At 61.7% G+C, this 50,638-nt stretch carries 50 protein-coding genes and 2 pseudogenes; 24 read left to right on the top strand and 28 right to left on the bottom strand.

Features of this window, described 5'->3' with window-relative positions:
• Together ACS5Q1_RS24770 and ACS5Q1_RS24765 are read left to right on the top strand one after the other, a co-directional pair.
• Positions 1-293: pseudogene (locus ACS5Q1_RS24770) on the top strand (NADP-dependent glyceraldehyde-3-phosphate dehydrogenase); the annotation flags it as partial.
• Between the two features lie 204 nt (positions 294-497).
• Positions 498-1,463 (top strand): IS5 family transposase, encoded by a 966-nt coding sequence (locus ACS5Q1_RS24765; RefSeq protein ID WP_473100667.1) that lies wholly within the window; start codon positions 498-500, stop codon positions 1,461-1,463.
• Positions 1,464-1,802: 339 nt separating this feature from the next.
• Here ACS5Q1_RS24765 and ACS5Q1_RS24760 read toward each other — a convergent pair whose 3' ends face one another.
• Positions 1,803-2,279 (bottom strand): MaoC family dehydratase, encoded by a 477-nt coding sequence (locus ACS5Q1_RS24760; RefSeq protein ID WP_473100666.1) that lies wholly within the window; start codon positions 2,277-2,279, stop codon positions 1,803-1,805.
• A 621-nt stretch (positions 2,280-2,900) separates the two neighbouring features.
• Here ACS5Q1_RS24760 and ACS5Q1_RS24755 point away from each other — a divergent pair.
• On the top strand, positions 2,901-3,434 hold the full coding sequence (locus tag ACS5Q1_RS24755; RefSeq protein ID WP_473100665.1) for a M17 family peptidase N-terminal domain-containing protein: 534 nt from the start codon (positions 2,901-2,903) through the stop codon (positions 3,432-3,434).
• A 27-nt stretch (positions 3,435-3,461) separates the two neighbouring features.
• The gene (locus ACS5Q1_RS24750; RefSeq protein ID WP_473100664.1) at positions 3,462-3,887 is read left to right on the top strand and encodes a hypothetical protein; all 426 of its coding nucleotides are present in this window, start codon (positions 3,462-3,464) and stop codon (positions 3,885-3,887) included.
• Positions 3,888-4,164: 277 nt separating this feature from the next.
• Here the strand turns inward: ACS5Q1_RS24750 and ACS5Q1_RS24745 are convergent, their stop codons facing one another.
• Entirely contained in the window at positions 4,165-4,548 is a 384-nt protein-coding gene (locus ACS5Q1_RS24745; protein ID WP_473100662.1) for a hypothetical protein, read from the bottom strand.
• Between the two features lie 404 nt (positions 4,549-4,952).
• Entirely contained in the window at positions 4,953-6,020 is a 1,068-nt protein-coding gene (locus ACS5Q1_RS24740) for a LacI family DNA-binding transcriptional regulator (protein ID WP_473100661.1), read from the bottom strand.
• A 115-nt stretch (positions 6,021-6,135) separates the two neighbouring features.
• Here ACS5Q1_RS24740 and ACS5Q1_RS24735 point away from each other — a divergent pair, with 115 nt between their 5' ends.
• The 8 genes from ACS5Q1_RS24735 to ACS5Q1_RS24700 all read left to right on the top strand — a co-directional run bounded on the left by ACS5Q1_RS24735 (position 6,136) and on the right by ACS5Q1_RS24700 (position 13,494).
• On the top strand, positions 6,136-7,074 hold the full coding sequence (locus ACS5Q1_RS24735) for a dioxygenase family protein (RefSeq protein ID WP_473100660.1): 939 nt from the start codon (positions 6,136-6,138) through the stop codon (positions 7,072-7,074).
• Positions 7,075-7,109: 35 nt separating this feature from the next.
• Positions 7,110-7,925 carry an SDR family NAD(P)-dependent oxidoreductase gene (locus ACS5Q1_RS24730; protein ID WP_473100659.1) on the top strand — a complete coding sequence of 272 codons (816 nt, stop codon included), beginning with the start codon at positions 7,110-7,112 and terminating at the stop codon, positions 7,923-7,925.
• Positions 7,926-7,939: 14 nt separating this feature from the next.
• Positions 7,940-8,854: a beta-keto acid cleavage family enzyme gene (locus tag ACS5Q1_RS24725; protein ID WP_473100658.1), complete on the top strand. Its 915-nt coding sequence runs from the start codon at positions 7,940-7,942 to the stop codon at positions 8,852-8,854.
• A gap of 29 nt (positions 8,855-8,883) precedes the next feature.
• Positions 8,884-9,918: a quinone oxidoreductase family protein gene (locus ACS5Q1_RS24720; protein ID WP_473100657.1), complete on the top strand. Its 1,035-nt coding sequence runs from the start codon at positions 8,884-8,886 to the stop codon at positions 9,916-9,918.
• 9 nt (positions 9,919-9,927) lie between these two features.
• Positions 9,928-10,275, top strand: coding sequence for a cupin domain-containing protein (locus ACS5Q1_RS24715; protein WP_473100656.1), 348 nt, complete (start codon positions 9,928-9,930; stop codon positions 10,273-10,275).
• A 28-nt stretch (positions 10,276-10,303) separates the two neighbouring features.
• Positions 10,304-11,278, top strand: a complete 975-nt coding sequence (locus ACS5Q1_RS24710; protein ID WP_473100655.1) for a tripartite tricarboxylate transporter substrate binding protein — start codon at positions 10,304-10,306, stop codon at positions 11,276-11,278.
• A 223-nt stretch (positions 11,279-11,501) separates the two neighbouring features.
• Entirely contained in the window at positions 11,502-12,869 is a 1,368-nt protein-coding gene (locus ACS5Q1_RS24705) for a dicarboxylate/amino acid:cation symporter (RefSeq protein ID WP_473100654.1), read from the top strand.
• A gap of 76 nt (positions 12,870-12,945) precedes the next feature.
• Positions 12,946-13,494 carry a gamma carbonic anhydrase family protein gene (locus ACS5Q1_RS24700; RefSeq protein ID WP_473100653.1) on the top strand — a complete coding sequence of 183 codons (549 nt, stop codon included), beginning with the start codon at positions 12,946-12,948 and terminating at the stop codon, positions 13,492-13,494.
• Positions 13,495-13,968: 474 nt separating this feature from the next.
• Here the strand turns inward: ACS5Q1_RS24700 and ACS5Q1_RS24695 are convergent, their stop codons facing one another.
• The 15 genes from ACS5Q1_RS24695 to ACS5Q1_RS24625 form a co-directional block, all read right to left on the bottom strand.
• The gene (locus ACS5Q1_RS24695; RefSeq protein WP_473100652.1) at positions 13,969-14,430 is read right to left on the bottom strand and encodes a DoxX family protein; all 462 of its coding nucleotides are present in this window, start codon (positions 14,428-14,430) and stop codon (positions 13,969-13,971) included.
• 260 nt (positions 14,431-14,690) lie between these two features.
• Entirely contained in the window at positions 14,691-15,755 is a 1,065-nt protein-coding gene (locus ACS5Q1_RS24690) for a maleylacetate reductase (protein WP_473100651.1), read from the bottom strand.
• An 80-nt stretch (positions 15,756-15,835) separates the two neighbouring features.
• Entirely contained in the window at positions 15,836-17,044 is a 1,209-nt protein-coding gene (locus ACS5Q1_RS24685) for a patatin-like phospholipase family protein (protein WP_473100650.1), read from the bottom strand.
• A 57-nt stretch (positions 17,045-17,101) separates the two neighbouring features.
• Complete coding sequence (locus ACS5Q1_RS24680; protein ID WP_473100649.1) at positions 17,102-18,427, bottom strand: alginate export family protein; 1,326 nt, start codon at positions 18,425-18,427, stop codon at positions 17,102-17,104.
• Positions 18,428-18,713: 286 nt separating this feature from the next.
• Complete coding sequence (locus ACS5Q1_RS24675) at positions 18,714-19,352, bottom strand: hydrolase (protein ID WP_473100648.1); 639 nt, start codon at positions 19,350-19,352, stop codon at positions 18,714-18,716.
• Between the two features lie 86 nt (positions 19,353-19,438).
• Positions 19,439-20,425 (bottom strand): C-terminal binding protein, encoded by a 987-nt coding sequence (locus ACS5Q1_RS24670; protein WP_473100647.1) that lies wholly within the window; start codon positions 20,423-20,425, stop codon positions 19,439-19,441.
• 30 nt (positions 20,426-20,455) lie between these two features.
• Positions 20,456-21,304, bottom strand: coding sequence for a fumarylacetoacetate hydrolase family protein (locus ACS5Q1_RS24665; RefSeq protein ID WP_473100646.1), 849 nt, complete (start codon positions 21,302-21,304; stop codon positions 20,456-20,458).
• A gap of 80 nt (positions 21,305-21,384) precedes the next feature.
• On the bottom strand, positions 21,385-22,245 hold the full coding sequence (locus tag ACS5Q1_RS24660) for an alpha/beta fold hydrolase (RefSeq protein WP_473100645.1): 861 nt from the start codon (positions 22,243-22,245) through the stop codon (positions 21,385-21,387).
• Between the two features lie 13 nt (positions 22,246-22,258).
• Complete coding sequence (locus ACS5Q1_RS24655) at positions 22,259-23,461, bottom strand: MFS transporter (protein WP_473100644.1); 1,203 nt, start codon at positions 23,459-23,461, stop codon at positions 22,259-22,261.
• 137 nt (positions 23,462-23,598) lie between these two features.
• Positions 23,599-24,420 carry an alpha/beta fold hydrolase gene (locus ACS5Q1_RS24650; RefSeq protein ID WP_473100643.1) on the bottom strand — a complete coding sequence of 274 codons (822 nt, stop codon included), beginning with the start codon at positions 24,418-24,420 and terminating at the stop codon, positions 23,599-23,601.
• A gap of 43 nt (positions 24,421-24,463) precedes the next feature.
• Entirely contained in the window at positions 24,464-26,092 is a 1,629-nt protein-coding gene (locus tag ACS5Q1_RS24645) for an MFS transporter (protein ID WP_473100642.1), read from the bottom strand.
• Positions 26,089-26,514, bottom strand: coding sequence for a DoxX family protein (locus ACS5Q1_RS24640; protein WP_473100641.1), 426 nt, complete (start codon positions 26,512-26,514; stop codon positions 26,089-26,091). Before ACS5Q1_RS24640 ends, ACS5Q1_RS24645 begins: the two co-directional genes overlap by 4 nt.
• Before the next feature lie 11 nt (positions 26,515-26,525).
• Entirely contained in the window at positions 26,526-28,508 is a 1,983-nt protein-coding gene (locus ACS5Q1_RS24635; RefSeq protein ID WP_473100640.1) for an amidohydrolase, read from the bottom strand.
• Positions 28,505-28,783, bottom strand: coding sequence for a XapX domain-containing protein (locus ACS5Q1_RS24630; protein WP_473100669.1), 279 nt, complete (start codon positions 28,781-28,783; stop codon positions 28,505-28,507). Before ACS5Q1_RS24630 ends, ACS5Q1_RS24635 begins: the two co-directional genes overlap by 4 nt.
• Positions 28,784-28,878: 95 nt before the next feature.
• Positions 28,879-29,556 (bottom strand): hydrolase, encoded by a 678-nt coding sequence (locus ACS5Q1_RS24625; protein ID WP_473100668.1) that lies wholly within the window; start codon positions 29,554-29,556, stop codon positions 28,879-28,881.
• A 198-nt stretch (positions 29,557-29,754) separates the two neighbouring features.
• Between ACS5Q1_RS24625 and ACS5Q1_RS24620 the strand changes: the two genes are divergently transcribed.
• Positions 29,755-30,696 (top strand): VOC family protein, encoded by a 942-nt coding sequence (locus tag ACS5Q1_RS24620; protein ID WP_473100639.1) that lies wholly within the window; start codon positions 29,755-29,757, stop codon positions 30,694-30,696.
• A gap of 144 nt (positions 30,697-30,840) precedes the next feature.
• On the opposite strand, the gene ACS5Q1_RS24615 is transcribed toward ACS5Q1_RS24620, so the two are convergent.
• The 6 genes from ACS5Q1_RS24615 to ACS5Q1_RS24590 form a co-directional block, all read right to left on the bottom strand.
• Entirely contained in the window at positions 30,841-31,764 is a 924-nt protein-coding gene (locus ACS5Q1_RS24615; RefSeq protein WP_473100638.1) for a helix-turn-helix domain-containing protein, read from the bottom strand.
• A 246-nt stretch (positions 31,765-32,010) separates the two neighbouring features.
• Complete coding sequence (locus ACS5Q1_RS24610) at positions 32,011-32,415, bottom strand: response regulator transcription factor (protein ID WP_473100637.1); 405 nt, start codon at positions 32,413-32,415, stop codon at positions 32,011-32,013.
• A 129-nt stretch (positions 32,416-32,544) separates the two neighbouring features.
• Positions 32,545-33,171, bottom strand: coding sequence for a response regulator transcription factor (locus ACS5Q1_RS24605; protein ID WP_473100636.1), 627 nt, complete (start codon positions 33,169-33,171; stop codon positions 32,545-32,547).
• Complete coding sequence (locus tag ACS5Q1_RS24600) at positions 33,168-34,775, bottom strand: sensor histidine kinase (protein ID WP_473100635.1); 1,608 nt, start codon at positions 34,773-34,775, stop codon at positions 33,168-33,170. The genes ACS5Q1_RS24605 and ACS5Q1_RS24600 overlap by 4 nt, the downstream gene beginning before the upstream one ends.
• A 118-nt stretch (positions 34,776-34,893) precedes the next feature.
• Complete coding sequence (locus tag ACS5Q1_RS24595) at positions 34,894-35,847, bottom strand: LysR family transcriptional regulator (protein WP_473100634.1); 954 nt, start codon at positions 35,845-35,847, stop codon at positions 34,894-34,896.
• 70 nt (positions 35,848-35,917) lie between these two features.
• Positions 35,918-36,355: a DoxX family protein gene (locus tag ACS5Q1_RS24590; protein WP_473100633.1), complete on the bottom strand. Its 438-nt coding sequence runs from the start codon at positions 36,353-36,355 to the stop codon at positions 35,918-35,920.
• 190 nt (positions 36,356-36,545) lie between these two features.
• On the opposite strand from ACS5Q1_RS24590, the gene ACS5Q1_RS24585 reads away from it, so the two are divergent.
• The 9 genes and pseudogenes from ACS5Q1_RS24585 to ACS5Q1_RS24545 all read left to right on the top strand — a co-directional run bounded on the left by ACS5Q1_RS24585 (position 36,546) and on the right by ACS5Q1_RS24545 (position 43,569).
• Entirely contained in the window at positions 36,546-37,478 is a 933-nt protein-coding gene (locus ACS5Q1_RS24585; protein WP_473100632.1) for a ring-cleaving dioxygenase, read from the top strand.
• A gap of 99 nt (positions 37,479-37,577) precedes the next feature.
• Positions 37,578-38,199 (top strand): annotated as a pseudogene (locus ACS5Q1_RS24580) (alpha/beta hydrolase).
• A gap of 49 nt (positions 38,200-38,248) precedes the next feature.
• Positions 38,249-39,199, top strand: a complete 951-nt coding sequence (locus ACS5Q1_RS24575) for a ring-cleaving dioxygenase (RefSeq protein WP_473100631.1) — start codon at positions 38,249-38,251, stop codon at positions 39,197-39,199.
• Between the two features lie 135 nt (positions 39,200-39,334).
• Complete coding sequence (locus tag ACS5Q1_RS24570; RefSeq protein WP_473100630.1) at positions 39,335-39,580, top strand: hypothetical protein; 246 nt, start codon at positions 39,335-39,337, stop codon at positions 39,578-39,580.
• A gap of 490 nt (positions 39,581-40,070) precedes the next feature.
• The gene (locus tag ACS5Q1_RS24565) at positions 40,071-41,015 is read left to right on the top strand and encodes a pirin family protein (protein ID WP_473100629.1); all 945 of its coding nucleotides are present in this window, start codon (positions 40,071-40,073) and stop codon (positions 41,013-41,015) included.
• 393 nt (positions 41,016-41,408) lie between these two features.
• Positions 41,409-41,636, top strand: coding sequence for a hypothetical protein (locus tag ACS5Q1_RS24560; protein ID WP_473100628.1), 228 nt, complete (start codon positions 41,409-41,411; stop codon positions 41,634-41,636).
• Positions 41,637-42,054: 418 nt separating this feature from the next.
• A complete protein-coding gene (locus ACS5Q1_RS24555; RefSeq protein ID WP_473100627.1) occupies positions 42,055-42,186 on the top strand; it encodes a hypothetical protein in 132 nt (43 codons plus the stop codon).
• A 300-nt stretch (positions 42,187-42,486) separates the two neighbouring features.
• Entirely contained in the window at positions 42,487-43,185 is a 699-nt protein-coding gene (locus tag ACS5Q1_RS24550; protein ID WP_473100626.1) for a hypothetical protein, read from the top strand.
• 168 nt (positions 43,186-43,353) lie between these two features.
• The gene (locus tag ACS5Q1_RS24545) at positions 43,354-43,569 is read left to right on the top strand and encodes a hypothetical protein (protein ID WP_473100625.1); all 216 of its coding nucleotides are present in this window, start codon (positions 43,354-43,356) and stop codon (positions 43,567-43,569) included.
• Between the two features lie 65 nt (positions 43,570-43,634).
• Here the strand turns inward: ACS5Q1_RS24545 and ACS5Q1_RS24540 are convergent, their stop codons facing one another.
• Positions 43,635-43,895 (bottom strand): hypothetical protein, encoded by a 261-nt coding sequence (locus ACS5Q1_RS24540; protein WP_473100624.1) that lies wholly within the window; start codon positions 43,893-43,895, stop codon positions 43,635-43,637.
• A gap of 713 nt (positions 43,896-44,608) precedes the next feature.
• Between ACS5Q1_RS24540 and minD the strand changes: the two genes are divergently transcribed.
• On the top strand, positions 44,609-45,472 hold the full coding sequence (gene minD / locus ACS5Q1_RS24535; protein ID WP_473100623.1) for a septum site-determining protein MinD: 864 nt from the start codon (positions 44,609-44,611) through the stop codon (positions 45,470-45,472).
• Between the two features lie 1,129 nt (positions 45,473-46,601).
• Here minD and ACS5Q1_RS24530 read toward each other — a convergent pair.
• The 3 genes from ACS5Q1_RS24530 to ACS5Q1_RS24520 form a co-directional block, all read right to left on the bottom strand.
• Complete coding sequence (locus ACS5Q1_RS24530; RefSeq protein WP_202064316.1) at positions 46,602-46,805, bottom strand: hypothetical protein; 204 nt, start codon at positions 46,803-46,805, stop codon at positions 46,602-46,604.
• A 388-nt stretch (positions 46,806-47,193) separates the two neighbouring features.
• Positions 47,194-47,430: a hypothetical protein gene (locus ACS5Q1_RS24525; RefSeq protein WP_473100622.1), complete on the bottom strand. Its 237-nt coding sequence runs from the start codon at positions 47,428-47,430 to the stop codon at positions 47,194-47,196.
• Between the two features lie 330 nt (positions 47,431-47,760).
• Positions 47,761-47,970 carry a cold-shock protein gene (locus ACS5Q1_RS24520; protein WP_473100621.1) on the bottom strand — a complete coding sequence of 70 codons (210 nt, stop codon included), beginning with the start codon at positions 47,968-47,970 and terminating at the stop codon, positions 47,761-47,763.
• A 1,017-nt stretch (positions 47,971-48,987) separates the two neighbouring features.
• On the opposite strand from ACS5Q1_RS24520, the gene ACS5Q1_RS24515 reads away from it, so the two are divergent.
• Positions 48,988-50,520 carry a YecA family protein gene (locus ACS5Q1_RS24515; protein ID WP_473100620.1) on the top strand — a complete coding sequence of 511 codons (1,533 nt, stop codon included), beginning with the start codon at positions 48,988-48,990 and terminating at the stop codon, positions 50,518-50,520.
• Positions 50,521-50,638 lie beyond the last annotated feature (118 nt).

Below are 50,638 nucleotides of genomic sequence, written 5' to 3'. Positions count from 1 at the left end.
AGGTCAGCATCTTCAGCTCGAGCCCCGACCAGATCGGTCGCCTCGTCGATCCGCTCGTCAATCAGGTCTGCCGCGTCAACATTAACTGTCAGTGCCAGCGTGGGCCGGATGTGTTTCCGTTTACCGGACGAAAGGACTCAGCCGAAGGGACACTGTCCGTGACCGATGCTCTACGGTCCTTCTCAATCCGTTCGATGATTGCGACCAAGCAGACTGAGCCCAACAAGCAACTGCTCGATGCTATTGTGACGGAGCATAAGTCCAACTTCATCAACACGCGGTTTATTTTCTGAGTTCTGCCGCATTGAAGTGAAACTGAATGCAGCCAATCGTCCGTGCCTGTTCGGAGTGGATCCGACTTCTGGTGCAGCCCGGATGTAAAGACTTGCTCTGCTTGGAGGCAGGACCATGAAGATGCCTTGTTGCATGGATGAGCAGGTTGGTAACCAGGTCTAGATCGGGTAGAGGCGTGTTCGCCGTCTGAGCAAAGATCGCCCATGCCCTTCAAGGCCAATGCCGCTCGCCGTCACCGCATCCCGAAGCAGCGGCACCGGGTGACGAATTGGGCCGAGTACGATGGGGCTCTGCGCCAGCGCGGAAGCCTCACGGTGTGGTTCACCGAGGAAGCCGTCGCAGCTTGGCGGGCTGAGCCCCGCACGACACGCGGTGGTCAGCCGCATTACTCAGCGCTGGCGATCAGGACCGCGCTAACGTTACGAGCAGTGTTCCGCTTGGCCTTGCGCCAGACCGAAGGGCTGATCGGCTCCATTCTCCAGCTCCTGGGCCTTGATCTTGCCGTGCCGGATCACTCGACCCTGAGCCGCCGTGCTGAAACGCTGGAGGTGCCGAGATCAGCTCCGAGCACGGGACCAGTGCACCTGCTGGTCGACAGCACAGGCCTGCGACTGTGCGGACCCGGCGAGTGGCTGGCCGAGAAGCATGGAACCCGGAGACGGCGGTCCTGGCGCAAGCTGCACATCGGGGTGGATGCCGAGACCGGGCAGATCCTCGCCTCAGAGCTGACGACCAGCGATGTCGATGATGGCTCACAGGTCGGGCCCTTGCTTGAGCAAGTGAAAGGCTCTCTTGCCTCTCTGACAGGCGATGGAGCCTACGATCAGGCCGGCGTCTACGGCGCCGTCATCCAGCGCCATCCTGAGGCTGAGGTCATTGTTCCACCACGATCAACGGCGGTGCTGAGCGAGGATGTGGCAACCGCTCCGACCCAGCGCGATCGGCATCTCCAAAGCATCACGGAGCATGGACGCAGGGGTTGGCAGAAGCGGTCCGGGTACACGCGTCGTGCCCTGGTGGAGGCCGCCATCAGTCGGCTGAAACGAGTGGTTGGAGATGCACTGCGCTCACGGACGGAACACCGCCGCGCGACCGAGGTCGCCATCGCCGTTCATGCCCTGAATCGCATGCTCGAGCTTGGGCGCCCGAAGCTCGTCCGCATCGCTTGAATTCGGGCTACGGGTGCATTCAGTGCGTGCACAATCCGATCCGTGCAACACAGCCCTAAAAATTACCATAGACGATGAGACGGGCCGCCGAATGCGTGAAGGTGAGCATACACTCCGGGCGAGAAAGGTGAGTAAAGAGGCACTCACGCCCGCACCGGAGTCTAAGCATTAGTGCGACTGAGGTACCCATTGTCGAACACTGCTCACGGCAGATTGCATTCGGTAGGGTTCTGATTGCGGTCGCCGGAAATGGGCCTTCAACAAGGTTGCTGATCCCAGCTTAACGCCCGATAGAGTGCCAATAGACGCTGTAAAGCCCTATTCATCACGCAACGCGTTTCACCCGGACCTCCGCAGTAGGTACTTATGTTGTCCCGACAGGACAAGCTGTCCATTCTGATTGTGAATGGTGACTGAAGTCGTCACCCTTCCTTTATCGTCCATAGGCTCGAGTTTGATAATCTCGAGTGCGGGGTAGAGTGTGTCGCCAGCATGAACTTCGGCCAAGAATTTCACAGATACCTCAGCGAACGCAATAAAAATCGGGCCGAACGTGTGTGGGAGCAACGTTGCCCCAGGTGCTGAGAAAGCGAGGACTTGTAGACCGTGTACAACCGGTGCCGGATGTCCATGGCGCGCAGCATACAGGGCGTCGTAATGGATCGGGTGGTTGTCGCAGGAGACGGTCTGGAACGCCGCAGCATGGGCGGATGTCAGAGTCCGGCTCGGCGCACGAAAAACCTGTCCGACCTCTAACTGATCAAACGTCTTTGTTGGAACAATCTCCCACTCGGAAGGGTCGAAGATGAAGGACATGGATTACCTCATTCACAGAATTCATGGCTCCCGTAAACCACTTTCATGTCTGACACCGAATTCGTCCATACATACGAGAAAATAGTTGTGTCGGATCATTGTGCGCCTACGATCAAGCATCAAGCCAGATCTGGCCGATCAAGATGATACGCAGCATGGGCATCGATCACGGGTCCATCACAGTACGTGAGGAAAAGGCTGTCTAGGCCCGGCCGCGGAGTGGCATTCTATGAGCTATTCTCTCCTTGAACCGATCAGATTTGCACTCGCACTTTTTGCCACACAGCCTGATCACAGTTTTAAGGTTTGTCGGGCGTTGGGTGCCGATGTTAGGGCGTTTGATAACGCGGCGGCGGTCTTCCGCTTTCCGGCAGACGCATCAATATCGGCCACTAAGGTGAGTAACGGGCACATCATACCGGATGTGCAGAAGAAGGGTCCTGAATTGGCTTAGTCCCCGCCCAGCCATGTTCACGGTCTGAGCCCCAGCGCATTACCTATCAATTCAAGTCGGAGCAAATTGTGCTACATCACAAAGTAGTCGGAGCCTGGCGGGGCGTCGCAATCGAAGTCGCTGCTTGGGACGGTGTAGCTGCCGCCGTTGATCTGTCCTGCGCCTGTATGTTCACTCGTGAAGTGCGCGGTACTGCGCCGGCGGGTGGCTTAAAACATTTGGACAAACTGCTGGGAGGATGCTTGACTCGATTTCGTCGAGACGGCTACTTCGCCGGCCACGAAGGCGAGACGCTATTGATCAGCCGCCCACCTGCTGGAATTCAGTCCAAAGAGATTCTTGTGATCGGGCTAGGCGACCCAGGAGATTGGAGCCCTTCAACGATGAAACGGGCCGCGGCAACTGCTGCTCGATGCGCGATCCAACAGCGGGTCCGGAGCGTCGCTTTCGCGCCTAGCATGCTCGACAGCGGACTCACTCCCACCATGACGGCCGATGTTGCACTCAAGATGCTATCAGGTGTGATCGCTGCGATCGATGTACATGCCAAACTTGTCGAGCTAGACCTAGCGTTAGACACCCGTCCCGCTCGATGGGTGTTTGACGCAGGATCAGAGCGCTTTGAAAATGCGGCTGACCAATTTCAGTCAATCCTGATGTCATATCCACACGTCGCCGGTTCTTCCGTTCGCCAACCCTGATTCCTCCTAAGTCACTGGGCTTTACTCATGCAAGACATGCCGCCTCCTGCCGCCATCACTACCCAGGAATTGCGTATCGTTGATGCACAGGGCCATCCACGCCTGATCCTCTCCGCCGAAGGCGGCTTACCTTCGATCATTCTATTGCGCCAGAATGGGACACGAGGCGCCACGGTGACGCTGGATCAGGCCGACCGCCCATCGTTGTTGCTGGCAAATCCTGATCCGTCTGGTCCTACAGCAGTGCTTGAGATCGATGACAAGGGCACACATTTGAAATTGGATCGGCCAGGCGGCGCGTCCTCATACCTTTTCCTCAACAATATGGGTGGATCAGGTATCGTGTTGAGCGATGAAGATAGCAAGCGTCGCGCCAGCGCGGTTCTCGCACCCGACGGGAGCCTCGTGTTAGAAGGGATTGGCGATCCGGCAAACGAATCATCCAAGCCTTAACTGGGTTTGAGGTCCTCAGTCGTAGTGGATCTTCCTGACGCAAGCGCCTCACAACAGTTGTTGGTCGCGTGGGTATCAAGGGGCTTCATGTACCTGCGCTCACATGACTCCCATGATGATCTCGGCCGTCAGACCATGAGCTTTGGAAACTCGCGTGAGGATGGGTGAAGTGCCATCGGTGCCCCTTGAAAACGCACTGGTCGCAGAGGCGGCATAAAAGATTAAAAGGCGGTCATGGCAACGACCTGTTTGCTCTGCTTGATGGCATTCAGGATTATCACCAGCCGTCGTAATAGCGCGGCCCATAGTAGGGTCGATCATAGCCGTAATCATAGGTTCTGACGACCCGACGTGGGCGATAAACAGGGCGCGGCTCGTCATAATAGCGCACCACACGCCGCTCCCGATAAACCGGTCTGGCGTAGTATCTGTCGTCATAGCCATACCGGTACGCCGTGACTGGTGCGGCATAGCCATAAGGGCCTGGAGCCGCATAGGCTTGAGACGCAGCCCCTGCGATGATGGCTCCGGCGGCCAGACCTACGACGCCGGCCGCGACTGCAGCCCCGGCTCCGCGCCTGGAACGAGCCTCGGCATCGGATGCCGAGAAGCTGCCGAGGGCCAGGACGCCTGCTGCGGCAAGAATTGCGACCTTACGCATCTTTAGTCTCCAGAAGAGTTCCGGGTCTGAGAACGCAAAACACCGATTGGCACTGATTACATCACCGTCACGCTGAATATCGTCTGAACCAAAGTATCTTGTTCTGTTCAGTCACAGATCAGCGTAGTGCCAAGAGGAGGGAGTGGGAGCTCTGCGCCTGGTCCGCGCTTCGAGCAGTCTTGGACACAAGGTCCCACCTCCTGTGACTTGGTACCGAAGGTTGACGCTTTGCGGCGGAAGCGCAAAGCCTCGATTTAGCAACATAGACTTGAAATTTAATGGGGTTACGATCAGCGACGGTGTTAACCCCGCCGTACTTTGATCGCGCAAGCAAAGTCATCCGCGCATTGGCAGGCGGCTCGGGGTCGGCGATCGATACTGGTTCATCGCCCGATGACCGTCCGCTATGGCTGGCCGTGATGTTGTGTGGACCCGCGTATGATCAGTTCCGGTGCAGTGATCCGGGTTGTGATCGGCACACCAGCATTTGAGATCTGGTCGAGGAGCAGGCGAGCCGCTTCGGCGCCCATCTCCTGGTGCCGGATCCGCACGGAGGTCAGGGGAGGGTGGACCATGTCCATCAACGGCATGTCATTGTGACCCACCACGGAGACGTCCTCAGGACAAGTCAGCCCGCGGGCCCCTAACTCTTGGTACAGGCCAAGCGCCAAAAGATCATTGCCTGCCGCAACAGCCGTCACATCGGGGAAGCGATCCAGCAGCGTTGCCGCTGCCGCCTTGCCCGCCTCCCGGGTGTAGGTTGCCGCTGAGACGACAGCGCTGGCGTCGAGCCCTGCCGCCTGCATGGCCTGGCAAAACCCTTGCAGGCGCAGGAGACCGGTTGAGAGGTTTTGAGGCCCGGCCAGATGCCCGATGTGGCGGTGCCCGAGGCCGACCAGGTGCTCGACCGCCAAGCGCATGCCGTTCACATCATCCGAGATCACGGACGGTGCCCGGCTACGGGCCTCGGCACGATTGACCAGCACGGTGGGAACACCCGCCTCGAGGCAGCGGCTCAGGACCGGATCGTCGTCGTGCTGGACCGTCGCGAGCACGAGACCCTCGACCCGGCGCCCGATCAGCTGGTCGACGACCTCGAGCTGGCGGTTCACATCCGTGCCGACATTGGCAATCAGGGCCGAGTAGCCGTTGGCCGAGAGGGTTTCCTCGATCCCGCTCAGGATCGGGGCAAAGACAAGGTTAGCCATGTCGGGAACCGCAATGCCAATGAGGCGGGACCGCTTCGTGCGAAGCCCCGCCGCCAGAACGTCACGGCGGTAGCCGAGTCTCCGGGCCGCAGCCTGGACCCGCTCCACCACCTCCGGGGCGACAAGGTGGGCCGCAGCCGGATTCAGGGCACGAGAGGCCGTCGAGCGATGGACACCGGCGGCATCGGCCACAGACTGCAGGGTCGCGGGCAGGCGGGTCGTCTCGTTCACGGTGGCTCGAACCTCAACACTCGGCAACGTCATAGCTCCATTTCGTCGCATCGCAAACCAGGGAGCACAACCCACTTGACTGCCTGCAATCGATTGCACTACAAGTTTGCAATCGATTGTGCAATCGATTGCAAAAGGGAGGAGCGCTATGACCGCTCAACACGCCGCGCTAGCCTCACAAGCCTCGGGCCCATCCAGCATCATCACCGACGAGCGCTCGATCACCGATATCGTCATCGCCGCCATGGCGGGAGCCGATAACGAAAGGCTGCGCCAGATCGCCGAGGCCTTCGTCCGGCACATGCACGCCTTTGCCCGCGAGGTGCACCTCACGGAGGAGGAGTTCGACCTCGGCATCGAGTTCCTGAACCGCATCGGCCAGGCGAGCCACGACCTCCACAACGAGGCGATCCTGTTCTCGGATGCGATCGGCTTCTCGACCCTGGTCTGCCTGCTCAACAACGGCCAGAACGGCGCGACCGAGACAGCGTCCGCCCTGCTCGGGCCATTTTGGCGGATGAACTCGCCGCATACGGAGAACGGGGGCTCCATCGTCCGCTCCCCCACGCCCGGTCCGGCCCTCTTTGCCGATTGCCGCGTCACTGATCCCAAGGGGCAGCCGCTGGCGGGTGTTGAGATCGACGTCTGGCAGGCTTCGCCCGTCGGACTCTACGAGAACCAGGATGCCACCCAGTGCGAGATGAACCTGCGGGGTAAGTTCACGACCGACCAGGACGGCCGCATCTGGTTCCGGTCCGTGAAACCGGCAGGTTATCCGGTGCCGACCGACGGGCCCGTTGGCGACCTGCTCCGCGCCCAGAAGCGCCATCCCTATCGTCCGGCGCACCTGCACTTTCTCGGTTTCAAGCCCGGCTACAAGACCCTGATCACGCAGGTGTTCGTCGACGATGATGAACGCCTGGAAAGCGACGTCGTCTTCGGCGTCACCCGCCACCTGATCGGCAATTTCCAGCCAGGGGAGGGGGCTGCACCCGCGGCCGACGTGACCGGCCCCTGGTATCGGCTCGACTACACGTTCGTGATGGAGCCGGGCGAGGCCAAGCTGCCCAAGCCTCCGATCAAGTGAAGCCAACACCACGCCCAATCCAACGAGGTCCAGCCATGTCATCAGCAACTGCCATCACGGCGGAGTCCAGCTCTGCACCCGAGCCGCGCCGTCCAACCTATCCACGATCCCTGGAGGGCAAAGTTGCCCTGGTTGTCGGCGGAGCTGGCGCGATTGGCGCCGCCACCAGCCGCATGCTCGCCCAAGCGGGCGCCACTGTTGTCGTGACCCACATGACAACCGAGCGGGACACGCAATCGGCGACGGCGCTCGTCGCTGAGCTCGGGGACCGTCATACGGCCTACCCGGCGAATGTCGCCGACACATCCACCCTGCTTGCCTTGCAGGAGCAAATCGAGGCCCGCTACGGTCGGCTCGACATTCTGGTCAATGCGGCCGGGTTCACCAAGCCGGTGCCGCATGCCGATCTGGAGGCGCTCACCGACGAATTCATCGACCAGATGTTCCAGGTGAACTGGCGCGGCCAGTTCGCAGCCATCCGCACCTTCGCGCCCCTGCTCAAGGCCTCGGGTGACGGGCTGGTGGTGTCGATCTCCTCGATTGCCGCGTTCACGGCGGTCGGGTCGTCGATCGCCTACTGCGCCGCCAAAGCGGGCATCGACGTGATGACGAAGGCGCTCGCGCGGGTGCTGGCGCCGGAGGTCCGCGTGCTGGCGGTATCGCCGGGTGTGGTCGACACCAACTTCGTTCCGGGCCGCGGGGCGGATTTCAACGAGAAGGTGTCGAACTCGACTCCGCTCAAGCGCATCGCCGAAGCGGAGGACATCGCTGCCGCCATCACCGCCTGCGCCACGATGCTCGGCTACTCGACCGGACACACGATCCAGGTCGACGGCGGCCGGGCTCTCTGAGGCAGGAGGCCGTCATGCGCTCGCCCCGCGACAAGGTTTTCATCACCTGCGCCGTCACCGGCAATCTGACCACGCCCGATCAGACACCGCATCTGCCGATCACGCCGGAGGAGATCGCGGATGCGGCGCTGGAGGCCGCCGAGGCCGGCGCCGCCGTCGTCCACCTTCATGTTCGCGATCCCGAAACCGGCAAGCCCTCGATGGCGCTCGAATACTACCGAGACGTCGTCGAGCGCATTCGGGCGAGAAACACTCAGCTCGTCCTGAATCTCACGACTGGTCCCGGAGGACGCTTCGTGCCCTCCGAGGATGATCCGAAGGTCGCTGGGCCTGGCACTACGCTCCTGAACCCGGAGAAACGCGTCGAGCATATTGCGGCCCTCAGACCCGACATCTGCACGCTCGACCTCAACACAATGAACTCCGGCAAAGAGGTCGTGATCAACACGCCCGGGAACGTGCGGCGGATGGCTCAAGTGATCAACGGCGCCGGCGTCAAACCTGAGATCGAGCTGTTCGACTCGGGCGACATCGCCCTGATGCACGACCTGCTCAAGGACGGGACGCTCGCTGGCCCGGTGCTGTGCTCCTTCGTCATGGGCGTGCGCTACGGCTTCCAGCCGTCCCCGGAAACGGTGCTCTACGCCCGCAGCCTCCTGCCGGCCGATAGCCAGTTCACAGCGATCGGGATCGGACGGACGGCCTTCCAGAGCGTGGCGCTCTCATATCTCGCCGGCGGGCACGTGCGTGTCGGCCTCGAAGACTCCGTCTATCTGGATCGCGGCGTGCTGGCTCCGTCGAACGCCGCCATGGTCGAGAAGGCCCGCCGGATCGTCGAGGACCTCGGAGGGCAGATCGCCTCACCGCGGGACGCCCGGGACATCATCGGTCTGCCGACCCGTCTGGCCGACGCAAAGCACGTCGCCTGAACCAGCCAACACATCCAAAGGAGGTCCCTGTGACCGCTGCATCCCTCTCGTCAGCCCCAATCTCCCCGCCGACGCTCGAAGCAACGTGCCTGCGTCTCAATGCCAAGGCCCCTGACGCAGGCAATGTCGCCCCTTGCATCGAACGGGTTCGTCTCTCGTGGAGCCAGCCCGACGATGTCCTCGTCGAGATCAAGGCCGCGGCCGTCAACCCATCCGACGTCAAGGCCGCGATCGGCCTGATGCCCTATGCCGTCTTTCCGCGTACGCCCGGCCGTGACTTTGCCGGCGTGGTGGTGGAGGGCCCAGCTGACCTTGTTGGCAAGGAGGTGTTCGGCTCCTCCGGCGATCTTGGAATCCGCCGCGACGGAACGCATGCCACCCACCTCGTAGTGGAGGCCGACGCGGTCGTCGAGAAGCCTGCAACGATCAGCCTGCAGGAGGCAGCCGGGATTGGCGTGCCGTTCGTGACGGCTCTGGAAGGCTTCCGTCGCTCGGGTTTGCCCAAAGCTGGTGAAACGGTGCTGGTGCTGGGCTTGAACGGCAAAGTGGGGCAAGCGGCCACCCAGATCGCCACGTGGCGTGGCGCTCGCGTGATTGGCGTCGTGCGCAGGCCTGAAGACTACGAAGGCCACGCGAATGGGCCTGTCGAGGTCATTGACTCCTCATCGACCGATGTCGCGGCTCGTGTGAAGGAGCTGACCAACGGCAAGGGCGCTGACATCGTCTTCAACACCGTCGGCGATCCCTACTATCAGGCCGGCACGGCATCGCTCGCCAAGCTCGGGCGGCAGATCTTCATCGCGGCGGTGAACAGGATCGTCGAGTTCGACATCTTCGCCTTCTACCGCGGCCGGCACACCTACGTGGGCATCGATACCCTCGCCCTGTCCTCGGTTGAGACTGCGGACGTTCTGCGCGAACTCGCGCCAGGTTTCGCAAGCGGTCACCTGAAACCGTTCCCGGTCAAATCCAACGGAATCTACGCACTGGAGGATGCCGCCGAAGCCTACGTGAAGGTCACGGGGTCCTCCCGCGATCGGATCGTCCTGGTTCCGAGCCGGTGAGGTGGCCCGATGAACATCGTCCGCTTTGACGCCGCCCCCGAATACCAAGCGCCCGGCCACAACCTGATGCGGATGGTCCGCCTGCAGGGGCGGGAGGCCGGGCCTGCGGAAACTCTCTGGCTCGGGGTCTCCACCATCGAGCCCGGCGGCGGCACCACGCTCGACGCTTCGGGCCTGGAGAAGATGTACGTCGTCCTCGACGGCGAGGTCACGATTTCGAACGGCCACGAGCAGGCGGTGCTCCGCCCATGGGACTCGTGCCGCATCGCACCGAACGAGGGGCGGGCCCTCAAGAACAACACCAACCGGCCCGCCACCATCCTGCTCGCCATGCCGCTCCAGACGGCACCGGCGTGACGCCGAACGGTCACTAAGGGAGGTACCTATGAACCGTCGTGGTTTTCTGACAGCTGCTATCCTTGTTGCAAGTACCGCGTTCACGAGTATTTCGGCCTTCGCCCAGTCCACCGGTCCTGCACAGTCCTATCCAAGCCAGCTGGTCAGGATCGTGGTTCCATTCTCCGCCGGCAGCATGACCGACATTCTGGCCCGCGCCATTGCCGAGAAGCTCTCCGTGCGGTGGAAGCAGCAGGTGATCGTCGAGAACCGGCCCGGCATTGCGGGCACGGCGAGCGTTGCCAAGGCGCCACCGGACGGCACCACGATCATGCTGACGTCGAACGGGCACACCGTGATCGGTGCCATGAACCGCACCCTGAACTTCGATCCGCTGAACGACTTCGTCGGCGTGACGCAGGTCGCATCGATGCCGTCGATCCTGGTGGCTCCGTCCGGTGGGCCTGTACAATCGCTAAAGGATCTGGTCGAGGCGGCCCGATCCAAGCCGGGAGCCCTCAACTACAGCTCGGCCGGGCTGGGGAGCGCCACGAACATCGCGGCCGAGGTGTTCCGGCAGGCCACCAAAACAGACCTGGTGCATGTCCCCTACAAGGGCATGCCCGAATCCCAGACGGCCATCCTTCGCGGCGACTCCGCCATGGGTTTCACCTTCTTCAATGTGGGTGGCGACCTGATCCAGGCCGGCAAGATGCGGGCCCTCGCGGTGACGGGCACCAAACGCATGCCACAACTGCCTGATGTCCCGACCTTTGCGGAAGCGGGAGTGCCCGACTTCAACTACGACGCATGGTTCGGGGTTCTGATGCCGGCGGCGACGCCGAAGCCGATCGTCGCCAAGGTCGGCAAGGACATCGCCGAGATCGTCAGCGCGCCCGATATGAAGGCTCGCTTCGAGGCACAGGGCGTGTATCTGGTGTCGTCCTCGCCGCAGGAGTTTGACCGCGTCTTACGGAGTGACGCTGATCGTTTCGGCAAGCTCTATCAAAAGACCCCGGGGTAACTGAGCGACGAGGTCAGCGCGCGCCTCTGAATGAACGGGCGAGCGCAACGCCTTAAGACCCGCGGCCTGCCGGGGCAGCCGGCCGATACGAATGAGACGACAACACGAACACCGCGACGGCCGGGAAGCCGCCCGTCTCACCCCAGAGAAACGTCCGGACAACTGCTTCAGCATCGCCTCCCGAGGGACGCGTGATGGAGATCCTTGACCCAAGGAGGGTGCAATGGCCACCGCCACCACGACATCGGCACCAACACGGAAGCCGTACTATAAGATCCTCTACGTACAAGTCCTCATCGCAATCGCGATCGGAATTATGGTCGGTCATTTCTGGCCAACGATTGCCGTGGAATTGAAGCCTCTCGGCGACGGCTTCATCAAGTTGATCAAAATGGTGATTGCCCTCGTGATCTTCTGCACCGTCGTGTCCGGCATATCCGGCATGGAAAGCATGAAGAAGGTCGGGAGCATCGGCGGCAAGGCACTGATCTACTTCGAAGTTGTCTCGACGCTCGCCCTCGCGATCGGCCTGGTGGTCGGAAACTGGCTTCGGCCCGGTGCCGGCTTCAATGCCAATCCGGCCACCCTCGATGCCAAGGCCGTCATGACCTATGCCGGCAAGGCGCAGGAGCAGACCGTCACCGAGTTCCTGCTGAACGTGATTCCAAACACCGTCATGGATGCGTTTGCAAAAGGCGACATCCTGCCCGTGGTGCTGATCTCGCTCCTGTTCGGATGCGTGCTGGCGCGGCTCGGCGACCGAGGCAAACCGGTCAGGGACGTGATCGATGCGGCGAGCAGCCTCGTCTTCGGCGCAATCAACATCATCATGAAGCTCGCCCCGATCGGGGCGTTCGGGGCGATGGCCTTCACCATCGGCCGCTACGGCATCGGCTCGCTCGGTCCGCTCGTCAAGCTGATCGGCACCTTCTATCTGACCTCCCTCATCTTTGTCCTGGTCGTGCTGGGCGGCATTGCACGGGCTGCCGGCTTCAGCATCTTCCGGTTCCTAGCCTACATCAAGGAAGAGATCCTGATTGTGCTGGGCACCAGCTCGTCCGATTCGGCCCTGCCATCCCTGATGGAGAAGCTGGAGCGGCTCGGCTGCTCGAAGCCGGTCGTCGGGCTCGTTGTGCCCACCGGCTACGTGTTCAACACCGACGGTACCAGCATCTACATGACCATGGCGGCCCTGTTCGTGGCCCAAGCCACCAACACGGACCTGACGCTGACGCAGCAGTTGGCCATCTTCGCCGTCGCCATGCTGACCTCGAAAGGCGCGAGCGGCGTGACCGGCGCCTCCTTCATCGCCCTTGTCGGAACGCTCTCGGTGGTGCCCACGATCCCGGTGGCCGGAATGGCCCTGATCCTTGGCATCGACCGCTTCATGAGCGAGGCCCGGGCGCTGGTGAACATGATCGGCAACGGTGTCGCCACGGTGGTGATGGCCCGATGGGAGGGAGAGCTCGACCCGGCTCGCATGAATGCCGTGCTGCGCGGCCGTGCCAGAGACGACGACCCCGTGACGGTCCAAGACGCAGAACCGATCACACCCCGATCCGCCCCGTCGCCTGTCCAGCAGGTTGCCTGACGGGAACGGCCGCGGAGCCCTCGGTGGTCGTGGGACCGTCGAGGGCAAACGACCGAAGCTCTCAAGGAACCAATTGATGCCGATCTACAGCCTCGAAGGAACCGCTCCTGAACTTCCGCACCCGCAGAGATACTGGATTGCGCCAGATGCGCACGTGATCGGCCGCGTCCGGCTGGGAGTTGACGTCAGTGTCTGGTTCGGGGCAGCGATCCGTGGCGACAACGAATGGATCGAGATCGGTGCCTGCACGAACATTCAGGATGGCGCGGTGCTCCACACGGACATGGGATACCCACTCACGATTGGCGAGGATGTCACGGTTGGGCACCATGCCATTCTGCACGGCTGCTCCGTCGGCTCAAACACGCTGATCGGTATGGGAGCGACGATCCTCAACGGAGCCCGGATCGGCGCCAACTCGATCGTGGGCGCGAACGCCCTTGTGACCGAGGGCAAGGAATTCCCGGACAGGTCCTTGATCGTCGGCTCGCCGGCGAAGGTCGTGCGCTCACTTGATGCCGATGCCATTCAACGTCTGCGTTCGAGTGCAGCCCGCTATGTCGAGAACGGCCGCCAGTACATGGGGGAACTTGTGCGTATCGACGAAGCACTCGCGAAAATATGACGAGTGCCGCAGCGTTCCTCGTCGGATTCAAGTGGGTCTGACGCCCACGCATCGCGCTCGGCTCCCGGGCCAAGCAGCCGACGGTGTGCCCTCAACTGGCTGTTCGGGCGAGCCGATCCTTCATCAGAGGAAAAGCGGCAGATAAAGCACGCCAACTGTCCCGGTGAGCACGAGTACAGCAGTGATGGTGGCTGCCAGCGAGCCTTGGTCATTGTTGCGGTCCATGGCTGTTCTCTCGGGATTCCGCTGTCATCAACCAGAACCGGCGCGATATCGAGGCTCACACCGGAGTGGCTCAACGAGCGCCGGGGGCGCGATGATGCCAAAGGTGAAAGACGCAGTGCAGGCGAGCATGACAGGGCATCTCATCACACACGACGGGATGATCGTGTGCAGGGCGTTCAGTATCGTGGTTGAAACCCGTCCGTGGTGAGGTTCCGCACCCGCCTCCGCGGACCATCAAGCCGCCGGGCGTCAGGCCCGGCCGCGAGCCGTCCGCGGACGGACATCCTTGGGCGTACCCCAACGCTGGAGGAACCGCATTGGGATGCTGTAGGCGCCCGGGCCGCTGACGAAGTAGAACAGCAGGCCGCCAATGATGGCGAGGTTCTTGAAGAACTGGGTCTGCTGGGCCGCCTGGGCCTCCGCCGGGAACGTCCAGAAGCTATGGCTGATCAGGGTCGCGACCACCGTGAAGGCGATCAGCAGCAACGCCGTGAGGTGCGGGAACACGCCGAGCACGAGGGCAATCGGGCTGATGATCTCGGCGGCGACGCCGAGCGTCGCCAGGAGTTCGGGGAACGGCACGCCCTTTCCGGCCAGCGATGCGGCAAAGCCGGACAAGCCGAACAGCTTGCTGATGCCGGCTGGGAGGAAAAGGGCAGCAACGGCCAGGCGTGCGGCGAGCAGCGCCGCATCATTGGTGCGAGCGAACATGGCATTCTCCGTTGTGGACATTAAGCAATGATCCCGGGAAGTTCCTTGAAAATGGGCCGCCTCGCGAGGGGCGGCCCGAAGTGTTCGAGAGAAGAGCTTTGGAGTGTCGTTGCTAGCGACGGGGTCCGCTGACGACGCCAAAGTTATGAGTTCGCCGATACGATAAAACAAGCTGCGCCAGGCTGTTGCGGCGCAAGCCAGCGATTGCACGGGCGCAGATCACAAATCCGTCAGGAGCGGGATGAGCCTCTCGAGCGCGATCAGGCTTGGGGCGGACTGCCGTTCCAAGCCCGCGTCAGCAGATCTCGTAGCCCACTTTCCTCCAGCGGGCGCGGATTCCAGTAAGGAGCCGCTAGCGCTGTCTGGACAGCCTGCTCGATGCCGTCCGCCGGCATACCGATGTCGCGCAATGCCCGTTTGGCTCCCAAGCGCCCTGCCAACTCGAACAAGCCTTGTGCGGCGTCTGCCGCCCCCAAGGCCCGCGCGATCCGCTCAATGGCGTCGGGGACCGCCGGTGCGTTGTACGCGACCGCGTGCGGCAGGACGATGGTGTGGGTCTCCGCATGCGGCAGGTCGAAGGAGCCGCCCAGAACGTGACAGAGCTTGTGATGCAGGGCCATGCCGACTGCCCCGAGGCATGCCCCGCACAACCAGGCGCCATAAAGCGCATCCCATCGCGTCGCGCGATCCTGAGGATCGTCCTTGATCCGCGGCAGGGCCCGAGCGAAGGCCCTGAGACCCTCCTCGGCCATCAGCGAGATCACTGGATTGCGTTCCTTGGAATAGAGTGCCTCGACCGCATGGGCCATGGCGTTCATTCCCGACGTGGCGGCGATGGATGCAGGCAGACCCATGGTGAGGTCGACATCGTAGATGACGACCTCCGGCAGGACCTTCGGCGTGCGCTGCGTGGTCTTCACGCCATCCTTGGTCTCTCCCAGGATTGGCGTCATCTCCGATCCGGCGTAGGTGGTCGGCACCGCGATTTGCAGCAGATCGGTCCGCAGGGCGATGGCCTTGCTAAGGCCGATGGTCGATCCCCCGCCAATGGCCACTACGGCATCCACGCCGGCACCCCGAACCACCTGCAATGCGACTTCGGTGACTTCAACCGGGGTGTGCATGACTGCACCGGCATGAACACCGGCGGACAGATTCCCGAGCAGGGCGGCAATTTCATGCGCCAGCGCTTCGCCACGTCCTGGCGTGGAGAGGACAAGGACCCGTCGCACTCCCAGGCGCTCGGCCTCGGCCCTGATCTGTCCGATGGTACCCTGTCCGAACACCACACGGGAGGGAAGGGTCTCATAGACGAAGGGTTGCATCGTCAAACCTCCTCGAGAAGTCAGGTTGCGTCCGGACACCGAGCTGCAATCTCGTTACCGCGGGCGTCTGCCTTTGCTTATCATAAAGCGAGAGCAGGTGCTGGCGGCGGCCCTGAACGCCACCCGTGCCCCGACTGGCCCATCCGCTCGCCAACGTGAAAGAGCTCTGCCATGTACTTGCGATCGAACTCCGACCGAGCGACGTTCGCAAAATCCGGCGGAATCGAGGTAAACAAGGCGTTTGCGTTGGTCTCGCCGGCGATCCGATCCAGTCTCCGCAAATCGGCTAGGCCCTGATACTTGGTCATGGTCGAGATGGATCGGATCGCAAGTGGAAACGCTGCATCCTCGGTGGGTTTGTAATCGGGCGTGAGCTTGCCATTCCGGATCACGTAGAGGGTTCGCTCTCTCGCACGGCCAAACGCCAGTTGCTCGAAGCGCGTGAAGCGTGTCCGGGGTGGCGCGAAAAAGAGTTGAGCCGTGACGCCACCGTCGACATTCAACTCGTCGTAGACCCGTCCATTGGCATTCACCTGTATTCGCACAGGAGGGAAAACCCCGGGGATCGCACTCGATGCGAGCAGAACCCGCACAATGAGATCCCGACGATCAGGCTGCTGGCTCGCCGCGATCGCCGAAAGATCCCAGATAACGGGACGCTGTGCGTCAATATTGGTGGTCTGCACGAGGAGGCGGCGCCCTATCGAATACTCCCGTGCGATCGCATCCAGGACATCATCCGTCATGTAGTGCTCGATCAATCGCCTCAGTGGGGTTGTGTCGTACAGCGACGAGCCAAGCAATCCGAGGAGGCCACGATCAATGACGAGGTCGCTGTCGCCGTACTTCGTGTACAGGTCCTTCAGAACGCTGTCATACTGGGACCCGAGGAAGGCGAACGGCGCCGCCAGGGCACCTGTCGAGACGCCTGTCACCACCTCGAACTGAGGACGCCGTCCGCTGGAGGTCCATCCAGTGAGGAAGCCAGCGGCATAGGCGCCATCGCCGCCGCCCCCGGAGATGGCCAGAAAGTCGGCCTTCCTGGTGCTGGCTGCCCGTTCTCCAGCGAGAGCAGCAGCCCTAACCTGACGGTATTGCCGGTGGATGACGGCCTCGATCGTCGGTGTGACCTCGTCGCCCCAGAAGCGGATATCGCCATGACCGGCGACACGAGCCCCCTCGAGCTGCGGTTCCGGTACGGCCGTGCGATCGCTTGTGGCCACGCACCCACTCATCATCGCCGCGAGGGTCACGATGAAAGCCACGCGGGCTGGAACGCCATAGATCACGTCTGGACTCCCGGATAGTGCTTCGCTTGAGGTTTATTCTAAACGAGCAACCTGCCTCTAGAATTTAAGGACGGTCTCGAACCCGACGAAGTGAGCCGTCTTGGACGGGCCGGTGTCCTTGATGAACTGTCCCGGCACGAATACCGAATAGGCAAGTTCGGCGCTGAACCACCGGGTGGGCTCCCACCCGAGGACCACATCCGCTTGGGTTCCGATGTAACGGGCTTGGCTGTTATCCGACGGCCGCACCAGACCGCCGGCACTATCATAGATGCCGTCACCCAGGCTCTCCCGCCAATAGAACACCGCTGCTCCCGACAGCGTCCACTGATCATTGAGGTGGAGGGTCAGGTTAGGATGGAGATCGATCAGATTGTATGGCCCGATCAGGCCGATCTCACCGAAGTATTTCCCTCTCGGAAACAGAGCATTGAATGTCTGTAGGTTCGGATCGTTCGGATTGCGGTCGCCGCTGACGATGTTGGCCCTCAGGCCGACCCGCGGGCTGAGGGTCAGGTCCGTGAACGTGTAGCCGGTGTCGGAGGCGACCGACCAGGCGCGGATGTTGCCGCCGTCGAAGCTGCCGAATTGGAGCATCCCCTCGAAGTTCCAGTCCCAGCCCTGCGCTGAGCCGAAGAACCGGCTGCCGAGCGTGTGCCGCACCTCATCGCCAGCACCTTGGTTGAACACCGCATCGGTGTTGCGATAGCGAATATAGTAGAGGTCGAGCCCGGATGTCGGGCTGATCTCCTCCAGGGTGCGGGTGGCGTAGACCGACCACAGCGACCGCTCCTCGTTGAAGCGGTCGTTGAAGCTGTCGACTTTGTTCCGCACCGGTCGGGCATAGAACGTATCGACCCGCCAGGGACCCGCTTCGACGGATGCCAATCCTGCGTCGAACGAGCGGAGCACGTTGGGACCGTACCGCAGACTGATCAGCCGCTCCGACCCGTAGGACAGCAGTTGGCGTCCGCCTCGCAGGGTCAGATTGGCGTCCTCGCCCAGCGGCAGCTTGAGTTCGCCGAAGCCTTGAAGGAACTCGAGCCCGGTCTCATCGACGCCGGTAACCGGGGTTTCCTTGCCCGTAGCCCAAGCCCCGATCATCTGACCGAAAAGGCGCACATTGGGCCCGAGATGCAGGTCGGCATAGGGCAGCACCCGGTACCATTGGTAATTCTCGACCGGGACCTCGCCCCAGTTGAAGTTCCGGTAGGCTTCCTCCCTGAACCGGAGCTCGGCCCCAAGGCTTAGAAAGATGGTCCCCGTGGCATCGAGCGGAATGTACTTGAACGGCTCCCACCACGCGCCGGTCCGGTTGGCCGGGTTTCGCAGGTACGAGTAGTCTTCCGTGTAGCGGAGATTGGTGAGAGGTGGCGCTGGCACCTTGCTCCCGGAAGCGCCCCGGTCGCCAGCTGGTATGCCCTCGCCTGGAGATTGGGCGGCTGCTGGGGCTGACGCCAGAGCCATCGCCAGCAGAGCAACTCCCGGCGACCATGAACCAATGATGGACCCAAACCCGCAGCGCGTTCTCCGATCTCGAGAGGCTTTTGGTCTGGAAGTGTCAGTCACCACATAGGACATGCCATACTGCCATTTCATCTGAACAACGTCCCTACGCACATGTCAGCAGGACAGCGGACGGGCCGCCGAGGGCGCTGTGCTGTAACGATCACACGGTGCCTGGAGGCTTGATCATGTCGCGGGCGTAGCTGAGTCCGATGCCGTAACCGCCGCCGTAGGTCTCCACGATGGAGCGTGCACCGTCATAGGTCTCGTGGCGGGTCCAATCGCGCTGCAGTTCGAGCAGAACCTGAATCCACGACGTCATGCGTGCGCCGGCGGATTCCATTCGGCGCAAAGCAAGTTCATGGCTGACGGATGTCAGACCTCCGCATGCATCTGCAACGACGTAGACGTCATAACCCTCAGCCAGCGCTGACAGCACGGCGAACGAGACGCAGGCTTCCGTGAGAAGGCCAGAGACCAGAAGGCGTCGTCGGCCCGAGGACACGACTGCCGCACGGGCCGCCTCATCCTCCCAGACGTTCATGCTTTTGCGGTCGACCGCCTGCACATCTGGAATGACCTTCTGAATCGCGGGCATCAGGGGCCCGCTGTAAACCTTTGTCGCCGATGTCGAGACGATGACGGGAACCTCGAAGACAACGGCGGTCCGAGCCAGGGCGGCGGTGTTGTTGAGCAATGTCTGACGGTCGATGGACTCCACCGCGAACGCGAGCCCTGCCTGATGGTCGATCAGCAGCAACGCGCAGTCCGATGGCGTCAGAAGAGACGGGATGTTCGTCATGGATCTTCCTCGGGTAAGTTAATGGCTGACAATGCAGCCGCCCGTCGTTGTGGCGGCTGTGATCCAGGCATGCCTGCGGAGAGGTCTCAGAGACCGGCGCGTGAGCGCCCCAGGACCTTTCGGTTGACGACATGAGAGGGTACTTCACCGCGCAGCACGCGTGCGACCTCCCCCGGGGCACCGCTCTGCAGCTCAGCGAACGCTTCCACCGAGTACCAGGCAGCATGGGGGTTGATGATCACGTTATCCCGCTGGCGCAGCGGATGGTCTGGCGACAACGGTTCGGGAACGGTAGTGTCGAGTGCCGCACCTGCGATGAGGCCTTGATCCAAAGCACGGATCAGAGCGTCCTGGTCCACGATCGCCCCGCGGGCACAGTTCACCAGAACCGCATCCGGCCGCATGGCCCGGAAGGCAGCTTCGTTGAAGAGGCCGCGGGTTTCCGGCAGCAGCGGCGAATGGATCAAGATGAAATCTGCTCGTTCGAGCAGGGTGTCAAAATCGACCTTTTCCCCAGGCACGTCGAATTGACCGGCTGCGACGAACGGATCGTACCAGAAAATCGTAACGCCAAAGCTTGCCATGCGGACGGCGACCCGCCGCGCGATATTGCCGAAGCCCACTAAGCCCAGCGTGCGTGTGGAGAGGCGGCGCATGGGGGCTGCCTCCATGACGTCCCAACGACCCACCCGGACCGCGCGATCGAGCAGCACTGTCTTGCGAGCGGCACTCAGCAGAAGGGCCACGGCATGATCGGCCACTTCCTCGACGCAGTAGGTAGGATTGTTGGTCACGATGATGCCGGCCTCTGTTGCCGCATCGAGGTCAATCGTGTCCACACCGATACCATAGCGCGCAATGATCTTGCAGCGCTCCATGCGAGCCATTGCTTTTGCCGTGATTGGCCCCGCATAGGTGTTGAGGAGTGCGTCGCAATCCGCTGCAGCTTCAAGGAATTCATCTTCACCTTTTGCATGCAAGGCGACCACCTCGACGTCCGGGCCCAATATGTCCCGTTCGACATCCACGCTGTCCCAGACATAATCCGAGATCACTACCTTCGCGCGCTTCATAGTATTTTCCCTTTAAGAGGCAGACGTGGCTCAGTCCGCCCAAGCCCTGATGTCCTGCCGCTGTGTGCCAAGTCCGTCGTTACCGAGCGTGACAACATCGCCCGCCTTCAGAAAGACCGGCGGCTTCTGCCCCAGGCCGACGCCAGAGGGCGTGCCGGTGGCAATCAGATCGCCGGCCTCTAGCTCATAAAATTGCGAAACGTAGCTGACGATGCGCTCAACCCCGAACACCAGATTGCGCGTGTTGCCGTCCTGGAAGCGTCGGCCGTTGACCTCCAGCCAGAGGCGGAGCGAGGCAAAGCTGGGGAGTTCATCCAAGGTGACGAGCCAGGGGCCGATGGGGGCGAAGCCTGGGAAGCTCTTTCCCTTGGTCCATTGGCCGCCACGCTCCATTTGGTACGAGCGTTCAGAGACGTCGTTGACCAGACAAAAGCCCGCCACATGATCAAGCGCGTGAGCTTCATCGATGTAGAGCCCGCCCCGGCCGATCACGATGCCGAGCTCGACCTCCCAGTCGCCTTTCTCGGAGCCGCGTGGGAGCGTCACGGGGTCATTCGGGCCGGTCGGACGGCAGCCCTTCATGAAGACGGTCGGTTCAACCGGCAGCAGGAGTCCCACCTCAGCCGCATGATCGGTGGAGTTGAGGCCGATGCAAATGATCTTGCCCATGTTAGCCACCGGCGGCCCGAGGCGCACGCCCGTGTCAGAGACCACCGGCAGGCTCTCGATCGTGATGGCTGAGAGCCGTGTAAGCTCGTTTCGGGTCAGGGTCGAGGGCCCGATATCCCGAATATGGCCGCTTAGATCGCGGAGCTGACCAGAAGCATCCACCAACGCAGGCCGTTCCTGACCTGGTTCACCAAATCGCGCGAGTTTCATGTGCTATCCTGTTGAGAGCCCAATCGGCGCCCGGTGCGCGGCAGCTGCCGATTGGGAAGAAGCCATTCAAGGCGTGGGGTTTAACCGCGCCAGCCATCAAGGAAGTCGAGAAGCAGCTTGTTGACGACGTCCGGCCGCTCCTCCTGGGGCAGGTGGCCGCATTGCGGAATCGGGTAGGTGACCAGATCGTCGGCGAACTCGGACCACACCTTGGCCATATCGAACAGCTTCCCGACAGCGTGGAAATCGGATCCCCAGAGCGACATCACCGGGCAGGAGATCTTGACGTCGGCGTCGGCCTCATCCTGAGCGATATCTTCGGCGTTGGCCCGATAATCCGCCATCGCACCGCGTACCGCACCAGGTGCCTGATAGGCGCGAACATAGGTATCGAATGCTTCGCCGGAGATTGTCGACGGGTCGTAGGTCCAGTCGGAAAAGAAGTGCCTGAGCCAGATGTGCTCGCGTCCGGCGATCAGCGCCTCGGGGAGGTCCGGAACCAGATGAAACAGGAAGAACCAATACCTTTTGGCAATGGCGGCATTGAGCTCGCGTGCCACGATGCGGGTGGGCACGTTGTCCATCACGACCAGCCGGTCGATCAGGTCCGGATAGTCTTTGGCGAAGCGAGTTGCAACGCGCGCACCGCGATCATGGCCAACAAGGGCAATCGTCGGCAAGTCCAGCACCCGCATCAGTTCACGGATGTCCTTGGCCATGTTGCGTTTGTCATAGCCGGTGGCGGGCTTGTCGCTCTCGCCGTACCCGCGCAGGTCGGGCGCGATGACGCGGTAACGCTCGGCAAGCGCTGGGATTTGGAACCGCCAGGCGAAATTGGTCTCGGGAAAGCCGTGCAGCAGGATGACCGGTGGGCCCTCGCCGGCCTCGACGACGAACTGGCGGATGCCGTTGGCTTCAACGGTATAGCTCTTCTGACTCATCGCGTTACCTTCCTCAAGGAGTGGCGGCTGCGCGCCTTGCGCATGCGAGGCTGAAAAACTGCATGGCGCTGGCCAGAGCTCCAAAGGCGACGCCAAGGCTGACGACACCGAGCCAGCCTCCCGCTTGCCACGCGGCGGTTGCAGCGGCCGATCCCAGCGCCCCACCGAGGAACATCGAGCCCATCAGGATCGTGTTGAGGCGGGCGCGAGCGTCAGGCCGGAGTGCGAAGACGATGTGCTGATTGGACACCAGAGCCGATTGCATCGCGAAATCCAGGAGGATCACGCCGACGACCAGACCGGTCAGCGACGTCCACAGACCGAACACGATCCATGAGGCGAGGGTGAGCGCAGCGCCCATCGCGACGACCGGAGCCGGTCCCCGCGCGTCGGCGAAGCGGCCGGCAAGGGGAGCCGCGAAAATGCCGACGGCGCCTATGATGCCGAACAGACCGGCCACGTCCGCGCCGAGCCCGAAAGGCGGTTCTTGGAGCCGAAACGCCAGGATCGTCCAAAAGGCAGTGAAGGCTGCGAAGATCAGAGCCTGGGTGATCGCGGCAAACCGCAGCGCGGGAAATTCCTGCCAGAGATGAACAAGCGAGTGCAACAGGCGGCCATAGCCGAGGCGTGAGGTCGGTGGACTGTGCGGCATCACGATCATCATCAGCCCGCCCGCCACAAGAACCATGGGAACGCCGAGCCAAAACATCTCGCGCCAGCCGCCATGGGTCGCCACGAAGCCGGCGAGCGTCCGGCTCAGCAGAATTCCGGTCAGGATGCCGGCCAGGATGGTGCCGACCACCGCGCCGCGGCGCTCGGGAGCAGCAAGATGCGCTGCCAAGGGAACAATTTGCTGGGCCACCGTCGATGCAACACCGAGGACGAGGGAGGCAATCAGGATCAACGACGCGTTCGGTGCGATGGCGGCCAGGGCGAGCGCCAGCGCCAGAACTCCGAACTGGACGATGATCAGCCGTTTGCGTTCGAGAATGTCCCCGAGAGGAACCAAAAGAAACAGCCCTGCGGCATAGCCCAGCTGCGTGGCCGTCGGGATCAGCGATGACAGATGTCCGGGAAGATCCGCCTCGATGAGGCCCAGCATCGGCTGGTTGTAATAGATGTTTGCGACCGCGATCCCTGCAGCAATCGCCATGACGTAAATCACCCACTGGCTAACAGCTGAGGATTGGTGGTTCACCGCGTTGGTTTGGTCCATGGTCCGTCTTCCAGAGATCCGACTGTCGGATCGATCTCGTCGCCTGAGGATCGCTGATGTGATCGAGCAAAATCCGACGTGACAGACGGATCTTGCTCGACAGGGTTGAGAGGTGTCTCGCGGTTGCGGAGCCGGGTCTACTTGCGGATGAAGGCCAGCAAGTCGGCGTTCACCTGGTCCTTGTGTGTTGTGCACGTGGCGTGCGGGGCGCCGGGATAGACCTTGAGCTGTGCACCGGGAACAATGCTTGCGGCCAGTTTTGCCGTGGGCCCGATGGGCACGGTCTGGTCGTCGTCGCCATGGATAATCAAGGTCGGAACGGTGATTTCGGCCATTTCTCGTCGGAAATCGGTTTCAGAGAATGCCGTGACACAGTCGATCGTGCCCTTGATGGACGCCTGCAGCGCGATCTGCAGCGTCTGGGTCAGGACGCCTTTGGACACCTTGCTGCCTGGCCGGTTCGTGCCATAGAAGATCGTGTTGAAATCATCCAGGAACTGTGGACGGTCGTTGGCAATACCGGCGCGGATGCCCTCAAACACGTCCGCCGGCACACCGTCTTGATGGTCTTCGCTCTTGATGAACAAGGGGGTCACCGCGCTGATCAGCACCAGCTTGGCGACCCGGTCGCTTCCGTGGCGGGTGAGATAGCGAACGACGTCGCCGCCACCCATGGAAAAACCCACCAGGACAACATCCTTCAGATCGAGGTGTTCGATCAGCTGAGCGATGTCGTCCGCGAAGGTGTCGTAGTCATAACCGTCCCACGGCTGGCTCGACCGGCCGAAGCCACGGCGGTCGAAGGCCACGGCGCGATAGCCGTGCTGGGCCAGATGCAGCATCTGATACTCCCACATATCGGCGCTGAGCGGCCAGCCGTGGCTGAACAGGATCGGCTGACCGGATCCCCAGTCCTTGTAATAGATCTCGGTGCCGTCTTTTGTCGTGATCATACCCATGGTGGGTCCTTCGCTTGGTTGTGTGACTTGGGTTAAAGAGAACTCAATGGGCCCGCCGACTGGGGTGGTCGACCGCCAAGAAGTGCTGGACCAGGGGCGGCTCATCTCCCCGGTGGAAGCGGCGTGTCTCAGCCTGGATGTCGGCGTCCGCCTTCGAGACCCGCTTGTGCTGGCGCATATGCTCCGCCCAGGACTCGACGAAGAACCACTCGACGATGTGCTCCGGATCGGCGGCATCCTCGGAGACGCCCCACGCATAAGCGCCATCGCGACGGCGCCCTTCGGAAAGACGCTCGAGCACGACCCGGAAGGCGGCGCGGTCCGCTTGCTGGATGCGGTAGGTCACCATGATCATGACCGGTCCTCGATCGTTCGCGACGGGCTCGGCCATGGCCGGTTCGGGCCAGTGCAACGACGGCGTCAGGTCGCCCTCGCCGCTCGGCAGAGGAGCACGGTGGACCAGAACAGCAACAACCGTGAGAGTGATGCCGGCAACGATCAGCGCGGTATCGGTGCCGATCTCCTGGGCAAGGAAGCCCCAGCCCAAGCTGCCGGCGGCCATGGCGCCGTTGAACGCGGTGAGATAGATGGCGAGCCCACGTCCTCGGATCCAGTTCGGGAGGATCGCCTGCATGGTGCTGTTGAGCGTCGTCAGCATGGCAATCCACGCGACTCCAAGCACGAAGGTCGCGACGAGCGCCACAATCTCTAGATTTGTCAGCGCGAGCAGAGCCGTCGATCCGGCTGTGACGAGTGATGCGACCAGCACCAGTCGGTCTTGCCCCAGCCGAGTGCGTACGCGCGGCAGCAGAACTGCTCCCAGAATGGCGCCAGCCCCGACGCTGCCGAGCATCAGGCCGTAGAAGCTCGGTCCTCCGCCAATCTCCTGTCGGGCAACGATGGGGAGGAGGGCCCAAACGGCGCTGGCGAAGGCAAAGAACAGGACCGCGCGCCACAGGATGCGGTGGAGGTCATGGCTGGCACGGGCATACCGCAGGCCGGCGCGCAACGCTCCGCCGAAATGCTCCCGCAGGCCGTCATCGGCATCGGACTCCCGCCGCCACCAGAGCAAGGCTCCGCCAACGAGGATGTAGGTCATCACGTCGAGGCCATACACTGCCGCGGCTCCGAACCCTGCCAGCAGGAAGCCTCCCAGGGCCGGGCCGATGGAGCGGGCGATGTTGATGCCCAATGAGTTGAGCGCGATCGCTCCTTTAAGATCGGATCGCGGAACGAGTTCGGGCGTAATCGCCTGCCAGGCAGGCGTTGCGAGCGCAGCCCCGACACCGCCGAGGAAAGTGAGAACAACCAGGCTCTCGACCGTAACCGATCCCGTCCAGGCCAGCACGGCGAGCAGAGAGCTCACGGCCCCAAGCATGATCTGGATGGCAAGGAGAAAGCGGCGCCGGTCGAGGATGTCGGACAGGACGCCTGCCGGAATGGCCAGGAGGAAGACCGGGAGCGTCCCGGCCGCCTGAATCATGGCAACTGCCGCCGGCGAGGCGGAGAGCTCCGTCACCAGCCAGGAGGAGGACACATCGCGCATGAAGGTGCCGACGTTGCCGAGCACCGTCGCGGTCCAGATCACCGCAAAGAGGCCGTGCCTTAGCGGTGCAAAGGTGCCGGGCTGAGGCGGCGGGGCCGCCTGCTCAAGGGTCGTGCCTTGGGTCATGACCGTGTCCTCCGTTGGTTGACGAACAGAGCGGCAAGGGCGAGCCCGCCCACGATGGCAACGTGCTCGAAGAAGGTTGCAGTCTGGCGGCCCCGATCCGGACCGTCGAACAGCCAGAACGGATGGGCGAGCAAGGTGGCGAAAGCGGTGAACCCGGCCAGGATCCCTGCGCCAAGCCAGCAATAGCGGCGGGTCAGGAAGAGGGCGGACCCGCCGAGTTGCGTCAGGATGACGGCGGCGGCGATCAGCCCAGCGGGCTGGAGCCCCAGACCCGTGACCTCGGCGGAGGCTCCGCCAAAGTCGGTAAGCTTCACGATCCCGCTGATCAGGAACGGGGACGCGAGTGCCAGGCGTGCCAGGATGTCGAGCCCAGGCAGAGCCAGCATCCGGTCGATCGGACGGGGAGCTGCGATGTCAGTCATGTCGCCCTCCGTCAAAACGCCCAGCACGAGCAGCCCAGCACGCCCCAGAACGAGCGGGCGTCGGATGCAGGTGTGTTGGCAGCCCAAGCGCTGGCGTGGCTGTGGCCATGCACGCCACAGGAATTGGCACAGGCGCAGGCCGCTGCCGCCGCGAAGGCGTACTTGCGGTCGGCATCGAGCCCGGCACGCCGCTCCTGATAGCCGCCGAAGGTCCCAACGGGCGACCAGTCCGGCATGGGAGGAGGCAGGGAGGGTGCGAGGTCCTTGAACTCGGCGTCGCCATGCACGGGCTTGCCGCCCAGGAGCGTCAGAACCGACGTGATATCCTGGATCGCGTCCTCCGGCACGGCGAAGTAGTCGTCGGACAGCACCGCCAGATCGGCTAGTTGGCCTTCAGCGATCTGACCTTTCTTTCCGGCCTCGTTCGAGAACCAGGTATTGGCCTCCGTCCACAGGCGCAGAGCGCTTTCCCGATCGAGGCGATTGGCTGCTGGATACAGCGTCAGGCCTCCAAGGGTCTTCCCCGTCACAAGCCAGGACAGCGACACCCACGGATTGTAGGAGGCGACGCGGGTGGCGTCCGTGCCGGCGCCCACCGGCACGCCTGCCTCCAGCATGCGCTTGATGGGCGGTGTGCGCTCCGCCGCCTTGTTGCCGTAGCGCTCGACGAAGTCCTCGCCCTGGAAGGCCATCCGATGCTGGACGGCGATGCCGCCGCCGAGAGCCGCGATGCGGTCGATGTTGCGGTCATCGATGGTCTCGGCATGATCGAAGAACCAGTGCAGGCCATCGAAGGGAATGTCCCGGTTGACCTTCTCGAACACGTCGAGGGCGCGGGTGATGGTCTCGTTATAGGTGGCGTGCAGCCGCCACGGCCAGCGGTTCTCGACCAGCAGGCGAACGACAGGCTCCAGGTCGGCTTCCATCGAGGGCGGCATGTCGGGCCGCTCGACCTTGAAGTCCTCGAAATCAGCCGCGGAATAGACCAACATCTCGCCGGCGCCGTTGTGGCGGTAAAGATCGTCGCCCTGGCCTGGCTTGACCTGCTTCGCCCAGGTGTCGAAATCCTTCAGCTCTTCCTTAGGCTTCTGGGTGAACAGGTTGTAGGCAAGGCGCACGGTAAGCTGACCTTCCCGGTGCAGCTCCTCGATGATCCGGTAATCGTCCGGATAGTTCTGGAAACCGCCACCGGCATCGATGACGCCCGTCACGCCGAGCCGGTTCACCTCCCGCATGAAGTGGCGCGAAGAGTTCTTCTGGTATTCGGGCGGAAGCTTCGGGCCCTTGGCGAGGGTTGCATAAAGGATCGTGGCGTTGGGCTTAGCGATCAGCAGGCCTGTCGGGTTGCCCTGTGCATCCCGCTGAATTTCGCCGCCGGGCGGATTCGGCGTGTCCTTCGTGTAGCCGACGGCGCGCAATGCCGCGCCATTCAGCAACGCGCGGTCATAAAGATGCAGAATAAAGACCGGCGTATCGGGAGCAATCGCGTTGATCTCGTCGAGCGTCGGCAGTCTCTTCTCGGCGAATTGATGTCCCGTGAAGCCGCCGACCACCCGCACCCATTGCGGTGCCGGTGTGCGGTCGACCTGCTCTTTCAGCATCCGCATGGCGTCGGCAAGGGAGCGAACGCCATCCCAGCGCAATTCCATGTTGTAGTTGAGGCCGCCACGGATGATGTGCATGTGGCTGTCGATCAGGCCGGGAATGACGCGCCGTCCATTAAGATCGATCCGCTGCGTGGTCGGTCCGGCGAGAGGCATCACCTCCCTTTCGTCACCGACAGCCGCGAAGCGCCCGTCCCCGATGAGGAGCGCCGAGGCTTCAGGCTTCTGCCGATCGAGGGTTGTGATCCTGCCATTGAACAGAATGAGGTCGGCTTTCATGGACGTGTCTCCCATCGAGGATTGGGTTGCGTCTGAAGCATTGGCGGGCGCGGCTGATCCGTGAAGGACAAAGCCCGCTGCGGCGCCAAGGAACGTGCGGCGTGTGGTCATGAGGCTTTATCCTTGACATCAGCCATCTGATTGGAGGGTCTTGCGCCTTGTGGCAGGTGGCCGAAGACGTGCGGACGCACCTGGTGTGACCAGGACTGCGTTGGAGACTCCTTCTGCCAGAAACTCTTGACGAGAGGCGGGATCTGCTCACCGACCAGGATGCCGAGCAGGCCGACCAGGGCGACCACCGGCGGGGCCGGCGAGCGCACGTTGATCAGGCTGTAGATAATGCCGACCAGCAGGCCAGCGCCGAGCGATAAGAGGTAGACTTTCAACAACGCCTCCCTGGAGGAATGCACAAGGAGGGGCGACGCATCGATGTCGACGCGGCGCCCCTTCGGCAGGGGGCGGGACACCTGCCTTCCGCGACTTATTCGGCCGCGACGACCGAAGCGCCGTGAGCGCCTTCGCTCGCGCCGAACATGGTCTTGGCGTAGATGATGCCGAGGCCGTAGGAACCGCCGAACTTCTTCGCGATGCCGGTGGTCATGTCGTAGGTCTCGGTGCGAGCCCAATCGCGCTGCAGTTCGAGCAGGTATTGCAGCGAGGTCATCGGCCGGACGCCGGCCTGGATCATGCGTTCCACGGCACGCTCGTGTGCTTCGGTCGAGACGTCGCCGCAGGCATCGGTGATGATGTAGACCTCAAAGCCCTGATCGAGCGCCGACAGCGTCGGTCCAACGATGCAGACAGAGGTCCAGAGGCCGGCGAAGACCAGGCGGCTCTTGCCGATCCGGTTCACCTCGTCGATAACAGCAGCATCCTCCCAGGTGTTCATCGACGTGCGGTCGAGAAGCTTTTGGCCGGGGAAAGGCGCGGTGATCTCGGAGAACATGGGACCCGAGAAGCTCTTCTCCGCAACGGTGGTCAGAATTGTCGGAACCTTGAAGCCGGCTGCGGCTTCTGCAATCAAGGCCGCATTGTTGCGCAGGTTCACGGCATCGATCGACTTCGTCGCAAACGACATCTGCGACTGGAAGTCGATCAGGATCAGCGCGTGATCGGTAGGGTTGATGAGCTTCGAGCCGGGAGTGGGAGACGCCTTGATCGCCATAGTTTGTCCTCTTGTGGTGCGACTTGCCGCACGACAATCGCGCCATCGCTCCTCGAAATCTTGGACACCCTGAGCCTCGGTTGGACAATCCGGTTCTCTCGTGACGGGGAAAGCCGAAAAACGCCAAAGAGTGCAAGACAAGCCATTCTCCGTGCATTTAGAGTCTAGGAATTGATGCACCGGAGGGGCGCCATGGCCGGCCGCGGCCTACATCACGTCACGCTGATCTCGAGCGACGCCGAGCGGAGCTGGTGGTTCTACGCACGCCTGCTCGGGATGAGGCTCGTGAAGCGGACGGTGTCCCACCAGGACCCCGGCACGTTCCACCTCTGCCTCGGCGACGAGACCGGCCGGCCCGGCACGCTGTTCACCCTGTTCCCTTGGCAGCGCGTCCCGCGTGGGCGGCGCGGGGCTTGCGAAGCATGGCAGACATCGTTCCGGATTCCGTCATGCTCGCTGGACTGGTGGACGCGGCGCCTCGGGGCGGCGGACGTCTCCCATCGGGTCGGCGAGACCGGGTTCGGTGAGACTTGCCTGACCTTCGAGGATCCGGATGGCGCCTTGCTCGCTCTCGTGGAAACGGGCCGGCCCGCGCAGCCGCCAGTCTGGCGACATCCTGAAGTCCCTCCTTCCTGTGCGCTCCAGGGACTGCACGATCTCGTCTTGAAGGTGCGCGAGGCCGATCCGCTGGGCGAGCTGTTTCGGGACGTCTTGGGCTTTGCCGAAACAGGTCACAGTGGCAAACTCGTTCGTCTCGCGGCGCATGACGGAGCGGGCGGCACCATCACGCTCGACGAGAGCGGCCGCCTCGCCCGCGGCCAGCTCGGGGCCGGAAGCGTGCATCATGCCGCTTTCCGCGCCCGTGACGCGGCCGACCAGGACGCTCTGGTCCAAGCGCTCCGCGATCGGTATGGGATCGTCGCGACAGGGCCCAAGGATCGAATCTATTATCGATCTGTCAATTTCCGCTCGACCTGCGGTATCCTCCTGGAGATCGCGACCGACGGGCCAGGCTTCGAGGTCGATGAAAGCGTCGCGACGCTGGGCAGAAGCTTGCGGCTGCCGCCCACTCTCGAGGCGCGGCGGGACGAGCTTCAGCGGCTTTTGCCTTCACTTCCAACCCCCGGCATCTAAGTGCCGGTGCCTGATAGGCGGAGATCTGTGGCCACCCGCACTTGTCCTGAGACCTCAGCAAGTCACGCAAGCTCGAGATCGCCTCACGGCCGGCCTTGCAGCATCACCATCTTGCAGCATCACCATGATGGGCATTTTCTGCATTTACCGGAGCATCGACCGGCGCCAGGCGCCGGGGCTCGCACCAACCCAACGCGTAAACACACGCGTGAAATAGCTCTGGTCCCCGAAACCGCAGATGAGCGCGATGTCGGTCAGGGGCAAGGCCGAGGACAAGAGAAGGGTCTTGGCCTCCTGCACGCGAACATGCGTCAGGTACTGATGTGGGCTCATACCCGTCGTCCGGCGAAAGGCCTTGGCGAAGTAACTCGGCGTGAGGCGGCATTCGCGTGCTATGTCGGCAATCGTCAAACGAGCTGCCAGACGGGAGTGCATGATCTCCTTGGCACGACGCTCCTGCCAGGATGCGAGACTGCCATTGGCGGGAAGCGGGCGAAGATGCACGCCCCCATAGCCTTCCGCGAAATAGGTCAATAGACTCAGCGTCACTTGATCGACAAAAAGTGGATTGGTTTGAGCCAATTCGGGCGGTGCCGACAGGAGTAGCCCGCACATCGATCCCAGAATAGGATCCGAGGCATCGGGCAAAGCCCGCAGGGTCGATACCGGCGAGGCGCCACGCTCATAGGCTAAATCGTCCAGCGCCTCCTTGCGCACGTAGAACTGTAAGGTGTCAACTGGACCCCGAGCCCGGCTGCGAGGATCCTCCGACAGGTCGATCGCGTTTACCGTTCCGGCCGCGAAGCCTCGAGCGTAACGCATGCGGCCATTGGACCAGAACTCGTGTTCTTCGACATCCTTCAACCGATAGGTGACGTTGAAGGCAGCCTCGGGTTCGATTGAGGCAGTCAGGTCCCTGTCCTGGCGCATACAGGTCAGCCGCGTCACGGCGAGGGAAAGTCGATCCCCCTTCGAGACCTGCAGAATGCTCTGACTGACTATGTCAAGGTGGCGCCCGAGACGGTGACCGAACAGGCCGGAGTGTGTGTTTTCCTGAACGCTCGCCATATTAGCCCGCTTCAATCCGCTGAGATCGCGGCAGTTCCTTTAGGAGCCCTCCGTTGCATTCGGGTTCGTGCATTACGGAGATCCTGACGATCCGACATCATCGGTCGGCTCAGTTCCGAACGATGTCTGCGATTGGAAAATCAATCGTCGACGCGTGATCATCAGGAGTAAGCAAAGTCTTGATTGATGTCGGTGTTGCCTGGGTGAGCAAAGTGCCTCCTGCCTTTCGTGACTGAGGTTCCGGAGTCATTCCCTTTGAGGGACGCGACCTGCCTGTCCGCCATGCTCCCCGACAGCGGAACGGACACAGGCGATCAATCGACCAACCTCGAGTGGCTTCTCGAGGTAGCATTGAACTCCTGCCTCCAGCGCCCGGGCGCGTGTATCGTCCTCAGGATGAGCGGTCATCAGAATGGTGGGGATCGGGGTGCTGGACCCGGCGAGGTGACGATAGAGCTCGAGCCCGTCCATCCTGGGCATCCGCACGTCCGCGATCAAACAGGCCATCTGTCGGAGGTTCTCTGACGCGAGCAGTTCGGCGGCGGAGGCAAATCCTGCCGCTGCGAACCCCACAGCCTGCACCAGATCCACAGTGGCTTCGCGGGTCGAGTCGTCGTCGTCAACGATCGCGATCAGCAGGTCGCCTGACATTTCAAAACCTTCCCTTGTCTCGGCTGGTCATGTGACCGGAGCCCGGGACGTCGGCGCAGGACTTCCTGTGCCGGCCCAGCAATGCCGAAAGCAGACGGACCAGATCAATTGAACTGTGGTGGCGGCCGTCTACGCCTTTATGGTAGCGGCGCTCAGTGTATCGGCCATCCGCACAAGTTCGGGCAGCGACCTGGCATTCATCTTGCGCATCACCTGGGCCCGATGGACCTTCACGGTCATCTCGCTCAGCTCCAGCTCACCGGCGATCTGCTTGTTGAGTTGGCCGGCGACGACAAAGTCCATGATCTCCCGCTCTCGGGAAGTCAGAGAGCCGAAACGCTCCCGCAGCTCCGCGAGCATCGCGGCCGCTGCCCGGCGGTGACGGTCGAGCGCGATCCCTTTGTGAACGGCGTCGAGGAGATCCTGATCGCGGAATGGCTTGACGAGAAACTCGATGGCTCCTGCCTTCATCGCGGCCACGGACATCGGGACATCACCATGGGCGGTGATGAACACGATCGGGAGCTGGAGGTCGAATGTGGCCTGCGCGCGTTGGAACTCGAGCCCGCTGGTGTCGGGAAGTCTGACGTCGAGGATCAGGCAGCCGGGAAGATCGAGCCGCGGGCCTTCCAGAAACGCCTGGATCGATTCGAATGCCTGCACCTCGTGACCGACCGAGCGGAGCAGGTCTTCAATGGCTTCCCGCATGGAGGAATCGTCATCGACGATGAAAACAACGGCTTGGTCTCGGCTCATCGGATTGGCTCGCTATTGGACGTATCTGCTACATCGCTGCCTGGAAGGGTGAAATGGAAGATGGCCCCGTGCGGGACATTGTCGGTCGCCCATAGCCTTCCGCCATGGTTCTCGACGATCGATCGGCTGAACATGAGACCCATTCCCATTCCGGCTGGCTTCGTGCTGAAAAACGGCTCAAAGATACGGTCCCTATGGTTGGGATCCAAACCCGTACCGGCGTCCTTCACCGAAACCAGGATCTCTCCTGGTTCCTTCGCCTGCGATGTGACAGACACGACCCGCGGCCGGTCTGTCACGGCACCCATCGCATCGATTGCATTGGCAACGAGGTTCGCGACGACCTGCTGAAGCTGCACCGGGTTTCCGGTGGTCGGAGGCAGTTTCCCGTCGAGGTCGGCTTCAATCGAGACGCGATGGAAACGGGCCTCTTCCTCGCTCCGTTGCAGGACGTCCCTGATCAGACGGTTCAGGTCGAGCGGCATACGCACCTGCGTATCTTTCCTGAATAGATCCCTGATTCCGTCGATGACGGTCCGGGCACGATGGCCGTCACGCACGACCCGCTCCAAGGCGGCGTGTGCCTCCTTGACCCGTGGGGTTTCCTTGTCGAGCCATCGCAGGCCGGCACTGGCGCTGGTGATCATGCTGGCCAGAGGTTGGTTGATCTCGTGGGCAATCGAGGCCGACAGGGCCTCCATGGCGGTCAGCCGGCTTTCGCGGGCGAGACGCTCCGAATGAACCGAACGGGCGAGGCGAGCTTGCAAGGTCGTGGTTTCCGAAAGCAGGACTAGCAGAACCATGCTGGCGGAGGCCAGCCCACAGAACCTTCCGGCCCACCAGCCGAGGCTGAGGCGAGTGCCGGCACCCAGATAGGAAAGCAGGGTGAGCTCGATGAGCAGCGTGCAGAGTACGACCATCAGCCACAGATCGAGGGTCGAGCGACGGCGGACCCAAAGGGAGATGAGCCCGGCCAGGTAGAGGCAGACCGCTGCGGCCGGAACGTACCGCCATAACGAGGCGACGTCTTTCGCATCTTTCATGAAGGTCGGGAGCTCGTCCGCCTGGATGATGATCGAGGCCAATCCGAAGGCGAGGCCAGCCACCAGGGCAACACTGCCCACGATAACCGCGCGAATGGAGCCTTGCGGTTTTCGGATGGAAGCTTCGCGATCCTTCATGAGGGCGTAGGCGAGTACGAACAAGGGAAAGCTCAGGCGTCGTACCGCGGCGATCGTGGCAGTGCTTTGCATGTTCGCGTCCAACCCGAAGGCCGTGAACACACCGGGAAACGTGAGTGCCCACGGGATGACGAGCAGCCCCGAGAAGAGATACCCAGAAGATAGAATGAGAACGGCCCGTGAGTCCCGAACCGAGAACGAGGCCAGTAGGAGTGCCGAGGTGAGCAGTTCAACAAGGAGGTCCGCCGCCGCATAGGCCGGGAGCAGGATTTCGGTACCCGTCAGCTGAATACGGGCGAAGGGGGCCGTGATCAGCAGAGCGCCTAACAAGGCGGCGAGCACGCCTCCGGCCAATCGCTTCTGGGTGCGATTGGGCGGCGCCGTCGATAGCAGGAATGGATAGTTATCCTGTCTGTCAATCATCGGTGCATCTATGCGGCTTAGCATCTGACACCTGAAGCCGTCAGCCTGCCGGATCTAACAGTCCGTTTCGTCTGCGTTTCGCCTTTACTGCGCCGATGATTGCTCTTGAGCACGAACGTCATGGTGTCTGGTATGCCTCTTCGCTCATGGGCCGATGCCGCTGAACTTGCCCTTCGATGTGCTTGCGTTGCTTGGCAACTTCCTCTGCAATGAAGTCGAGAAACACACGGACACGCGGTGAGTGGCGCATATCAGGATGGGTAAGAAGCCAGAGGCCTGCGGAGAATTCGGGGTTAGGCGGGCCTAAGCGGACGAGTCCGGGCCGTGCATCGCCGATGAAGCAGGGAAGGTGACTGATACCGAGGCCCTGCTCGACCGCCTCAGCTAGGCCGAGGACCGTGTTGACCTTGTAGCCGATTCTCTCTGGCGAAACGTGCTCATGGACGAATTTTACCGCTTTGAGCGTCGCCAGGTTGTCCCCGAGAGACACCCAGTCACGATCATAAAGACTCTCTCGGTCGATAGCTTGCGGGTCGGGGAAGTCGTTCGCTCGACCGTACAGCGCCCAGGCAATGGTCGCGACGCGGCGGCCGACCAGATTCTCAGGCGGATGATCGGTGGCGCGGATCGCCACATCGGCATCGCGCTTGGACAGGTTCAGTTCCTGATTGGCCAGAACCACATCGAGACATACGTCCCGACACGTCTTGCGAAATCTGACGAACAGAGGGGTAAGCAGGTGGATCAGGAGCGAGTCGTTGGTCGTCACTCGGAGCTCGCCAGCGGGCGCGATCTCCCGCCCCGCGATCCTGCGGGTGAAGGCGGTGATGTCCTCATCTACGCGTTGCGCCAAGGCGACCATTTCCTCGCCGACCGTGGTGAGGGTGTAGCCGCTGCGGTGGCGCTCGAAGAGCTTGGCCCCGAGCGCCTCCTCGATCTGGCCGAGGCGGCGGAAGACGGTCGAGTGGTTCACCCCAAGCAATGCCGCCGCAGCTGGCAGGCTGCGTACGTCGGCGATGGCTTTGATCAGCCGGAAGTCATCCCAAGCCAAGTTCTTGAAAGGTTCAACCATGACAAGCCATCGTACGCGTGTGGGCGGCCGCGCGGGAGAGGTGCCGGCCGCCCGGGTGAAGGGCAACAGGTTAGCTGATCTTGGGGCGAAGCGAAGCCGCGGTGCCGGTCGGGAGAAAAACCGGCCTCACGGCAAGGGCGCCGTCACCGATCAAAATGTGAGCGATGGCCGCGAGGGCGAGGAATGCTGGGTATTCCCAGCCACCGTTCGGGGCATTGAAGACCCAGCCGTTCGGGGAATGGACAAGGAGGGCGCCGAGCAGGACCGGCAGCAGCACGACCGAGACCAGGCGGGCATAAAAGCCGGTCAGGATGGCGAGACCGCCGATCAATTCGGCCAGGATAATGGGCCAAGCGAGGAAGCTTGGGAAGCCAGCTTGGCCAAGGAAGCCAGCGAAGCCCGGCACGGTAAAGACGGCGATCTTCAGGTAGGCATGGGCAATGAACATGATGCCGAGGGCAGCACGCAAGGTGAAAGCACCGTAAGGGGCAAGGCGAGTATCGATCATGGGTCTATCTCCTGGACCAGATCTGGTCCGATGGCGGCAAAGCTGATCCTTTCTTTTATGCAATGCAATCGGTCGCCGTGCAGTCTTGATATTGCGTGAGTGCAATCGAAATCGCATGGTGTCTGGGCCGGACAGGCGTATCTCTGATGCAGCAACCGGGGCGGTGGTCGCCCCCTCAGAGGACATGACAATGCGTCAGAACGGCATCCACCACATCACCGCCATCGCAGGCCCGGCCCAAAGAAACCTCGATTTCTATACCCGCGTTCTCGGGCTGCGCCTGGTCAAGAAGACCGTCAACTTCGATGATCCCGGCACCTATCATCTCTACTACGGCGACGAAGCCGGCCAGCCCGGCACGATCCTGACCTTCTTCCCGTGGGAACATGCCGCTCCAGGACGGCTCGGCGTCGGCGAGACACAGGAGACTGTCCTCCGCGTGCCGGAGGGCTCCATCGGCTACTGGACGCACCGCTTCATCGAAAAGGGTGTGCTCCATGAGGTGCCGCAAAAGCGCTTCGGCGAGACGGTGTTGGCCTTCAAGGACCCCGACGGCATGCGCCTGGCGCTGGTCGCCGTGCCCGGGATCGAGAGCGAGCCCGCCTGGAGCACCGGCGAGATCCCGGCCGAGCATGCGATCCGCGGTTTCCACAGCGCCAGCCTGCTCGTGCCCGAGGCCGCTCCGACCGGCGCGATCCTGACGGACGTGTTCGGCTTCAGTGAGATCGCCCGCGAGGGTTCGCTGGTCCGCTACAAGGCGGGCGATACGGCATTCGGCGGTATCGTCGACCTGCGTGAGGCGGGTGGCTTCCTGCGCGGCCGTCCGGGCGCTAGCACGGTCCACCACATCGCCTTCCGGGCGACTAACGATGCCGTGCAGGCGGAGATGGTCAAGAAGCTCGCCGAGAACCACGGCACCCGCACGACGGAGCAGAAGGACCGCGACTACTTCCGGGCGGTCTACTTCCGCGAACCGGGCGGCCTGCTGTTCGAGATCGCCACGGACGACCCGGGCTTTGCGGTCGACGAGCCAGCCGAATCCCTCGGCCAGGCCCTGAAGCTGCCCCGCTTCCTGGAGCCGAACCGCGAGAAGATCGGGGCGGTCCTGCCGAAGGTCGCCTGACCCGACCTCAATCCATCCTGTTGCCTGGCTCAGTCAGGCAACAGGGACCCTTTCCCTTTCCGCATTGCCAGGGCTGACAAACCCCTGATCGAGGCAATCATGTCCACCACGACCGAACTCTCGTTCATCCACCGCTTCAAGCCGGCCACCGAACCCGGTAAGCCGCCGCTTCTGCTGCTGCACGGCACCGGCGGCAACGAGGACGACCTGCTGCCTCTCGGCAGTATGATCTCGCCAGGGTCGGCTCTCCTGTCACCCCGCGGCAAGGTGCTGGAGGGCGGCATGCCGCGCTTCTTCCGCCGCCTGTGTGAGGGCGTGTTCGACGAGGAGGACGTGCGCCGCCGCGCCCACGAGCTCGCCGACTTCATCGCCGAGGCGCAGGAGGCCTACGGTCTCGCCGCCCCGGTGGGCGGTGGGCTTCTCCAACGGCGCCAACATCGCCGCGGCCGTGCTGCAGCTCCGGCCCGAGGCTCTGGCTGGCGCCGCCTTGCTGCGGGCCATGGTGCCACTCCAGGATTCGCCGGTCGCCGATCTGACCGGCAAGCCCGTGCTGATCCTGTCGGGGGCTTCGGATCCCATCGTGCCGGCAGAGAATGCAAAGCGGCTCGCGTCGCTGCTGACGGGCGCCGGCGCCACCATCGAGCACCGCGTGCTGCCGACGGGCCACGGGCTGTCCCAGACCGACGTGGCCCTCACCAAGGCCTGGATCGACCAACTCTAACGCACTCTGGAGGGCGGGCTTGCGGGCCCGCCCGATAAGGGCACCGATCATGCAACTCACCGGCATCCATCATCTCACCGCCGTCACCGGCGACGCGCCGCGCAACCACGCCTTCTATACGAAAACGCTCGGCCTGCGCCTCGTGAAGAAGACCGTCAACCAGGACGACGTCAGCGCCTACCATCTGTTCTATGCCGACGGGCGCGGCTCGCCCGGCACCGACATCACCTTCTTCGACTGGCCGGTGGAACGCGAGCAGCGCGGCACCCACAGCATTACCCGCACCGCCATGCGCGTTGCCGGCGCAGACACGCTCGCCTGGTGGAAGAAGCGCTTCCAGGGCCTGGGCGTCACCCATTCGGACATCGTAGAGCGCGACGGCCGGCTGACCCTCGATTTTGAGGATTTCGAGGGCCAGCGCCTGAGCCTGATCGATGATGGTGAGCAGGGGGAGGCGTCCCATCCGTGGGAGCGCAGCCCCGTCCCGGCCGAGTCTCAGATCCGCGGCCTCGGGCCGATCACCATCAGCGTGCCCGATCTCCATTATACTGAACTCGTGCTCACGAAGATCATGGGCATGACGCGCGTTCGCGGCTACGCCACGCCGGGCAACGAGGGAACCCGCACCCATGTCTATCAGATAGGACCGGGCGGGGCGGCGGCGGAGCTGCATGTGTCCGTGGAGCCCAACCTTCCGATCGCCCAGCCCGGGGCAGGGGGTGTCCACCACGTCGCCTTCCGCATTCCCGATGCCGATTACAAAGCCTGGGCGGAGCGGCTCAACCACGTGCGCATGCCAACGAGCGGTCCGGTCGACCGATTCTGGTTCCGCAGCCTGTACTTCCGCGAGCCGAACGGGATCCTGTTCGAGATCGCCACCGACGGGCCGGGCTTTGCCACCGATGAGTCCATGGACACGCTCGGCGAGACGCTGTCCCTGCCGCCGTTCCTGGAAAACCAGCGCCAGCAGATCGAGGCTGGCTTGCTGCCGTTGGTCTGACGCGATCCGGATCGGGCCATCGCATGTCTGAAGGACGCCTGAGGGCCTCTAACATCTGCTAGAGTTCCCTCGGGCACCGTCACGGTGTGAGCTGACTTCTTTTTGGATCGTTGCGAGCCACCTTAGGAGATGGCAATGGGTTTCATCCTTCGGCTTCAGTGCGATGACGTCCTTGGAGCCAAAATCGAGCGCGAGACACCAACGGGTTTGGTCACGACAGCGACAGCCGTACTGCAGGGCGGGAGCTTGGAAGTGCATCTCCTCAATTCCTCTGCAAACGCGGGGCTGGAGTTTCTCGACGGGCTCCGGGCGCAGGATTGCAGCGATCTGAGACGGCAACTGGCACGACCGAACGTGATGGTCCTCATGCCTAATGTTTGATGCGCCGGCATCGGCAGGTAACGATGCTGAAGCGAGTGTATGCTGCGTTTGGACCGGCATTATCCGGCATAGGCGCTTACAGAATGCACGTACGACCAGGAGCACTCGCCGAGCTTGAATGGTGGGAGGCAACATGACATCCGACGACTTGTGGTTCGCTGACAACCCAGCGCGGCGCTATCGGCTTCGGGAGGCGACCCGGCCCGAAGTGGCTGCAGCACGCGCCGAAATGGGGCACAAGGAGCGGAGTCATTCACTGCATTTCTGGAGAATTGTCGGGCGGGACGGAACGGGCATTACATTTGGGTCGACGGCCTGGAGTGGCCCCACCGTTCCAGCTGATACGGATGACGCTCTCGAGCATCATTTGCGGGTTTGGAGGTTAAGCGAACGAGGGGAGGAGGCATGATTCCGGCTTATGTTCCGTCAAGTGCCCAGTTGAAGACAGCGGACGCAACAATTGCACCTGAGTAGGGAAGGAGAAGATCTGATGAGCTGGAACCCCGCCGAAGATCCGAAACCCGGTGACAAGCTCGCCTGTGACGCCATCGAGACGGTGATCGTGCCTCGTGCTCGCGACCTCGGCAGCTTCGAGGTGCGCCGGGCGCTTCCTTCCGCGCAGCGGCAGATGGTCGGCCCCTTCATCTTCTTCGACCAGATGGGCCCGTCCGAGTTCCTGCTCGGGTCCGGCATGGATGTGCGGCCTCATCCGCATATCGGCCTCTCGACCGTCACCTACCTGTTCGACGGCGAGATCATGCACCGGGATTCGCTGGGGACCGAGCTGCCGATCCGGCCGGGCGAGCTCAACTGGATGACCGCCGGGCGCGGCATCGTTCATTCCGAGCGGACCTCACAGGAGCTGCGCACGACAGGCTCGAAGCTCTTCGGCATCCAGAGCTGGGTGGCGTTGTCGGCCCGGGACGAGGAGACCACGCCGGATTTTGTGCACTACGATGCGGGCGAGATGCCGGTGCTTGATGGCGACGGCAAGACGGTCCGGCTCATCGCAGGCTCCATCCTCGGTGCAAGCTCACCGGTGAAGACGTCGAGCCCGATGTTCTACGCCGACGTGGCGCCGCGGGCGGGATCCTCGGTGCCGCTGGATCCGGACTACGACGAGCGGGCGATCTATACCGTCTCAGGCGAGGTCGAGATCTCCAGCGACGTATTCCCGCCCGGGCAGCTCCTAGTGTTTCGGCCAGGAGACCGCATCACGATCCGAGCGCGCAGCGATGCCCGCTTCATGATGCTGGGTGGCGAGCCGATGGATGGTCCCCGCTTCATCTGGTGGAACTTTGTCTCGTCGCGACAGGACCGCATCGAGCAGGCCAAGGCCGACTGGAAGGCGGCCCGGTTCGACACGGTGCCTGGCGACGAAGCCGAGTTCATCCCGCTGCCCGAGCCGCCGCCACCGCCGGTCCGCTATCCCTGACGCAAATCGGTAACGCCCGGGACTATCCGATCAGGGCGGTAATGGCGTGACAGGACCTCCATGCCTGTGGGGTCGGCTCGACCTGCGGAAGGAGTCGCGCCGGCCTTGCACGCCCGGATCGCCTGTGATCGTGAGCAAACATCCATCAGGCTGTCGTTGAGGGGAGCATCCGTTTCGTTACTCGGCCGCCTGATGATAGGCGGGAACGAAGGTGGTTTTCGGCTCCATGAGGAGCATATCGCTGTGATCCTCAGCGGGTCCGGGACAGCGTTGGCGCTCGTGAAGGAGCACTACTTCTCCGAACTCGTCTCGTTTGCGTCCGCGCCATCGCCTTCTCCAGGCTCTCAACGAGAGGTCTGAAAGGCCAGTGGTGCAAAATGTGAGGCTTGAGCGATGATGACCCAACACGATGTGGCTTCTCAGGCTCTCCATGACCCTGGCCTGATTGAGGAGGTGCAGTTCCTGGAACATCGGATCCAGTTAGGGCCGACGCAAACCGGTTGGGTTTCCTTCGTGGCGCGGCAGGGGCAACGTCCGACGATCCTGCTCGCACCCGATCGCGAAACCCTGATCGCGGAGGCGCACAAGCTGATCAAGCGCCGGATTGCGGAGAGGAGGTGAGGGGACGAACGATCATCTTCTGCCGTTGGCCACTCACGACGATGTCCTCATCCTTAGGCACGAGATCTTCATAGACTTGCACGTGAACCAAGTCGATTGCAGGTCAGCGGTGGGCGGAACTCCGACATGCGCGAGCCGCGCCAAAGAGCAACATCAGCCCAACACGCTGATGCGGCCAAGGATGAGCCGGGCAGAGATCTGCGGAGCCGCTTCGGTCTCTCCCGGTCCCGGAATTCGCCGTTACACTGAAACTGGAACAACACCGCCCACAATCAGCCGCATCAAGGCCAGCCGTGTGTCCTGTCGGCTACAGACATCAGCACGCAAATCGGACAGATGAGCTGCGGCCGAGCGGCACGATTGATCGCCTCTTGCGCCAATTTTCCAGTACCAGCTGAATTTATTGAAGGTATTCACCATGCCGCAGACAGAAGTCGCAGCGCCTGACTTTTCTCCTGTTGCCACGCCAACGTTCACGCAAGCAGCCGTCCGGTTTGTCGTTTCCTTTGCGGCGTTGATCGGCCTGAGCCTCCTGCTGGCCGGGCTCTGATGGCACATCTTTTGGCACCTGTGCCCTTTGCGATACGGCCACAGCCCTGATCATCGGGCATTCTAATCCAGTCCATGAGGAGCGGCTGGGGGATCGGTCCTCCCTGGAACTCAAACGCCTCTGCCATGCGCGGGGCGCTTCTCTTTGTCAGGGCAGGCAGGTTACCTCGCGGATGCAACCACACCTGGTGAAGCCTTTGACCTAGTGCCTCATTCAAGCACTCGCCCTGGCTTGCCTCAATCGTCGCGTGGCCTGTACGGAGTCAGACGCAGGTTTCATTGCTCTTGATCGTAGGGTTTCATGACCATTCGCCGCCGCTTTCTCCTTGCCTCCTCCCTGGCCCGCCTCATTCAGCGGGAGAGAGGTGGCCTGCGCCAGATCGAGGGCTTCTTCCCGGAGCAGAGGAACCGCACCTCCTGGGTTCGGCTCGAGGAGAACAGGGCTCTGCTGATCCTGAGGACCGCTGGCCTTCATGGGGATGTCGAGGAGCAGACCGAAGTCCCTGTGGCGCATGCCCATGCGCTGCTCGATGTCTGTGCCGGTGAGGTCGACTACACTCGGACGAAGCTGCCGATTGGGAATCGCACTGCCCTGATTGATCAGATCCTCCAGCCTCGGGGCCTGCATCTTGTAACGGTCGAGTTTGACAACGCTGAAGAAGCGAGGGGCTTCGATCCTCTGCCTTGGTTCGGCCCCGAGGTCACAGCAGATGGTCGCTTCAACTATCAGGCTCTCGCTTTGAGGGGCATCAACGAGGCTTCGGATGTCCTGCTCTCCGATGCTGCTCTCGACAGCCTGCTCGACACCTTAGAAAACCGCTTCGAGGCTCGCACACGCATCGCAATCAATCGCCCGACCGGAAAGCAGGACTCAGAGACCAAAGCGAAGGTGGCAACCCCAGCTCAAGCGAACGCACAAGGGACCAAGGTCGATCTGACCGACATCGAAGCGGCCATGATGCGTGAGATGGAACGCACGCTGCAGAAGAGCCGGACCTAAGCGCTGGGCCTCCCCTCGGCCGCTTGAGTCGTTAGCCGAGATCCAACGGTGGAAGGGCCGGACTGACCTTTGAGCCAACCTGTGGACGCTTCGGCAAGCCTCACGCAAGATTAACCTGTCATCAAGATCCTGGCCCCACTCTGGCCGCTCCACGCAAGGAGACGGCCCATGACCGAATGGCATTCCCGCGACAGCGGTCCGATCACCGAGGAAAAGCTGGTCCGCGCCGTCCACATTCTCGCGGACATTGTCGAAGACCACGGCCCCGCCTTCCGTCCGTTGTATCAGGACCTGCGGCAGCAACTGGCCGAACTCCGTCTACACGAGCAAGCCAGCGCGGCTGCCGCAACCAGAGCCGCTCGGAGCACAAGCAGAGTCGCCTGAGATCTCAGGATCATTCGCTCTGATGAGCCAGGGGTGAAATGCCGCCTTGGCTCAGAGTACTTCCGTTAACGCCGCTTGCCTTTGGACTTGGCCATCATCTGCTGCATGGCCGCTTCAGCTTGCGCTCGGGCCTCTGCATCATGATTGAGGTTTCGCACCTCCGAGGCCTCTCTCTGATCCTGCAGGCCATTCTTGCGCGCCCGCCACTGCCGTGCCTGGGCCGCCGTCGCTGCTGCGCTGGCCAGCTTCTCAAGCTTGTCAAGATGAGGTGTGCTGGCCTGAACCGTCTTCTCGGGCTCGTCCTCTTGCCTTGGTCGTGTCGTCATGCGTCAGCTTCTTAGTAAAGGTAGTTGCCACTCACTACTCTCTACGTACCGATCTACTATCCGACGGGCAACCATAGATCCATTCACTGCTCCCAAACGACTCGAACCTGACTTCCACTCGAGGCCGCAGGTCAACTCTTGAACGACCCAGCGTCACGCCCGGCGTGCTGAGGATCGTTTCATCACCATCCTCCAGAGCCCCAGGAACTTCAGCGGCGCGGTCGGCTCGACGTGTCAATCGTGATGAGGTTTCCGGTGATCGGATCAAGTATGGTCATGGGCAGTCCTCTCCCGTGCAGGCCCAGGACCAATGCTGGGCCTGCCGTTTTGATCAAGTACGATTGAGATTGTGGTTACGAGACAGTTACTGCACCGGGACGCTCACACCCCCAAAGAGCAGACCGAGGCGGTCCATCCGCGCCCCGGCTGCTTTGGAGGAGAGGGCTGATCCGAAACCGAGGGATCAGTCAGACCATGGTCACCGCAAGGTGGTTAACCGATTGCTAACAAGCATCCACACTCTTGCCCTGTACCCCGACCCAATCTGTTAACGGTCTGATAACCACCTGGGGCGCCGAATGGGTCTGCTTACGAGGGGCATGGCCGATACGGCTCCAGTACCTTTCAGCCTCTCCGTGGTGCTGCCTCTCGATCTCGCTTGTGCCTGCGTGGGTGCCGTGCCTCCTCACGGTCTCTGTGGAGAAATGCCAGCGATGAAGAAACCAAGGCCAAAGCATACCAAGGCGAAGACCAAGCCCAGACAGGGCAGGGTGCTGGTGGTGACCTCCGGCAAGGGTGGGGTCGGCAAGACCACCTCCACGGCAGCCCTGGGGGCAGCGCTGGCACAGAACGGGCAGAAGGTTGTTGTGGTCGACTTTGACGTCGGTCTGCGCAATCTCGACCTCGTGATGGGCGCCGAGCGCCGCGTGGTGTTCGATCTGATCAATGTCATCAAAGGCGAAGCAAAGCTTGCGCAGGCGCTCATTCAAGACAAGCGCCTCGACACGCTTGCTCTCCTGGCGGCGTCGCAAAGCCGGGACAAGGACAGCCTGACCGAGGACGGGATCGCGAGCATCATCGCCGAGTTGCGAGCGCAGTTCGACTGGGTGATCTGCGATAGTCCCGCCGGGATCGAAAAAGGAGCCACCCTGGCGATGCGGCATGCGGATGTGGCTGTCGTTGTGGTCAATCCCGAGGTATCCTCGATCCGCGATGCCGACCGCATCATCGGCATGCTCGATGCCAAGACGGTCAGGGCCGAACGGGGACAGCGCATCGACAAGCATTTGCTTCTCACTCGCTATGATCCATCGCGGGCCCGACGCGGTGAAATCATGACGGTAGAGAACGTGTTGGAGATCCTCTCCATTCCGTTGCTGGGCATCGTCCCAGAGAGTGGGGAGGTGCTGCGCAGCTCAAACGTCGGAGCCCCAGTGACCCTGGGCAGCCCTGGCAGTGCACCGGCTCAAGCCTACCGTGAGGCGGCTCGACGGCTGAAGGGTGAGAGTACCCGGATTGTTATCTCGAATGACAAGCCTCGCCTGTTGCACAGGCTGTTCACCCGGCGAGCCGCATAAACCTGCTCCTCTCACAAGAACGAGACCTGATGCTGCCTGGGAGAAGCAATCGTGCAGAATATATTCTGAAGCCTGCCAAGTTCACGAAGAGTTCAGACGCAAGATCAGGAAGCAACATGCGGCGTGGGTGTTGACGTGCTGCAAGCAAGCTCTTAGGCCAGTCTCTCTCAAGTTCATAACCAGCGTATGAGATGAAGCGGAACCAGAAGCCTTTCTCTGTTGAGATCAAGAAATCCCGCGTTCAAGGTCAGCGCCATCAACTCCCATCGAGGCGCCTGTTTGCGCTGACGCCAGCGAAGGCCACAACGATCTTCCCGGAGGAAGAGCCCCAGGCGGTGTCTGAGCCATGTCCTGCCCCACGCATCCTGCCGAGCATCCTCGAGCCGGTGCGGAGCAACTCTGAGGCCGTTGAGCCCATCCGTCGCAAGAGTTTTCCGAGATCAAAGCCCAATCAGGGCCAGATGAAATTCGACCTGAATGCGATCGCCTCCGAAGGCGCGACGGATGCGCCAGCAGGAACTCCCGTGATGCTGGCAGCCGTATCGCTGACGGACGCTTCTCCCGTTGAAGAAGCCGCGACACCTGCCCTTGAGGTTCAGGTTCAAGAGACCGAGAGCGCAAAGGCGAAGTCACGAAGGTCACGGAAGAAGGCCTCCAAGACAGTTGAGCCGGAGGCAGACCCCACGCTTGTGCCTCAGCCGGAGACGGCACCGGAGACACAAATGATTGAACCTCCGCCCGTGAACAGATTGCAACGAGCGGATCATCGCAGACTAACCAAGCGTCAGGCAGCTGCTGCTCAACTCCCGCGCCACGAGCGCTGGAAGCGGCGCCTTCACTCCGCGGCTTGGTAAGAGATCCTTCAACAAGGACAATTCCTTAAGCCTCGGCCGCACCGATTCAGGTTCCATAAAAATGTTCAATAAAATTTGCATTTCTGGGATAGTTGAATCGTATCGTCTTGCCCGTCTTCTGCCAGATGGGGAGCATAAGGATCTGTGGGGCAGCGGTGATAGGACTGGTGTCGAAGGCCGATCCTGAGCCGGATCAACCGCCTGACCGAAAGGCATTCAATACAACACGCTGCATGATGCCCCACAATTCTCATGCTCTCTGCTTTGACTGCGTTTTATGTCCCCTGGGCGTGCTGCACCTTCTTGATGAGTTCCTCAAGCGCAGGACCAGGTCCCTCATCATGTTGTGTCAGATAGACAGCCGCTTTGCCTAAGCTGGTGAAGTCGGCCTGCTGAAAATCCTCTGGCGTGTACGAGACCAAGATCTCAAGTGCCAGATCTTCCGCCAAGGCTCGGATCAGCTCGACTTCGGGGGTCATGCTGGACCTCGCGTTCTGCTGCAGCAGCTTACCAGCGCCGTTCAATTCAGGCCAGTGCTCGTCAGGTGATATCGGCTGGGCAATCGGCCAAAACGGCCCTTACCTGCGTGATCTAGCAACACGGGCCTAATCGCTCGACCGAACTGGCCCAGGCGCCGACCACATTGTGCGAACACCAGGCACTCAGAAGCCTGATCCAATCACTTCCTCAGTCGTTACGCGGAAGTCGACCAGGGTGCCAGAACCAAAAGTGAGGGTCAGCAGCACGTCGGCAGCATCGCGGCCGCGGGCGTGACTTGCCCGAGCTCGTAGGTCATCTCGCAGCCGACACGGATCCGCATGGCTTCTCCTCAAGCATGGAGCAGGGCGAGATTTGGGCTGCTTCCGATCATGGTTGATCCTCGCCCGGATGGTGCCGGCAGACGCCCCGGGTGTGCCTCTCGATGGCCGCCAAGGCGGCATCAAGGGATGCGAAGGGGCCATGCTCAATGTCGGCCACAGTCTCCAGAGCATGGCCATCTGGGTGGATTGTGAACTGCTGGGCGGGTGCTTCCGTAATCCGGCCCATGGGGCGACCGAGCAGGTCCGTCAGGGTCCAGGCCCTGCCGTCGTCTGTTGATGTCACGGCTATATCCAAGCGTGCCTCCGGTTCGTGCACGGCTCAGGAAATTGTATGAGCTGTCGGTCTCACTACCAAGGCTTGCAAACGCGGTGTGTTCCTGTGTGCTCTCAGCTTCGCTGGTGTAGCGCGGATCGGCTACACTGAGAACTTCGCCTCTGACCTGGCCGACTGGGACGATGCGAAGCTCCGGTCGGAAGCAGGCGAGGCTGCTTCTGGAACATGAGGCTGAGGCCCTAGCTCGGCACCGAATACCGCGGCCAATCCAAACAGTAAGCCGCCCCGTCAGGAGCGGCTTGGAGAGCCAGCACTGAGCTGACGCTATGACAGGCTCAATCAAGCCTTCTGGAGGTTGGTTGCCGACTCCTTGCCGGTGCGGCGGTCGGCTTCCACCTCATAGGAGATCTTCTGGCCTTCCACGAGGCCGCGCATGCCGGCCCGCTCCAGGGCTGTGGCATGGACGAACACATCCTTGCCGCCACTATCTGGCTGAATGAACCCATAGCCCTTCGTCTCGTTATACCACTTCACAGTGCCAGTCGCCATTGAATATTCCTCAAGTCCCGTCAGGTGCGCTTCCGCCAAGTCATCCTGCCGTGTCCGGCCAAGAGGTCAAGCACTTGGTTACTGCTGGATGTAACGCAACTCCTGCATCATGCGCCCAGCGTGAGGCCGCCGCGGCTTCGACTGCTCTAGCGCCAATTGCGGCTTGGAATCCTCCCGTGCGAGGCCTCTGCCACGGCAACAGTTACGGACTTCTTGTCAAAATGTTTGTTATGTGAAATGATCTCTCGTTGCACCACAACCTTTTCTGAAGTGCGAATTCCGTTACAAACAGAGGATTGCGCTCGGAGACTGAATGACCTGCCCTACACCCACCGGAGCCTAGGTTACTACCGCAACGTCCACACCACGCGACTTACATCCCAATATACTTCCGAATGGGCCGTGATGGCTTTTCCGGCACCGGCTTGAGAGTCGAACAGCAGACTCTGACTCCGTTAGTCTTGGTCCGAATCCAGGTCCCCCAGCCACTGCAAATCATTGAGAAGTCTGGTTCTGAGGTGTAGACCGGTAAAGCTGTTTTACATGCATTTTACAGTTTTCGTTCTCGGAGCACCCTCGTTCGGCCCGTCCGCCATCATCACGCTCACCCTTTCGCCCGCAGATTCGAAACCCACTTGCATCTTATCCTATGGCAGCTAAGCTCTGCCACGGAGTTGCCCTTTAAAACGAAAGGCGTGAAGCCCTGCCAACCAGACCCACTTGCCGGGCCGGCCTGCCGCGCCCACTATGCTCTGGATGGGCAGCTCTACAATCTGAGAATCAGGCATGATCGGATCCGCTTGCCGCAGGATGGGCAACGATTGCTCCAGATTCGAGTCCCGGCAGAATGGCCGTAGCTGAGCAATAGCAAGGGCTTAGGTGTGGCGAACCTGCGATCAGTCTCAATTGTTTCTGTTTGCGTTTGACCACAGTGGCAAACTTGCGCAGGCCTACTGTATGCTCGTCTGCAGTCAGGCTGTCTAAAGGAGGCGCGCTTACCGCGTCGCGAGAGTTTCGATGAGTAAGATTCGGCGCAACGCGCCATGCTCGTGTGGAAGTGGCATCAAATTCAAGCGATGCTGTAGCGGTATCAATCGACGCTTTTCTAGAAGCCAAATTCCAACAGAGTTTCTGGAGGGGCTCCGTCGTCATCAACTCGCAGATGAGGCAATTCGTGTTTCGCAGCAGGGTCGCGGCAAACCAGTAATCTCGGCTCAATTGAATAAGCACCGCATTGTCGCAGTTCGCAATAAGATTTTCGCTTCCACTAAATGGAAGACCTTTTCGGACTTTCTATCGCATTACATAGTTCAGGTACTGGGTCCTGAATGGGGAAAGTTCGAACAGGAAAAGCCGTTTCCGGAACGACATCCAATACTTCAGTGGTACGAATTGTATTCGCAACACCAGCGCCGATACGCAGATGCGGGAGGTAATGTTTTTTCTTCTCCGATTACCGGAGTTGTGGCTTGCTATCTTGGTCTAGCCTATAGCTTGTACTTGCTAGATCACAATGTGGAACTTCAGCATCGGCTTGTCGCTCGTTTAAAAGACCGCAGCCAGTTCCAAGGGGCCTACTATGAACTGATGATGGCAAATAGTCTGATTCGTGCAGGCTTCGACCTTACTCTCGAGGACGAGACAGACAGGAAATCGAAGCATTGTGAGTTTGCTGCTATATCGCATCATACTGGGAAGCGGTACTGGGTCGAAGCAAAGACTCGATCGGTTGCTGGGCTGCTTGGGAAAACTGAGCGCGACGCCAAACCAGATAGTAAACCCTTGTCGAGGCTAGTTCCCCACCTCAACAATGCCCTTGCTAAACCCGCGGCAGATGAGCGTCTCATCTTCATCGATCTGAATGCAGATCCTACTGATATCCAGGGAGATCAACCAGCTTGGGTCGAAGCTGTGTTCAAGCGGCTTGATTCGTACCAAGAGCGGGAACTGCGGAATGGTGAATTCGCCTACGTCTTTGTCACGAATTTAGCGTTTCATCGTCAAATGGATGTGGCACCTAGTATCGCTGCCGTGTTGTTCGGTCTTGGGATTCGTGATTTTGGACGGCGCGATGCTGTGAGCCTCAGTGAGTTATACCGTCGAAAGCAGCGCCACATAGATGCGCACCACATCTCGGACGCGCTCCTAAATTATCTGAGCTTCCCGTCTACCTTTGACGGGCGTATGCCCTCGGAAGCTTATGAGGGAACCAAACGCATCAAGATCGGTAGCTTGATCGCCTTCGAAAATGAAGAAGGTCGCATAGTTCGTGGACAGGTGACTTCTGCCGTGATGATGCCTTCAGAGAAAAAGGCCTATTATGCGATTATCGAAGCAGACGGCACCTCTCGCATCTACACTGCGCCTGTAACCGATGGCGAGATTGCAGATTATGAAGCATTTCCCCATGCATACTTCGGCGAAGTTACACGGCCACCAAGGAAGAGCAAAACCCCCTTAGATCTATATGAATGGTTCTATGAGACGTACCGGGAGACCGACCGCAAGTTGCTGCTCGAATGGATAGGTCCAGCGGCCGATCCTAGGTAATTACCCACGCCCTTGTCATCAGGCGCAATTCCTGAATCCATGGGGCCATGGATCGCACTGATTTGCAGCGCCTGACGAAGGAAGAGCTGATCGAACTGGTGCTGCGGCTGCAGCGGCC

The organism is Microvirga sp. GN3, from assembly GCF_055792825.1.
The sequence above is the reverse complement of the archived record's forward strand: the minus strand, read 5'-3'. Positions and strand labels throughout refer to the sequence as shown.

What these genes read in the sequence shown, in the direction of transcription:
- ACS5Q1_RS24765 (WP_473100667.1), top strand. Translation starts at nt 498, where the DNA reads ATGCCCTTCAAGGCCAATGCCGCTCGCCGTCACCGCATCCCGAAGCAG.
- ACS5Q1_RS24760 (WP_473100666.1), bottom strand. Translation starts at nt 2,279, where the DNA reads ATGTCCTTCATCTTCGACCCTTCCGAGTGGGAGATTGTTCCAACAAAG.
- ACS5Q1_RS24755 (WP_473100665.1), top strand. Translation starts at nt 2,901, where the DNA reads ATGTTCACTCGTGAAGTGCGCGGTACTGCGCCGGCGGGTGGCTTAAAA.
- ACS5Q1_RS24750 (WP_473100664.1), top strand. Translation starts at nt 3,462, where the DNA reads ATGCAAGACATGCCGCCTCCTGCCGCCATCACTACCCAGGAATTGCGT.
- ACS5Q1_RS24745 (WP_473100662.1), bottom strand. Translation starts at nt 4,548, where the DNA reads ATGCGTAAGGTCGCAATTCTTGCCGCAGCAGGCGTCCTGGCCCTCGGC.
- ACS5Q1_RS24740 (WP_473100661.1), bottom strand. Translation starts at nt 6,020, where the DNA reads ATGACGTTGCCGAGTGTTGAGGTTCGAGCCACCGTGAACGAGACGACC.
- ACS5Q1_RS24735 (WP_473100660.1), top strand. Translation starts at nt 6,136, where the DNA reads ATGACCGCTCAACACGCCGCGCTAGCCTCACAAGCCTCGGGCCCATCC.
- ACS5Q1_RS24730 (WP_473100659.1), top strand. Translation starts at nt 7,110, where the DNA reads ATGTCATCAGCAACTGCCATCACGGCGGAGTCCAGCTCTGCACCCGAG.
- ACS5Q1_RS24725 (WP_473100658.1), top strand. Translation starts at nt 7,940, where the DNA reads ATGCGCTCGCCCCGCGACAAGGTTTTCATCACCTGCGCCGTCACCGGC.
- ACS5Q1_RS24715 (WP_473100656.1), top strand. Translation starts at nt 9,928, where the DNA reads ATGAACATCGTCCGCTTTGACGCCGCCCCCGAATACCAAGCGCCCGGC.
- ACS5Q1_RS24710 (WP_473100655.1), top strand. Translation starts at nt 10,304, where the DNA reads ATGAACCGTCGTGGTTTTCTGACAGCTGCTATCCTTGTTGCAAGTACC.
- ACS5Q1_RS24705 (WP_473100654.1), top strand. Translation starts at nt 11,502, where the DNA reads ATGGCCACCGCCACCACGACATCGGCACCAACACGGAAGCCGTACTAT.
- ACS5Q1_RS24700 (WP_473100653.1), top strand. Translation starts at nt 12,946, where the DNA reads ATGCCGATCTACAGCCTCGAAGGAACCGCTCCTGAACTTCCGCACCCG.
- ACS5Q1_RS24695 (WP_473100652.1), bottom strand. Translation starts at nt 14,430, where the DNA reads ATGTTCGCTCGCACCAATGATGCGGCGCTGCTCGCCGCACGCCTGGCC.
- ACS5Q1_RS24690 (WP_473100651.1), bottom strand. Translation starts at nt 15,755, where the DNA reads ATGCAACCCTTCGTCTATGAGACCCTTCCCTCCCGTGTGGTGTTCGGA.
- ACS5Q1_RS24675 (WP_473100648.1), bottom strand. Translation starts at nt 19,352, where the DNA reads ATGACGAACATCCCGTCTCTTCTGACGCCATCGGACTGCGCGTTGCTG.
- ACS5Q1_RS24670 (WP_473100647.1), bottom strand. Translation starts at nt 20,425, where the DNA reads ATGAAGCGCGCGAAGGTAGTGATCTCGGATTATGTCTGGGACAGCGTG.
- ACS5Q1_RS24665 (WP_473100646.1), bottom strand. Translation starts at nt 21,304, where the DNA reads ATGAAACTCGCGCGATTTGGTGAACCAGGTCAGGAACGGCCTGCGTTG.
- ACS5Q1_RS24660 (WP_473100645.1), bottom strand. Translation starts at nt 22,245, where the DNA reads ATGAGTCAGAAGAGCTATACCGTTGAAGCCAACGGCATCCGCCAGTTC.
- ACS5Q1_RS24655 (WP_473100644.1), bottom strand. Translation starts at nt 23,461, where the DNA reads ATGGACCAAACCAACGCGGTGAACCACCAATCCTCAGCTGTTAGCCAG.
- ACS5Q1_RS24650 (WP_473100643.1), bottom strand. Translation starts at nt 24,420, where the DNA reads ATGGGTATGATCACGACAAAAGACGGCACCGAGATCTATTACAAGGAC.
- ACS5Q1_RS24645 (WP_473100642.1), bottom strand. Translation starts at nt 26,092, where the DNA reads ATGACCCAAGGCACGACCCTTGAGCAGGCGGCCCCGCCGCCTCAGCCC.
- ACS5Q1_RS24640 (WP_473100641.1), bottom strand. Translation starts at nt 26,514, where the DNA reads ATGACTGACATCGCAGCTCCCCGTCCGATCGACCGGATGCTGGCTCTG.
- ACS5Q1_RS24635 (WP_473100640.1), bottom strand. Translation starts at nt 28,508, where the DNA reads ATGACCACACGCCGCACGTTCCTTGGCGCCGCAGCGGGCTTTGTCCTT.
- ACS5Q1_RS24620 (WP_473100639.1), top strand. Translation starts at nt 29,755, where the DNA reads ATGGCCGGCCGCGGCCTACATCACGTCACGCTGATCTCGAGCGACGCC.
- ACS5Q1_RS24615 (WP_473100638.1), bottom strand. Translation starts at nt 31,764, where the DNA reads ATGGCGAGCGTTCAGGAAAACACACACTCCGGCCTGTTCGGTCACCGT.
- ACS5Q1_RS24610 (WP_473100637.1), bottom strand. Translation starts at nt 32,415, where the DNA reads ATGTCAGGCGACCTGCTGATCGCGATCGTTGACGACGACGACTCGACC.
- ACS5Q1_RS24605 (WP_473100636.1), bottom strand. Translation starts at nt 33,171, where the DNA reads ATGAGCCGAGACCAAGCCGTTGTTTTCATCGTCGATGACGATTCCTCC.
- ACS5Q1_RS24600 (WP_473100635.1), bottom strand. Translation starts at nt 34,775, where the DNA reads ATGATTGACAGACAGGATAACTATCCATTCCTGCTATCGACGGCGCCG.
- ACS5Q1_RS24595 (WP_473100634.1), bottom strand. Translation starts at nt 35,847, where the DNA reads ATGGTTGAACCTTTCAAGAACTTGGCTTGGGATGACTTCCGGCTGATC.
- ACS5Q1_RS24590 (WP_473100633.1), bottom strand. Translation starts at nt 36,355, where the DNA reads ATGATCGATACTCGCCTTGCCCCTTACGGTGCTTTCACCTTGCGTGCT.
- ACS5Q1_RS24585 (WP_473100632.1), top strand. Translation starts at nt 36,546, where the DNA reads ATGCGTCAGAACGGCATCCACCACATCACCGCCATCGCAGGCCCGGCC.
- ACS5Q1_RS24575 (WP_473100631.1), top strand. Translation starts at nt 38,249, where the DNA reads ATGCAACTCACCGGCATCCATCATCTCACCGCCGTCACCGGCGACGCG.
- ACS5Q1_RS24570 (WP_473100630.1), top strand. Translation starts at nt 39,335, where the DNA reads ATGGGTTTCATCCTTCGGCTTCAGTGCGATGACGTCCTTGGAGCCAAA.
- ACS5Q1_RS24565 (WP_473100629.1), top strand. Translation starts at nt 40,071, where the DNA reads ATGAGCTGGAACCCCGCCGAAGATCCGAAACCCGGTGACAAGCTCGCC.
- ACS5Q1_RS24560 (WP_473100628.1), top strand. Translation starts at nt 41,409, where the DNA reads ATGATGACCCAACACGATGTGGCTTCTCAGGCTCTCCATGACCCTGGC.
- ACS5Q1_RS24555 (WP_473100627.1), top strand. Translation starts at nt 42,055, where the DNA reads ATGCCGCAGACAGAAGTCGCAGCGCCTGACTTTTCTCCTGTTGCCACG.
- ACS5Q1_RS24550 (WP_473100626.1), top strand. Translation starts at nt 42,487, where the DNA reads ATGACCATTCGCCGCCGCTTTCTCCTTGCCTCCTCCCTGGCCCGCCTC.
- ACS5Q1_RS24545 (WP_473100625.1), top strand. Translation starts at nt 43,354, where the DNA reads ATGACCGAATGGCATTCCCGCGACAGCGGTCCGATCACCGAGGAAAAG.
- ACS5Q1_RS24540 (WP_473100624.1), bottom strand. Translation starts at nt 43,895, where the DNA reads ATGACGACACGACCAAGGCAAGAGGACGAGCCCGAGAAGACGGTTCAG.
- minD (WP_473100623.1), top strand. Translation starts at nt 44,609, where the DNA reads ATGAAGAAACCAAGGCCAAAGCATACCAAGGCGAAGACCAAGCCCAGA.
- ACS5Q1_RS24530 (WP_202064316.1), bottom strand. Translation starts at nt 46,805, where the DNA reads ATGACCCCCGAAGTCGAGCTGATCCGAGCCTTGGCGGAAGATCTGGCA.
- ACS5Q1_RS24520 (WP_473100621.1), bottom strand. Translation starts at nt 47,970, where the DNA reads ATGGCGACTGGCACTGTGAAGTGGTATAACGAGACGAAGGGCTATGGG.
- ACS5Q1_RS24515 (WP_473100620.1), top strand. Translation starts at nt 48,988, where the DNA reads ATGAGTAAGATTCGGCGCAACGCGCCATGCTCGTGTGGAAGTGGCATC.